This window comes from Aeromicrobium sp. NPDC092404, from assembly GCF_040684095.1.
Lineage (GTDB): Bacteria > Actinomycetota > Actinomycetes > Propionibacteriales > Nocardioidaceae > Aeromicrobium.
The window spans coordinates 1,057,667-1,112,052 of sequence record NZ_JBFBFI010000002.1 but is presented as its reverse complement, the minus strand read 5'-3'; the positions used below and the strand labels follow the sequence as shown (position 1 = coordinate 1,112,052).

Below are 54,386 nucleotides of genomic sequence, written 5' to 3'. Positions count from 1 at the left end.
GTCCTCTTCGAGGTCCGGCGCGTTGCTGCACCACTGCGACAGCCGGTGCGACATCACGAGGGCGTCGTCGGCGAGCATCAGGCAGTACGCCGCGAGGTCATGCGTGTCGACCCCGTCAGGGACGCTCGTGTCGACGCCGGCGAGCGGGTCCTCGAAGTCGGTGCCGAACGCCCACTGGGAGTCGTCGCCGCCGAGCAGCCCGTCGTAGATGGAGTCGTGGTCGGGCAGGTGGCTCGGATCAGGTGTGTGGCTCATGCGTTGGACACTTCCTTCGGAAAGGTGCCGGGGTCCCGTGGGCTACATGTGGGGGACGTCGTCGGGGATGTCGTAGAAGGTCGGGTGGCGGTAGACCTTGTCGCCACTGGGCGCGAACAGCGGATCCTTCTCGTCGGGGCTCGACGCCGTGATCGCGTCGGACCGGACGACCCAGATGCTGACCCCTTCATTGCGACGGGTGTAGACGTCGCGGGCGTGCCGCACCGCCATCTCGTCGTCGGCCGCGTGCAGCGACCCCACGTGCACGTGGTTGAGCCCGCGCTTGCCTCGGACGAACACCTCGTACAACGGCCAGTCGCCCTGGATCCCGGTCATGCGATGCCCCGCTCCGCGAACGCCGTCGCCGCCTCGCGCACCCACGCGCCGTCCTCGTGCGCCCGGCGACGGTGTGCGATGCGCTGGGCGTTGCACGGTCCGTTGCCCTTGATGACGTCCTTGAACTCGTCCCAGTCCGGCGAGCCGAAGTCGTACGACTGCCGCTCCTCGTTCCACCTCAGGTCCGGGTCCGGCAGGGTCACCCCCAGCGCCTCGGCCTGGGGCACGGTCATGTCGACCATGCGCTGGCGGAGGTCGTCGTTGGTGTTGCGCTTGATGCCCCACGCCATCGACTGCGCGGTGTTGGGCGAGTCGTCGTCAGGCGGCCCGAACATCATGAGCGCGGGCCACCAGAACCGGTCGACCGACTCCTGCACCATCGCGCGCTGCTCGTCGGTGCCGCGCATCATGGTCGCCAACAGCTCGTAGCCCTGGCGCTGGTGGAACGACTCCTCCTTGCAGATGCGGATCATCGACCGGCCGTAGGGCCCGTACGACGTCCGGCACAGCGGCACCTGGTTGCAGATCGCGGCGCCGTCGACGAGCCAGCCGATCGTGCCCACGTCGGCGTACGACAGCGCCGGGTAGTTGAAGATCGAGGAGTACTTCTGCCGGCCACTGATCAGCATCTCGGTCAGCTCGAGGCGGGAGATGCCGAGCGTCTCGCAGGCCGAGTAGAGGTAGAGCCCGTGGCCGGCCTCGTCCTGCACCTTGGCCAGCAGGATGGCCTTGCGCCGCAAGGACGGCGCGCGGGTGATCCAGCTGCCCTCGGGCTGCATGCCGATGATCTCGGAGTGCGCGTGCTGGGCCACCTGTCGGATCACGGTCTTGCGATAGGCCTCGGGCATCCAGTCGCGTGGCTCGATGCGGTCGTGGCGCGCGATCGTTGCGTCGAACGCGGCCTGGAGCTCCTCGTCGGCCTCGGGCGCCACCGTCATGCGTACCTCCGGAAATGTCGACGACGGCCATTTACTGACCGAACGGTCTGTAATAGTCTTGCATGCGACATCTGGTTCATGCAACGGAAGGCCTTGACCCGTGAGTGCACTGCTCGAGAGCTACGCCGGGGGCGCCTGGTTCCGCGCGTCCGACGACGGCAAGCCCCTGCTCGACGCCGCCACCGGCGACGTGGTCGCCCGCATCTCGGCGACCGGCCTGGATCTCTCGGCGATGGTCGACCACGCACGCAGCGTCGGTGGTCCGGCCGTCCGGGCGCTGACCTTCCACGAGCGCGCGGGCATCCTCAAGGCGGTGGCCAAACATCTCGGCGCCGACAAGGACGAGATGTACGCGCTCTCGACCCGCACGGGTGCCACGCGCCGCGACTCCCAGGTCGACATCGACGGCGGCATCGGCACGGTCTTCAGCTATGCGAGCAAGGGCACCCGCGAGCTGCCCAACGACACCGTGCTCCTCGACGGATCCACCGAGCAGCTGGGCAGGACCGGCGTGTTCCTCGGGCAGCACCTCTTCACGTCACGGCCGGGCGTCGCGGTGCAGATCAACGCCTTCAACTTCCCCGTGTGGGGCATGCTCGAGAAGCTCGCTCCGGCCTTCCTCGCCGGACTGCCGACGATCGTCAAGCCGGCGAGCCAGACCGCCTATCTCACCGAGCTCGTCGTGCGCCGCATCATCGAGTCCGGCCTCATGCCCGAGGGGTCGCTGCAGCTGCTCTGCGGCAGTCCGGACGGGCTGCTCGACCAGCTCGGCGCGCAGGACTCCATCGCGTTCACCGGCTCCGCGAGCACGGGTGCCACCCTGCGCCAGCACCCGTCGGTCCTGCACGGCGGCGCCCAGCTCGGCGTCGAGGCGGACTCGCTCAACTGCTCGATCCTCGGCCCTGACGTGACGGCGGACGATCCCGAGCTCGACCTGTACGTCAAGGGCGTCGTCGCCGAGATGACGGTCAAGGCCGGCCAGAAGTGCACCGCGATCCGCAGGGCGATCGTGCCGGCGGCCATCGCGGACGAGGTCGTCGCGGCGATCAGCGCGCGGCTGGCCACGGTCACCGTCGGCCACCCTGCCAACCCCGACGTACGCATGGGTGCCCTCGCGAGCCTCGCCCAGCGCGACGAGGTCCGCAAGGCCGTCCAGATCCTGCGCGCCTCGGCCGAGCTGGTCCATGGCGACCCCGACGTCGTCGACGTCGTCGACGGCGATGCCGAGGCGGGCGCCTTCATGTCACCGATCCTGCTGCGGGCCGCGGCCGGCGCCGCCGAGCCCCACGAGGTCGAGGCCTTCGGTCCGGTCAGCACCGTCATGACGTACGACTCGGTGGACGAGGCGATCGCCCTCGCGGCTCGTGGGCAGGGCAGCCTCGCCGGCTCCCTCGTGACCCACGATCCCGCGGTCGCCCGCGCCGTGACCCTCGGCCTCGCCCCCTGGCACGGTCGCATCCTCGTGCTCGACCGCGACGCGGCACCGGAGTCGACCGGTCACGGCTCGCCGCTGCCGATGCTGGTGCACGGCGGTCCCGGGCGCGCCGGCGGCGGCGAGGAGCTGGGCGGCATGCGCGGCGTCCTGCACCACATGCAGCGCACCGCGATCCAGGCCTCGCCCGACATGCTCACCGCGATCACCGGCCAGTGGACCAAGGGCTCGGAGCAGCACGCCGACGACGTGCACCCGTTCCGCAAGAGCCTGGCCGAGCTGCGCATCGGCGACACGATCCGGTCAGCCTCGCGCACCGTCACGCTCGGCGACATCGAGCACTTCGCGGACTTCACCGGTGACACGTTCTATGCGCACACCGACGCCGAGGCCGCGGCCGCCAACCCGCTGTTCGGCGGAATCGTCGCCCACGGCTATCTCGTCGTGTCCCTCGCCGCCGGGCTGTTCGTCGATCCCGACCCCGGACCCGTGCTGGCCAACTTCGGCGTCGACCACCTGCGCTTCCTCACACCGGTCAAGGCCGACGACACGATCGACGTCACGCTGACCGTCAAGCAGATCACCCCGCGCAACAGCGCCGACTACGGTGAGGTGCGCTGGGACGCTGTCGTCGCCAACGCCGACGGCACGCCCGTCGCCACCTATGACGTGCTGACCTTGGTCGCCAAGACCTGGCCGGCCACCGGCTGAGAGGAACTCATGCACCGCATCACGATCCAGTACGGCACACCGGCCGACCCCGAGGCGTTCGAGCAGCACTACACCGACGTGCACGTGCCGCTCGCCGCGACACTGCCCGGACTGCGCCGGTTCACCCGTTCACATCCTCGCGCTTTGGGCGGCGGCGCGCCCTACTTCGTCGCCGAGCTGTGGTTCGACGACGCGGACTCCATGAAGGCGGCGATGAAGTCGCCCGAGATGGCCGAGACCGCCGCCGACGCGCAGACGTTCGACGTCGCATCGATGACGATGTTCACCGGCGAGGTCACCGAGACCGACGTCTGAGGATGCTCAGGCGGTGCCGCAGACCCGAAGGATCGTCAGGACCAGGGCCCGGGTCACCTCGACGACCTCGGTGACGGCGACCGACTCACGCGGGCTGTGCGCGAGACGGACGTCGCCGGGCCCGTAGTGCATGGTCGGCACCCCGGCCTGCTCGTAGAGCCGCAGGTCGCTGCCGTAGGGAGCTCCGCGTTCACGCGGTCGAGCCCTGCCGGTCGCGGCGGCGTGCGCCTCCTGCACGGTCGCGACGAGACGACTGCCGGGGATGCTGGTGCGGCCACTGGCGTACTGTCCTCCCGGCCAGGTCACCAGCGGCGGATGATCACGCAGGAACGGGTGCTGCGCCGCCGTCCCCCTGACGCACTCCTCCAGCTCGCGACGTGCCTCGGCCGGGTCCTCGTCGAGGCGCAGCCCCAACCGCCCTTCGCAGACCAGCAGGTCGGGGACACTGCTGGCCCAGTCGCCGGCCCGCAGCGTGCCCACCGAGATCGGGTAGGCGATCGGGTACTCCCGCATCAGTGGGTCGACCGATTGGTTCCTCCGGACCTGCAGCTCGGCGAGCGCATGGTGGATGCCGATGTAGGCATCGATCGCACTCACCCCTTCGTACGCCGTGCTGGCGTGCGTCGCGCGTCCGGGGACGCGGATCTCGAACGTGAGCGCACCGGCGTTCGCGGTCGTCACCGTCCCCGATGTCGGCTCGGTGATGATGCAGGCGTCTCCCGTATGACCTCGGGCCAGCGTGCCGAACGCGCCGAGCCCACCGTCCTCCTCACCGATCACGAAGTGCATCGCCAGCGGATCACGGAGGGTGATCCTCGCGCGGGCCAAGGCCTGCACCGCGGCGATGTTGGCGACCAGCCCGGCTTTCATGTCGCAGGCGCCACGACCATGCACCCGGTCGCCGCGAACCACCGGTGAGAACGGGTCCAGGCTCCACTCGTCGAGCGATCCGGGCGGCACGACGTCGACGTGCCCCTGCAGGATGAGGGCGGGGCGTTGCGTCCGCTCGTGCGTGGCGGCGACGAGACCCCATGCCTCGTCCCGCGTGACCTCCACCCCGGGGAACGCGGGTGCGGCCATCAGCGTGGGCACGTCCATGCGCCAGAGATCGACGTCCGTCCCCAGCAGCTGCATGCGCTTGGCCAGGGTGTGCTGGATGTCAGCCTCCGCCGAGGACCCGCTGACGCTCGGCACCGCCATCAGGCTGAGCAGGTCGTCGATGATCGCCGAGGTGTCGATCGCCTCGAGCGCGCGTTGCTCTGATGGGGACTGATGACGATCGGAGGTGGGGTGGTTCACGTCGACAGCCTAGGTGCCAATCGCGCAATCAAACCCCCGAATAGTTTGCGTTTGAGCGCTCAGAGTTGCGTTCCTACTGTATTCACGCAATCTTGTTGTGCATGGATACCATCGATCGCCAGATCCTCGCGCACCTGCTGGCGGACGGCCGGGCCACGTACGCCGCCATCGGCGAGGTGGTGGGATTGTCGGTCGCCGCGACCAAGCGACGGGTCGACAAGATGGTGGAGCAGGACACGATCCACGGGTTCAGCGCCGTCGTGGACCCTGACGCCCTGGGCTGGCGGCTCGCGGCTCACGTCCAGCTGTTCACCAACGGGGCGATCCCGTTCGAGCGGATGCAGAGCGACCTGACCGCGATCCCCGAGGTCATCGAGGCGTTCACCGTGGCCGGGCCCGCAGACACGTTGCTCCGCGTGGTCGCCGCGGACGCCGAGCAGCTGGAGCGGGTCATCCGCCGGCTCCGCAGCCTGCCGTACGTCCAGCAGACCGACACCGCACTGCTGCTGTCCCACCTCGTCCGTCGGCCGGCCGGGCCGAGCGACCTAGAGGTTGGCGATCGCGGAGGCGGGTGACTCGATCGCATCGGCGACGATCCGCATGAACGCTGCTGCTGTCCCGCCGTCGCAGACGCGGTGGTCGAACACGAACGACATCTGGGCGATCTTGCGGACCGCCAGCTCGCCGTCGACGACCCACGCCCGGTCGATGACCCGGCCGAAGCCGAGGATCGCGACCTGCGGATGGTTGATGATCGCGGCGCTGCCGTCGACGTTGAACCCGCCGTAGTTGTTGAGCGTGAACGTCCCGGCCGTCAGCTCCTCGTGCGTCGCCCGGCCCTCGCGCGCCGCCGCGGTGATCCGGCGGATCTCGGTGTCGAGCTCCGCGGTCGTCAGCCGGTGCGCCCCGATGACGGCCGGCGCCAGCAGCCCCCGGTCGGTCTGCACCGCGAGGCCGAGGTTGATGCCGGCGTACTGGACCAGCTCTTCGGTCGTGGTGTCGACCTCGCCGTTGAGCTCGGGATGCGCACGCAGGGCGGCGACGGTGAACCGGGCGAGGTAGGCCAGCAGGCTCGGGACCGGCTTGCCGGCTGCCTTCGCCGCGTCCCGCAGCGCGAAGAGCTCGGTGAAGTCGACGTCGACCCACACCGTGGCCTCCGGGATCTCGCTGCGACTGCGCGAGAGAGCCGCGGACACGGCTTTGCGGAAGCCGGTCATCGGCGTGCGGCGAACGATGTCCAGGCCGGTACGACTCGCGGTCCCCGTCTCCGGCTGCGTCGCGGCGTCGATCGCCGCCTGGACGTCTCGACGGGTGATGAGCCCGTCGACACCCGTCCCGGTGATGCCGAGAACCGAGAGCCCGGCCTCCCGCGCCAGCCTGCGGACCAACGGTGACGAGACCCGCGGGACCCGGCTGGGCACGGGCTCACTCGACGACGGCGACGGGGCAGCGGCCGGACGCGGACGGCGCCGCCGGGTGCTACCTGCGCCCTCCGCCGTGCCGTAGCCGATCAGGACGTTGCCCGAACCGGCCTTCTCCTCCTCGCGGTACTGCTCCGCGGCCACCTGCGCCGGCTCGGGCGCCACGGCCAGACCGGGCTCCACCGAGATGAGCGGCGTGCCGACGTCGACCGTCCCACCCGCCTCGCCGTGCAGCTCGCTGACCCGACCGGCGTACGGCGACGGGACCTCGACGATCGACTTGGCCGTCTCGACCTCGACGACCGGCTGGTCCACGACGACTTCGTCACCGACGGCGACGAGCCAGCGCACGACCTCCGCCTCGGTCAGGCCCTCGCCGAGGTCCGGCAGCAGGAAGGTCTGGACCGCCATCAGACGTCCTCCCACTGCAGCGTGTCCACGGCGTCGAGGATGCGGTCGACGCTGGGCAGGTGGAGGTGCTCGAGCTTCGGCGGCGGGTAGGGGATGTCGAAGCCGGTGACCCGGCGCACCGGGGCGGCGAGGTGGTGGAAGCAGCGCTCGGTGACCCGGGCGACGATCTCGGACGCGACGCTGGCGAAGCCCGCGGACTCGGCGACCACCACGGCCCGGCCGGTCGAGCGTACGGCCCCGCAGACGGTCTCGTCGTCGAAGGGCACGAGCGACCGGACGTCGACGACCTGCAGGCTGCGACCCTCCGCCGCGGCGGCGTCCGCGGCCTCCAGCGCCGTCGGCACCGACGTGCCGTACGCGATGAGCGTCGCGTCGGTTCCCTCACGGCGTACGACGGCCCGGCCGATGCCGGGCTGGGCCTCGTCGAGGTCGACCTCCTCCTTGCTCCAGTAGAGCTTCTTGGGCTCCAGCACGACGACCGGGTCCGGCGACGCGATGGCCTCACGCATCAGGGTGTACGCGTCCGCGACCGTCGCCGGCGCCACGACGGTCAGGCCGGGCGTGTGCACGTAGTAGGCCTCCGACGAGTCGCAGTGGTGCTCGACGCCGCCGATGCCTCCGGCGTACGGGATGCGGATCGTGATGGGCAGGTTCACCGCGCCCCGCGTGCGGTTGCGCATCTTGGCGACATGACTGACGAGCTGCTCGAACGCGGGATAGGCGAACGCGTCGAACTGCATCTCGACGACGGGGCGCATGCCGTTCATCGCCAGGCCGACGGCCATCCCCATGATCCCGGACTCGGCGAGCGGCGTGTCGAAGCAGCGGGAGTCCCCGAACTCGGCCGAGAGGCCGTCCGTGACCCGGAAGACGCCGCCGAGCGCGCCGACGTCCTCACCGAACATCAGCACCGACTCGTCGTCGGTCATGGCGTCGCGCAGGGCGTGGTTGAACGCCTGCGCCATCGTGATCTTCTCGTGCTGGGCCATCAGCGTGCTCCCTCCCGGCTGAGCTCCTCGTCGAGGAACGCGGCCTGCTCCCGCAGCTGGGGAGTCGGCGTCGCATAGACGTGGGCGAACAGGTCGCTCGCGACCGGCTCGACGTCCTTCATCAGGCCATCGCGCATGCTCGCGGCCACCTCCTCGGCCGTGGCCGCGATCGCGCTCCGCCGCTCCTCGGTCAGCAGCTCACGGCCCACGAGGTAGGCCTCGCTGCGCAGCAGAGGATCGCGATCACGCCACGCCTCGACCTCGTCGTCCTGGCGATAGCGCGTCGCGTCGTCGGCGTTGGTGTGCGCCTGCATCCGGTAGGTGTGCGCCTCGACCAGCTGCGGTCCGCCGCCGCCCCGAGCCGCGTCGACGGCCGAGCCGAGCACCGACAGAAGCGCAGCGACGTCATTGCCGTCGACCCGCTCCCCCGGCATGCCGTAGCCGACTCCCTTGTGGGCCAGCGAGGGTGCGACGCTCTGCCTGGCCAGCGGGACCGAGATCGCGTACTCGTTGTTCTGCACGAAGAACACGACCGGCGCCTTGAACACGGCGGCGAAGTTGAGCGCCTCGTGGAAGTCGCCCTCGCTCGTCGCCCCGTCGCCGCACATCGCCATGACGACGGTGTCCTCGCCTCGGAGGGTCGCGGCATGAGCGACGCCGACGGCGTGGACCAGCTGGGTCGCCAGCGGCGTCGCTTGCGGGGCCACGCGGTGCACGGTCGGGTCGTAGCCGGAGTGCCAGTCGCCCTTGAGCAGCACGAGCGCGTCGACGGGGTCGACACCGCGACCCACGATCGAGACCGTGTCGCGATAGGTCGGGAAGAGCCAGTCCCCGTCGCCCATCACCAGGGCCGCGGCGACCTCGCACGCCTCCTGCCCGTGCGACGACGGATAGACCGCAAGCCGGCCCTGCCGCACCAGTGCGTACGCCTGCTCGTTGATCCGCCGGCCGACGACCAGCGCCTCGTGCGCGCGCAGGAGCTCCTGGTCGGACGGGAAGCGGTGGGTCGAGTCCTCGGTGCGCCGACCGTGCTGGTCGAGCAGCTGGACCGGTTCGTCCGACGGCAGCAGGTCATGGCTCGGCACCGGGCACGCCCTTTCGAGAGACACGAGTGTTCACTCGAACCGTGCACCTTCTGGCCATCCGGATTCAAGTGCTGCAGGATTGTCGAGAAGATGTCTTGCCCGGCGCCGAGATTCCGCGCCGTTCGTCCAGCGAGACGCGCGTCACACACCGAGCGGGAGACAGATGGCCAGCACGCCCCTTGACGACATCGACAGCTTGATCCTGGCCGCTCTCGAGCGAGACGGGCGGCTCTCGATGCGTCAGCTCGCCGAGGAGGTCCACATCTCCCGCGCCAACGCGTACGCCCGGGTGGAGCGACTCACCCAGTCCGGCGTGATCACGGGCTACGCGGCGCTCGTGGATCCGGTCAGTCGCGGTCTCGGGACCTCGGCGTACCTCACGATGAACGTCCGCCAGCCCGACTGGCGCAGCATCCACGCCCGGCTCCGCTCGCTCGCCGGCGTCGAGCACATCGCCCTCGTGGGCGGCGAGTTCGACGTCGTGATGCTGGTGCGCGCTCGTGACAACGCCGACCTGCGCCGCCTCGTGCTCGACGAGATCCAGAGCATCCCGGGCATCCTCAGCACCCGCACCCTGCTGGTGTTCGAGGAGTCCTCGCCGGAACGCGCCTAGCGGGCGGGGACCCGTCCGCCATCCGGCCGCTCCACGGCGGGCGGATCGCTGACCGTACGATCGGGCTCATGGACCGCAGACCGGGCCGGCCACGCTCCCTCAGCCTGGACGTCATCGTCGAGGCCGTCCTCGAAGAGGGCATCGCGACCTTCAGCATGCCGTCGGTCGCCGCCCGGCTCGGCGTCGCGCACTCGGGCCTCTACCGCTACGTCACGGACCGCGACGAGCTGCTCATGAGCGCGATCGAGCGGGCCGCCCTGTCGGTCGACTGGCCCGACGCCGACCTGCCCTGGCGCGACCTGCTGCGCGAGGTCGCCCGGTCGGTGTGGGCGATCTGCGATCGCTACCCCGGCTACGACCTCGTCGCGCTCTCGCCACCCAAGTGGCCGCAGCGCATCGTCGAGCAGGTCACCCCTTACATCCGGTCACTGCACGACCAGGGCTTCACGATCGAGGACGCTACGGTCGCGGTGCAGGTCGCCGGCAACCTCGCGTTGACGACGTCCGTCAAGGGCACCGCCGGCACGTACCCACTGGCCCGGAGGGATGGGCAGCCAACGACGACGGCGCGGCACGAGTGGCACGACCGGATCCTCGACATCGTGCTCGACGGCCTCGGCGGCCGTGTCCTGTCCTGACCGGGCGAGATCCGGGCCGGCGGCTTCGCTAGAGTTCTGGGCGCGGTGAGGAGGACTCCGCGGCCACGCCATTCGGTGCGGCCTCCGACCTGTTCCAGAAAGTCTCACCCATGCTCGACAGCATTACCGCCACCGCAGGCGACCAGGACATCACCGTCATCACGATCGCCAACGACGTGTGCCGCGTCGTGCTCACCGATCTGGGGGCCCGAATCCTCGAGCTGCACGTGCCCGACCGTGACGGCGAGCTCGCAGACGTCGTCCTCGGCCGCGCGTCCTACGACGAGCTTCCGCAGGACCCGTACTACTTCGGCGTGACGGCCGGCCGCTGCGCCAACCGCATCCGCGAGGGGCGCTTCGAGATCGACGGCACCCCGTTCACCGTGACGCCCAACGAGGGGCCGAACCACCTCCACGGCGGACCCCGCGGCTTCGACACGTACGTCTGGTCGACCGAGCTCGATGCCGAGCACGACCGGGTCACGTTCACGCGACGCTCCCCTGACGGCGAGGAGGGCTATCCCGGCACCCTCGACACCCGGGTGATCTACACCCTCGAGGGCGCTGCCCTGGACATCCGCATCGAGGCCGAGACGGATCGCCCGACGCTCGTGAACGTGGTCAACCACGCGTACTTCAACCTGGCCGGTCACGACTCCGGCACGGTGCTCGACCAGGTGCTGCAGATCAACGCCGAGGCCTACACGCCCGTCGACGCGGAGCTGCTGCCGACCGGCGAGATCCTTCCCGTCGAGGGCACCCCGTACGACTTCCGCTCCCCCACGCCGATCGGCACGAACATCGACGCCGTCGGCGCCAACGGCTTCGACCACAACTGGGTGCTCGACGGGGACGGCATGCGGCAGGTCGCGACCCTGACCGACCCCGCCAGCGGCCGCCGGCTGACCCTGGTGACCGACCAGCCCGGCACGCAGGTCTACACCGGCGGCCATCTCGAGGGCGCCAGCGCCAAGGGCGACCAGGGCGCGTACGCCGCGTTCGCCGGCGTCACCGCCGAGATGCAGACCTACCCCGACTCCATCAACCATCCGACCTTCCCGCAGCGCGTGCTGCGGCCCGGCGAGACGTACGTCAACGTGGTCCGCTACGAGTTCTCGGTGGTCTGACCGTCACTCGTCGAGCATCGCCGCGAGCCGGACCGTCGTGTTCCAGTTGCGGATCGTCAGCGACGGATAGACCGGTGAGCCGATGATCTTGTTGAGCCGGCTGCGGGTCGCCAGCGCGGTGACGCGGCGGTGGTAGACGGCGCGCTCGCCGATCAACGCCTCGTCGACGTCGGGGTTGAGCACGACGTGGGGCTCGACCTCGGCACCGCTCACGCCCATGTAGAAGAGCACGTCGTAGCGGTAGCGATCAGGCTCGTCGCCGAAGCCCTTCGGCGCCTGGGCGACGACCTCGCGATAGGCGTCGGCATCGAGCACCAGCACTCTCACCAGGTCGGAGTCGAGCGCGAAGGCCGCGGGCAGTCCCTTGTCGATGTGCGCTGCGACCTGCTCGGCCGACCGGTCGGACTCGAGCACCACGTTGCCGGACTGGATGTAGGTGCGGACGTTCGCGAAGTCCGCGCCGAGGTGCTCGCGGAGGTCGGCCATCGGGACCTTGTTGCGGCCGCCGACGTTGATGCCCCGGAACAGCACGACGTACGTCGTCATGGAACCAGCATGCCGCGGCATGCGGACAGCTGTCGCCGGTCCCAGCCGGTGCCCTCAGCCTGCGATGATCGCCTGCGCCAGCTCGGCGCCGACACGCAGAGCACCGTCGACGTGCTGGAAACCGAGCCCGGCCACGTCGGAGCTGCCGATCTGGATGGGACCCGCCGGCTCGCGCAGGCGCGGACCGAACCGTGTGAGCCCGCCGATGTCGAAGCTCGATCCGTAGGCGCCGCTGCCGAGCTCCTCGGACGTCCAGTCGCTCTCGAAGTACGTCAGGGGCGCTGACGCTGACGGCCCGAAGTAGGTGGAGAGCGAGGCCAGGATGACCTCGCGCCGTGTCGCAGCCGGCATCGCCAGGACGGCATCGGCCCGGAGGTCGGAGACGAAGCCGACGAGCGTGCCGCGGGACTCGTCGTGGTTGGTGTTGTCGTACGCCTCGTGCACGACCTCGTACGGGCTGAAGGCCGTGCCCGACAGCCCGGCCTCGCGCCAGAACGGGGTCTCGTACGTCGCGTGCACCTTGATGACCTGCCCGAACGACTGGTGCTGGCGGGTCTCGCGCTGAATCGACGGCAACGGCGGCTCGAAGCGTACGCGGGTGACCGCGGTCGGCGGGATCGCCAGCACGAGGTGGAGCGCACTGACCGTCAGGTCGCCGGACGTCACGGTGACGCCGTCATCGGTCCAGCGGACCTTCTCGACGTCGTGGCCCGTGCGCACCGCCGAGCCGAGCCGCTCGGCCAGGCGGAGCGGCACCTGCTGCAGCCCGCCGACGACCCGTCTGTCGAGGATGAACTCGGAGTCGACGAGGTTGCTGAAGCTGCCGGCACTCGCCGCCATGTGGACGGCCTGCAGCGCCGAGAAGGTGTGCGCCGGCTTGGTCAGCATCGCCTGTGCGATGAACATGCCGATGTTGTCGCGGGCCTCGGGCTCGTCGCAGCTCTGCTCGAGCCAGCCGAGGAAGGTGACCTGGTCGAGCTCCCGGGCTCCCGGCATGTCCCACGGCCGCGCCGGGTCCATCTGTGCCGCGAGCTCGTCGAGCGACGTCGTGAGCCGCGCCATCGCCGACTCGACCCTCGGCGGGACCGGCAGCTGCTCCCCCGTGAACGTCCGGCGCTCGCCGTCGAGTCCCACGTAGACCGACTCGCCCTCGCGGTGCCGCTCGAACGTCTCGAGGCCGAGCTCGTCGAGCATCGCGAGCAGCGCGTCCTGGTCGGGCGAGACCCATTGCCCGCCGATCTCGAGGTCGACGCCGTCGACCTCCTCGGTCCACAGCCGACCGCCGACCCGCTCGCGCGACTCCAGCACCAGCACCGTCCGGCCCGCGGCCTGCAGGGCGTACGCGGCGGACAGCCCCGTCGCCCCGGCACCCACCACGAGGACGTCGACGTCGTGATCACTCATACTCGGCCTCACTGCAGAGTTTGCTGAATCAGTCTCGAAATGGTCGCTGTACGACCGAATCCGTGGATTCGCGTGCCAGTCAACACGCGTATCAGCAACATCGTAGCCTGCGTGCTCGGCGGTCGTGGCTTCAGCGTGAGGGTGACAGACCGGCGTAGCCCTCGCGGTACGTCGGGAAGTCGGGCGTCCAGCCGGTCGATCGCAGACGTGCGTTGCTGAACCGCTTGCCGTGCCCGAGACTCGGGTCCGCGGCAGGCGGATGCGGTGCGCCCAGCTGCGCGGCGATGTGCGCCGCGACGTCGCCGAGCAGCGCCGGCTCGTCGTCCGTGCCCACGTACAGCTCCTCCGGAGAGGCGTCCGGCGTCAGCAGCTGGACCACGGCAGCGGCCGCATCGTCGCGGTGGATGCGGTTGGTCCACCGGTTCGGATCGGTCACCCTGCCCTCGCGAACCTGGTCGATGAGTCGCGTGCTGGTCCCCCCGTACAACCCCGACAGGCGCAGGACCGTGCCGCCGGGCACCCGGTCGTGGAACACCTTCTCGGCCTCGAGCAGCATCCGCGCCGGCCCGTCGGCGGGTTGCGCGGGCGTGGACTCGTCGGCCGGCACGTCAGGGTCCAGCTTGCCGAAGACTCCCGTCGACGACACCAGCACCGCCCGTCGTGGCACCTGACCGGCGGCCGTCAGGGCGTCGAGCGCCCGGCTCATGCCGTCGACGTACGTCGCTCGGTATGCCTCCTCGGTGCGAGGCCGCGCCGCCAGGGCCACGACGAGGTATGCCAGGTCGAGTGGCGGGAGCTCGGGGCGGTCACGGGTGAGGTCGACCGAGAGCCCCTGCAGAGGTCGCGGGACCTGGTCGGCCCGACGGCGCAGCGCGAGCACCGTATGACCCCGCCCGGCGAGCCGGGTGCCGACATCGGCGCCCAGCTGGCCGCAGCCGACGAGCACGACGTCCGGGTTCACATGACGAGGCTACTGACCTGGTGGCACCGGGTGGCGACGAGGACGTGAGGCACGCGCAGCGGCGCGGGTCCACGCAACAGGCGAAGGCACCTAGGGATGATGAGAAGACGAGCCTAACGCGGTTGCGCGGCGTCCGAGCCGGCTCCGCTGTGCTCCAGCGCCCAGTCGAGAGCGTGATCGGCGATCTCCTCCCACCCCGGCTCCGCGCAGGTCCAGTGCGAGCGCCCTTCGAACAGGACGTACTCGGTGACTGCAGCCGACTTCTTGTACTTCTTGAAGTTCGACTTGTTCACCGAGGGCGGCATGATGTTGTCCTCTCCGCCGGCGATGAACAACAGCGGAGCCCGTTCGTCGTTGGAGTAGTCCACCCAGGTCTCCTGGTGGCCGGGCTTGAAGTTGGCGATCAGGCCGTAGTCCCAGACCCAGCGACCCGGAGCGGCAATCGCGTAGCGGTCGTAGGCCTCCTTGGCCGCCGCCTCGTCCAGCGTGTTGGTGAACGCATAGTGGAACTGCTTCTCCGTGAACCCCACGGCCTGGTGCCGCTTGGCCGGGTTGTTGAGGGCGGGGAAGAGCGCCTTGACCTGCGAAGGCGGATTGACACGGACGCCTTCGGTCGGCGCGGAGTCGATGGCGACGCCCGCGGCGCCGAGGCCCCGCGCCAGCAGCATCTGGGTCAGCGCTCCTCCGAAGGAGTGGCCCATGATGACCGGCGGCCTCTCCACCGACTCCACCACCGCGACGAGGTGATCGATCGTGTCGGTGATCGAGCACTCTGCGATCACGGACGGATCGGCTCGCAGGGCTTCGACCTCGATCTCGAAGCCGGGGTAGGCCGGGGTCAGGACCTTGAAGCCGCGCGCTTCGTAGCGTGACACCCAGTGCTCCCAGCTGCGTGGTGTGACCCAGAGCCCGTGGACGAGGACGACGGTGTCGGGCCCGGTCGAGCTCGGGCCGGTCTGCGCTGTGCTCATGATCTTCCTTCGCTGGTGAGGACGGGGCGGGGCTGGGAGCTCGAGCAGGACGATCGCGAGCATTCCCGGTCGAGCTTCCGCTCCCGACCTTGGCACCGCCGGCTTGGTCGTGGTCGGCTGTGCTCGCCGGATTATCGGCCCTGAGTGCCCACCTGCCGGATCTCGAGGAGTCGGCTGTCTGCGTGCTTGCCACCCTCGGGCGCGCGTCCCTACGCTTTCACCAGCTAGTACGAGGAGTGCAGATGGCGGTCCTGCTGGACACGGCGGAAGTGGCCGCCGACGATCGACACGAGATCTTTCGCGAGGCCATGCTGGCGGCGTCGGGTGCGACGCGGGTCGAGCTGGAACACGTCCCCGGTGGCATCTCAGGGCGTATGGAGCTGCATGAGCTGGGTGCCACGCGCATCTTCACCGCCCAGAGCTCGGGCATCGCTCTGCTGCGAGACCGCCGGACCGCCGGCGGCGCCTCTCCGGAAGCCGTGGCGATCGCGGTTCAGGGCCTCGGAGTCGGGCGCCACCAGATGGGCGACCGCCAACGCCTCGTTAAGCCGGGCGAGGTGATGGTCGTCGACGTGACCCGAGCCTTCGACTTCTCGTGGAGCGGGACCGGCTCATCGACATCACTCCAGGTGCCGATCGCAGAGCTCGGCATGCCGCTCAGCACCGTTCAGGAAGCCTCGGCCAGCCTGGAGCGCAGCCCGCTGTACGGCATCGTCAGCCGCTATCTCGTCGACCTGACCGCCCGCGCCGAGCGCCTCGCTTCTGCACCCTTGGCGCCAAGCGTCGGTGAGGCAAGTGTCCACCTCGTCCGGGCACTCCTCGCAGGTGCCGTTGGTGACCGGCCCGACACCCGAGACGTGTTGGAGCAGACGCTCCTGGCACAGGTCCGCGCATACGTACGCGAGCACCTGCGCGACCCCGCACTGAGTGCCGATCAGGTCGCCGTCGCGCTGTCGGTGTCGCGCCGCCAGCTGTTCCGGATCTGTGCCCGGGCGGAGTTCAGCCTCGAGCAGTACGTCATCGGGAAGCGCCTCGAGGGCGCCAAGGCCGAGCTGGGGAGTCCGTCAGGCCGGGGTCGGTCCATTGCCGGCGTCGCCTATTCGTGGGGGTTCAAGGACTCGACCCACTTCTCACGACGCTTCAAGGCTGCGTACGGCATGCTCCCGCGGGACTGGCGCCGTCACGCCGCGGAGGACACATCCAGCAGCCAGATGGGAGCAGGACCGCGATGACATCAGCTGGCACCCAGGACCCATGGCTGATTCGGATCATTCCCTGAGCCTCCGACAGGATTCGAACCCGCGACATCCTCATTACAAGTGACTCAGGGTGACGGTTTTCCTTGGAATTTCAGTTGCATTGATGGCTCACAGACCGCAGGACTTGCGGTGGGGGTGCGCCGGGGGTGCTTGGAACCCTCCAGATAACTTCTCGACTGAAGGCCAGAGAACTCCGGTCGACGTCACAGCGCACGGCCGTCCTGTCGATTCCCGAGCCACCCCGCCATCGACCCCACGGCGGTTGTCCAGTGGCAATGTGCGCTAGTCCCTCTCACTTGTCGCGTCACGTTGCCCTCCAAACCGACGCCCGGAGCGGGGACGCGTCGACTCGACCCGTTCCCGCTCCGCCGGCCGCACCGCTCAGTACTGCGGTGTGTACTTGTCCACGTTGTCGGCCGTCAGGACATACCCGGTGTCCTTCAGAGGCTGTAACGACGGCTGCGTGGTCGCGAGATCGAAGACTGTCTTCTTGTCGCCTTCGATGCATTCGGCGATGCGCTGCATCGCACGAGCACCGTCATCGACCACGGGTTGAGGCACGGTCGCGAAGGCCTTGCCCTCCTTGATCTTCTCCACGAACGGCGCGTATCCGCTGAAGCTCCCGATCGTGACTTTTCCGGAGAGCTCGCTCTTGTCCAGGTAGTCCGCGACTGTGGCACTCATGCTGTCGGCTGCGGTGATGACGCCGGTGATCTTGTCGCCGTATCGCTGGACATAGTCCTGCATCACGCTGCGCGCCTTGGCTTGGTCGTAGTCAGCGGGCTGGCCCTCAAGAAACTTGATGCCCGGGTGCTTGGCGGCGAGTTGCGACTTGATGTTCTTCTCGATGATCTTCGTCGCCCCGTAGGACGCGACCCCGCCGATGAAGACCATGCCGCCCTTGTCACCCATCTTCTTAGCCATGACGTCGACCAGGTTGCGGGCGCCGTCGGCATTGTCGGTGCCGAAGTACGTCTTGATACCTGGTGTGATCTCGTTCCCCGGGGTGATGTCGGAGTACGCAACGCCCACGCAGATGCCCGCGTCGACCGCCTGCTTCAGTGCTGGACGTACCGCGTCGATGCTCAGCGGGATGATCAGCAGCCCCTTAGCCCCCTTGGAGATCGCGTCCTGAACGTTGGCGATGTCCTTGGTGATGTCACCGTTGGACTGAGAGACCTGCATATTGAGGCCGAGCTCATCCGCGCCCTTCTTGTATCCCTTATCGATGCCGGCGATCGCAGGCGTGGGCACCGAGTCGATGACCTGCACCAGCGCACCCTTGGCGGAGACGCCGTCGTCACCCCCGCCGGAGGCATCCGATCCCCCGGACGAGCAGGCTGCCGTCGCGGTCAGTGCCGCTGTTCCTATTGCCAGCCACAGGAACGAGGGTCGACTTTTTCTGGACATGTGTCCTCCATTGATGTTGATGGTGATGGCTGCTCAGGATTGACGCTGAGCCCCGAGAACGTGGGGTGGTGCCGTGTCGACGACGGGCCGACCTTGAGGTTGGTCGCTCACGACTGCCGGACGCCCGCGCCAGGACGCCTGCAACGCGGCGTCGATCGCGACGGCGACGACGAGGATGGTGCCGGTCGTGATGTTCTGGTACGCGGCGTCGAAGTTGAGCAGGTTGAGGCCGTTGTTCATGACGCCGATCAGCAGCACGCCCAGCACGCCCATCGCAATCGTGCCGCGTCCACCGGCGATGCTGATACCTCCGACCACGGCACCGGCCACGACCTGCAGTGGCCAGGCTGCGGCAGCGGTCGGCACGCCACCCCCGAGGAGGCCCGTGAGGATGACGCTGGCGATCCCGACGAACAGGCCGGTCAAGACGAACGGGATGAACCGGATGAGGCTCACGCGGACCCCGGCGTAGCGGGCCGCCTCGGCGTTGCCCCCCACCGCGAAGGTCTGCTGTCCCGCCACCGTGACGTGCAGGTACCACGCCGACACCGCGATGACCGCCGCGAAAAGGTAAGCCGGCAGCGATACGCCCAGTGCTCTGGTGCTCATGAAATCCGACAGGCTCGTGCTCTCGATCGTGATCGCGGTGTTGTTCGAGAGGAGGAGCGCCATCCCGCTGTATGCGAGCCCGGTGCCGAGCGTCGCGACGAGGGAGTTGACCCGCAGGACCGTCACGATCAGCCCGTTGAGTGCACCCAGGAGCACCGCCACGCCGACGCCAACCACAACGCCGGCGGCGACGCCCTCAGCGTTGGCGACCTTTGCGATCACGACGGACGAGAGGCAGGCCATCCCGCCGATCGACAGATCGAAGTTCGCGGACACGAGAAGGATCGCCATGCCCATCGTGATGATGCCGATCATCGACACCTGGTCGAGCACATTGGAGACGTTCGAGGCCGTGGAGAACTGCGGGCTGCGGATCGCCAGGTACGCGCAGACCGCGAGCAGGACCACGCCCACGGCATAGTCATGGATGGCGGCGCGGCCGAGGCCGAGGATTTTGCTGGTTGCTGTGTTCACGGTGTCACCTCTGAGGGGGTGTGATGGCGGGTGCTGGCTCGGACCATGTGCTCCAGCCGGTCGATCGTGAGCTCGTCGCGCGAGAGCTCGCGCAGCGGCCTTCCGCTCGCGAAGGGGACGGCACGATGGCACAGTGCGACGATCTCTTCGGGATCCGTGCTGTGCAGCAGAACGGATCCGCCGCGGGCCGCGAACGCCCGCAGCTGCTCGTGTATCGCGAGGCGGCCGCTGACGTCGACACCGTGGGTCGGCTCGTCCAGCAGCAGGCAGCTGCCCGTGGCCGTCGTGATCCACCGCGCGAGCAGGATCTTCTGCTGGTTGCCGCCCGACAGCATCGCCATCTTCTGGCCCGGCGTCCCCTTGACCGCGAAGGCGTCGATGCTCCTGACCGTCTCGGCTCGACCGGAGCGGCTCGGGCGGCGTGCCAGCAGCGGCATGACGCTCAGCTGCGGCAGCACGTGATTAGCCTCGACGGTCCACTCACCGATCGCCGCGCGCTTGCGGTCTCCCGTGGCGAGGGCGACCCCACGGCGGATCGAGTCGCGGGGCGTGCCAGGCAGCTCGGCGCCGTCCCAGCTGATGGAGCCCGATCGTCGCCGCAGGCCGAAGATCGCCTCGACCAGGTCCCGGGCGCCGGAGTCCTCGAGCCCGTACAGTCCGACGATCTCGCCGGGCGCGACGTTGAGGGTCCCGTCGATCGTGGTGCGGCCGGTCTCGACGCGGTTCAGCACCAGGCCGCCGGCGCCCGTACGCCCGAGGGCGGCCGGCGAGTCGTCGACGTCGCCGCACGCCTGGACGGCTGCGGCACGGGCCGTGCCCGAGGTCATGTGGGACAGCAGAGCGTCTTCGTCCAGCGCCGCGCACGGGCCGCGGTGCACCAGCCTGCCGTCGCGCAGGACGCTCACGACGGACGCGACCTCGAGGATGTCGTCGAGGAAGTGGCTCACGTACAGCACCGCGATGCCTTGCGCCGCGACGGCTCGAAGACGTACGTGAAGGGCATGGCGCTCGTCCAGGGTCAGGCTCGACGTCGGTTCGTCCAAGATCAGTACCCGCGCCTTCGAGGCCATCGCCCGCATGATCGCCACGACCTGCCAAGCGAAGAGGCTCTCGTCCTCCAGCCGGCTCGTCGCCGACGGCGCCCCGGGAAAGTCGCGAGCAGCGCGTCGGTAGTCGAGCCGGTCGCTCCGCCGGGACGCGGGCGACAGGAGACGGCCCTCCTCGCGGCCGACCGCGATGTTCTGCGCCGCCGTCAGGTTCGGCAGGAGGGGCAGCTCCTGGTGGACCACGCTGATCCCGAGTCGCTGCGCCAGGCCGGCGTTGCGGATCACGACGTCCTCGCCGGCGACCGCGATGGAGCCACCCGTGGGGGTCAGCAGGCCGGACAGGATCTTGATGAGCGTGCTCTTGCCGGCGCCGTTGGCGCCGACGACTCCGTGGATCTCCCCGGGGTGAAGGTCCAGGTCGAAGTCACTGAGCGCGCGCATGCCCGGATAGGACATCGTCAGACCGCGCGTCGAGAGCGCCGACGCGGTCGCTGGCATCACCACGTCCGGTCACGCATCCAGGACGAGACGGGACGACCGGGCGCGTGAGACGCAGATCATCATGCTGGTGCCGGCCTCGCGCTCCGCGTCGCTCAGCACGGTGTCGCGGTGGTCGACCTGGCCGCACAGGACTGCGATCTCACAAGAGCCGCAGGTGCCCTCCTCGCAGGAGTATGTGATCGGGATCCCCGCCTCGTCGGCGACCTCCATGATCGACCGGTCGGCGGGGACCGTGAGCGTGACACCGAACTGGGCGAACTCGACCTCGAACTCGGTGTCCTCGCCGTCGGAGGATGCGCCCTCGACCGGGGCGAACCTCTCGGTGTGCAGCGCGCCCGGCGGCCACGGCGTGCACACCGCCTCGACCGCGTCGAGCAGGGGTCCCGGCCCGCAGCAGTAGACCGCCGTGTCCGGGGCCGGAATCGCGAGCACACTCGCCAGGTCGAGCAGCCCGTGCTCATCCTGAGGACGTACCGAGACGCGGGGACCCCAGGCAGCGGCGAGCTCGTCGGCGAAGGCCATCGACCCGCGGCTGCGTCCGCCATACAAGAGGGTCCAGTCGGACCCGGCCGCCTCGGCGGCCGCGATCATCGGGATGATCGGCGTGATGCCGATGCCGCCGGCCACGAAGACATACCGCGGCGACGGCACGAGTGCGAAGTGGTTGCGAGGGGCACTAACCGGCACGCGGTCCCCGACAGCCAAGCGGTCCACGACGTACGACGACCCGCCGCGGCTCTCCGCCTCACGGAGTACCGCGACCTCGTACCGGGTGCGGTCGGACGGTGAGGAGCACAGCGAGTACTGACGGATCAGAGTCGGCGCCTCGCCGACGTGCAGGTCGACGTGCGCCCCGGGCTCCCAGGGCGGCAGCTCGCCCTCGTCCGGTCGGCCCAGCGCGAGCCGGACGACGCCGTCGGCAACCGGATCCTTCCGGAGCACGACCAGGTCCAGGGTCTCAGGAGCTGGCATCAGATTCACCTCGTCTCGTCGAACGGCGGGCGTCGCCCACCTGCTGGTAGAAGTCCACGAGCTTGGGCTGGTCGATCGCGTCGACCCGGACCGCCCCCGCGAAGCCTCGGAGGATGTTCTTGACGGGGACCTCGAGCTTCTTGCCCGTCAACGTGTGCGGGATGCCCGGCGCCTCGATGACCTCGTCGGGGACGTGGCGCGGCGAGACCTTGTCACGTACTGCGGCCTTGATCGACGCGACCAGGTCGTCGTCGAGGTGGCGGCCCTCCACGAGGGTCACGAACATCGGCATCCAGTAGCCCGCGTCGGGTTCTTCGACACCCACTACGAGGGCCTCGGTCACCTCGGGCACGTCTTCCGCGGCTTGGCAGATGTCGGCGCTGCCCATGCGGATGCCGTGGCGGTTCAGTGTCGCGTCGGACCGGCCGTGGATCACGACGGACCCGTGGTCGGTGATCGTCACCCAGTCGCCATGGCGCCACACCCCGGGGAACTCCTCGAAGTACGCGCCGCGGTAGCGGCTGCCGTCCGGGTCGTCCCAGAAGCCCACCGGCATCGAGGGCATGGGACTGGTCACCACGAGCTCGCCGACCTCACCGACCAGCGACTCCCTGTCGGCTGACCAGGCGTGCATGTCGACTCCGGGCCAGCGTGCCGTGATCTCCCCCGGACGGCCCGGCATCGTGGGCACCCCGCCGGCGAATCCTCCGACGACATCGGTCCCCCCAGTTGAGGAGCTGATGGCGACTCCGGGACCGAGCTCGGCGGCGGCCCACCGGTGCATCGCCGCGGTGAGCACCGAACCGGTGCAGCCCAGCATCCGCAGCGAGCCGAGATCGAAATCGGTGGCCGGGCGCAGATCGGCGTCACGGGAAGCGCTCAGGTAGCCCGGGCTGACGCCGAGGTGTGTGACCCGGCCTCGTTCGGCCACCTCCCACAGCGCGCGGGGCGTGGGAGCGCCGTCGAAGCAGTGCACCGTGGCGCCGCAGAGCAGTCCGCTGAGCCGCAGGTTCCACATCATCCAGTTGAGCGTCGTGTACCAGAGGAACTGGTCCCCCGGTCGCATGTCGAACATCAGGCGCAGTGTCTTCAGGTGCTCGACGACGACTCCCGCGTGGCTGTGCACGATGCCCTTGGGCGGGCCCGTGGTACCTGAGCTGAACAGGACCCACAGCGGCTGCTCGGACGGCACCGCGACGGGCGCGCGGGTCGAGACGGACGAGTCGACGGCAGCCGCCCATCCAAGCGTGCCGCTGGTCGTCGCGTGGCCGTCCCCTACCAGGACCGTAGCGCGCAGGCTCGGCAGCCCCTCGCGCACTGCCTCGACGTCCGTCGTGCGGTCGATCCAACGGCCCCGGTGGTGATAGCCGGAGGCCGCGACCAGACAGGTCGGCTCGAGTTGCTTGATCCGGGCCAAGGCCGCATCTCCGGCCAGGTCAGTGCCGCAGCCAGCCCACACCGCCCCGAGGCTTGCGGCGGCGAGGAAGGCCACGATCGCCTCGGGACGGTCCGGCAGGTAGCCGACCACGCGGTCGCCGGGCCTCACCCCGATGTCCTCCAGCGTCGCGGCGAGGGCGCCGACCTGCTGCTCGAGCTCGGACCAGGACAGGGTCTGGCTGATGCCGTTCTCGTCGTGGCCGATCACGGCGGAGCCGGTGTGACGTCCGGAAAACACCTGCGACACGTAGTTGAGGCGTCCCCCCGGGAACCACCGGGTCCCGGGCATCGGGGCGCCGTCGGTGATCGCGTCGGGCTCGGTCTCCCACGCCAGCCCGCAGAAGTCTCCGACGGCACGCCAGAATCCGGTGGTGTCGTCGACCGACCACTGCCACAGCTCGTCGTACGACGCCGAGGGTCCCGGTCCCCCGTACGTACCGACGACGCGCGTGAACGCGGCGATCGCTGGCTCAGCCGACATGGCTCACCACAGCTGCCCATCGGCGATCGCGCCGCTCGCGGGCGGCCCGGGCCCTCGGCAGGGCCACGGGGCTCGCTCCGGCGACGATCGTGTTGGACATCGAGCCGATGCCCTGCGCAACGAGGGTGACGACGTCACCCGGCTTCAGCGGCGGAACCTGCTCAGTGTCGAGGTGGGCCCAGTACTCGAGCAGGCAGCCTCCGCCGCACGTACCGGAGGCCAGCACGTCACCGGGCTTGAGCTCGGTACCGCGCGAGGCGAACGCGATCATCTCTTCGAAGGACCACGCCATGTTGACCGAGTTGTCGCCGCCCGCGGGGAGGGGCACGCCGTTAAGCTCGGCGTGCAGGTCCAGCGCGATCCGACCATCGCGTCGGAAGGGCTCCAGCTCGTCGGCCGTGACGATCCACGGCCCAAACGAGTTCGCGAAGTCCTTGCCCTTCATCGGACCCATGCCGAACGGGATCACTCGCTCCATGAGGTCGCGCGCCGACCAGTCATTGAACAACGTGTAGCCCGCGATGTGCTCGCCGGCCTGCTCGGGCGTCAGGTCCTTGCCGGCCTTGCCGATCACCACGCACAGCTCGAGCTCGAAGTCGAGTAGCTCGCATCCCGGCGGGACGGCCACGGTGTCGCCGGGCCCCAGCGCCGTGTTGCTGTTGTAGAAGAGGAAGACCGGCATCTCGTACCAGACTGGATGCGGCTCCGTGGCGCCCAGGATCTTCAAGCTGCCCTCGAGGTGCTCCTCGAACGTCAGGAAGTCCCGCAGCGTCGTGGGCTCGATCGCCGCCCGCAAACGTACGTCCGACAGCGCGAGCGGCGAGCCGTCGGCGCTGCGATCGACGATCTGTCGACGCTCGGCCGCAGACGCCGTCAGGAGGTCCAGCTGCTGCACGTCGGCAGCCAGCGGCTGGACGCTCTCTCCGTCCACGATGCCCAGCCGAGTTGTGCCGTCGAGGTCAATCCGTGCGATCTTCATGCCGTCACCCCGAGTTCCCACGCGGCGATCCGGCTGAACTGCTCGCCCCGGTCGGCCCGCGGGCGCTCAGGATCGAGCTCCTCGTAGACGTTGAGGACGTTTGCGGCGATGCGCCCCTGCTCCGACAGGTCCGCGAACGCCGACATGTCGATCGAGTCGATGGCCTCCTCGACGGTCAGCCCGGCGCGGAAGCGGACCGTAGCTTCGGTCGCGACGTGCTCGAGGTAGTCGCGGACGCGACGCACGCCCTTGCTGTCGGTCAACGGGCCGTGGCCGGGGACGACGACGGTCGGCTCGAGCGCCAAGATCTGGTCGATCGCCGCGATGCAGGCCGAGATCGGACCGGTCCAGACCAGCGGGGCACCACCGATGAAGACGATGTCCCCCGTGTAGACGACGCCCGCCTCGGGCACGTGGATCAGCACGTCGCCGTCGGTGTGCGCTGGTCCGACCTCGATGAGCCGCACCTCGCGACCGCCGATGTCGAGATCGAGATGACCGCTAAACGTATGGGTCGGCGGGGTCGGGACGATCCCGCTGAGATCGAAGTTGGCCGCGATGGGACGGATGAAATCCCCCACGTGGTCGTGCCGGTGCGGCAGGGCGATCATCTCGTCCACGTTGTGCTGGGTCATCGAGGCGGCAGCGGCGTCGGATGCGATGATCTCCACGCCTTCTCCGGCGACCAGCTGATTGCCGAACCAGTGATCGCCGTCGGAGTGGGTGTTGACCAGCGTGCGGATCGGGTGGTCGACCGTCAGCGGCGCGTACCCGTCGAGCATCTCTTGCGTGTGGTCGAGGTCATACAACGTGTCGACCAGTAGGGACTCGCCGTCGCCGCGGACGAGGCCGGTGTTGCTCTCCCCCCAGTGGCCCTCGGGGACCAGCCAGGCGAAGCTACCGGCGCCGAGGTCGTGGGGGCCCTTGTCGTACGTCATGCTCATGCTCCTTCGGCCGGCACGATGCGCACGGGGAGCGTCTCGAGCTTGTGGACGGTCTGGCTGGGACTCTGGATGGCATCGCCCGCGCGTTCAAACCGCTCGACCCCGCGGGTGAGCTCGGTCAGCAAGGAGGTGATCTCCATGCGGGCCAGGGGCGAGCCGAGGCACACGTGCAGGGCGTTGCCGAAGGCGAGGTGGGTCTTGGCGTTCTCGCGCGTGATGTCGAGTCGGTGCGGGTCCGGGAACTGTCGCGGATCGCGGTTGGCGGCCGCCAGCATGACGGCGACGCGGGACCCGGCCGGGATCTCGATCCCCTCGACCTCGGCCGTGGCGCGGGTGCGGCGGAAGAACGCCCGGAACGGCGTGCCGTAGCGCAGAAGCTCCTCGGCAGCGTTAGGGATCAGGTCCGGTCGGCTGCGCAGGAGGTCCCACTGATCGGGGTGGTCGATGAACGCGTTGATCGCGTTACCGAGAACCGCCCCGGTCGAGTCGATGCCGGCCAGCCAGATCGAGGCCAGCGTCATGATCCGTTGCGAGCCCTCCTCGAGACCACCGTCGTTGCCACCGTCGTCCACAATTAACCGCCCGAGACAGTGCGCGGGCATGTTGGGCAGTCCCTCGGCTACGAGCCATGTCAGCGCCTCCATGACCTGGGTGGCGTGCTCCTCCGTCCCGGACGGCTCCTCGCCACGGCTGGTGGCGTCGCTCCAATCCGCCAGGGTCTGCGCGCTCGGCGGGGTGATGCCGGTCAGGAGGGTCATAGCCCGGTCTGGCATCTCCTGAGCCACGACCTTGACAGCGTCGAACTCGCCCTGAGCGAGAGCGTCCTGAACGATCGAAGCCGCGGCGGCCTCGACACCCGGGCGGAACACCTCGATCGCCCGCTTGGTGAATGACGGCTGCATCGACCGGCGGATGTGGTCGTGGACCGGGGGGTCGTTCTCAATAAGCGGGTACCGCTCGGTCCTGGTCGACGGCACCTCGAACGTGACACCGTCGCCGGAGACGAAGTCGGCGTGGTTGCGCAGGACCTGCACCGCCTCCGCGTGGCCCGGCACCAGCCAGACGTCACGACCCGGCACATAGATGACCGGATCGAGCTCACGCAGCCGGTCGTAGTAAGGATTCGGATTGAGTTGCGCTTCCGGGGCATACGGGTCGAGCTCGGTGGGCTCGATGGTGGGCGCTACGTTTGCCATGCCGCTGTCACTCCTTCTTCAGGATCAAACTGCACTTGAGTGCAAGGTGTTCTGAGTCACAGTGTGCACTCGAGTGCAGTTATCGTCAAGCGCACGCCGAAAGGAGTCGAGATAGATGCCCATCGCACCGCCGCCACCGTTGGCGAACCCTCGCGCCGCCCGGACCAGGAGGGCCCTTTTCGACGCTGCCGCGAAGCTCTTCGTCGCTCAGGGTTACGAGAACACGACCATGGCCAACATCGCTGCGGAGGCCGGCACCTCTCGCCGAACGGCGTTCAACCATTTCCCAAACAAGGGCGACATCCCGATGCTGTGGGTCCGCCAGATGGCCGACCACGCGATCGAAGAGGTCGCGACCACCATCACCGACGACATCTCAGAGGGCATCCGAGCGTACTTTAGGGTGATCAGCGAGGCAGTGGAGTCAGAGCCAGAGCTGAGCCGGCAGATGATGCTCGGCTGGACCGCCGCGCTCGGGCCGGCTCTGTACGAGTCGCAGCTCTTGTCGGACGTCACGCCGTACCTCAAAGGCGGCCAGGAGCGCGGACAGATCCATCCGTGGGTCGACATCACGGTCGCTGCGCGCACGCTGAGTGACGTCCTGCAGGGAGCGACCTTCCGGTGGGTACGCGAGCCTGACTCGGTCCTGCACGAGATGGTCGACAGCGGAATAACCCTCGTGCTGCGTGCCATGACTGCGTCGGACTGATCCCGGCTCACGCCCATCGACATCGGCGATCGCAAGAAGGTGTGCCGAGGCCGCTGCGATGGCTGTACTGCCGAACGCGATGCGTAGCAGGTCCACAGCGCAGGTCTCTGAGCCCTCAGAGCCACTTCGATCGAAGAAATCCGATCCCGATCTCAGATCCTCACAGCGATCACCGACGTTCCCCCGCCAGAACCTCGCCCCTCAACATCCACACACCTCTTGCATTCTCGGTGGCCCCTTGCGTCCGTACGAAAGGCCTTAGGGGTCATGAGTGCAGACAATGAGCGCGAAAAGCGCGAGGAGAATGGACGAAAAGTCGCAGGGGGAACATGCCCACGGTGCGGCAAAGATGTGCAGCGCAAGGCGACCGGACGACCGCCAATCTGGTGCTCGCAGGCATGTCGGAGGGCCGCGTACGAAGAACGCCGCGCTGCCGCCTCGGGCGCGATCGCTGTCGAAGTGGTCGACCGCGTCGAGACGCGCGAGCATCCTCTCAACACCTGCGTCGACCGCACCCTGGAGTCACCTGCGGGATGCCGTCGCGTGATCTACGAGTCGGCCCGACTGGGTCGCGAAGGAATCTTGCAGTCGGATCCCAGATGGGAATCGACCTACAACGCCGTACGCAACGGACTCATGGATGCGCTCTACGTGCCTCCAAGCCGGCGCCGGTAGATTGCGGACGGCGTCTGGTGGGGCGAGCATTCTGCCCATAGCGACCCGCCCTCAGCGGCGGCGTGCCGCCCAGAGTCGATAGATCCAGCCTTGCTTGGACTTCGATGTCTGATCAGGATCCGGGTTGTGAGGGGCCCGCGCGGCGTTCTCCATCCGGCGCACGGTTGCGGCTCTGCCGGCGGCAATGCGCTCGCGCGACCACGTAGCCGCCCAATCGACGCGTCCGCGGTCGAGCCAGTAGTGCGATTGGCACTCGAAGCTCCAATTGCCTATTGAAGGTGACAGTGAGACCGTCCGGCCGTCGAAGATCACGCACCATTGTTGGGGCGAGATCGGGCTGTTGACTTCGAACCCGCAACCGCACATACACAGGTGGGCCGTAGTCGCGTAGGTGGTGGAGACATATAGGACACCTGGCAGCAGAGCGTCGGGGATGAACTCGACGAATTCGTGGGTGTACCGCTCGACCTTACTCACAGCTGATCCTCGTTGATCATGCTGTTTCCCCCGACCACATAGACGGTGCTCGTCTCCCGGTCGGTGTCCTGGTAGAACCCCAGGAGCTTCTTCCACCTGATGACGGCAAGGGTCGCCGCGAGCGAGTTCAGCTCAGCGATCTGAATGTTTGATTTGTACTCGTTGTTCGGGTCGGGGGTGCCAAAGGGGAGCCGCGCACTCGCTGCGTCGCGGTTCTCCGGGGTGCTGGTGGTAACCCGGACTTGTCCGCCGAGCAGCTCGTCGGCTTTGTAGAGTCCCATCCCGACATCGATGTAACTGATGCCGAGCTGATCGAGCGCGCCGCAGATCTCGCGCCGGGCATCGCCGTTGTCGACGGCCACGAACGCGAAAGACATCAGGGCGAGCTCGGAGATGTTGTCGGACTCGACCGCGTACGGGTGCGGGACGATACCGGTGTGCATTCGTGAGTAGATGCGCGAGTAGTAATCAACCTTGCTCGGGATCTCCTCGAGGTCGTCGAGCGACGCGGCGCCAGGCGAACGAAAGGCATTGTGCTGGATGAACCGGTCTCCGTCGAAGATGTGGATCTCCGACACCGGCGTCTTCGCCACGAGGTCGAGGATGTAGCTGCCGCTGCCGCCCAGCCCGATGATCGCGATCGGCCCAACCTCGAGCTTCTGGGTCATGGGTTCGATCCCGGCGCGCGGCGTAGCGGTGTCCCGGTAAACGAACACGGAGGGCTCGTCGTCGGCCACCCGAACGGGTGTGTTCGCCTGGGCGGTCACGCTCGGGTCAACAACCTGAGCCTCCCGTTCGAGTAGTGAGACGTACGTGGTGACCTTGTGGTGGTAGTCGCGGTACCGATTGCCGTTGTCGGCAGGTTTCCGAGAGAAGTGGTGGTCGGCCCACACTCCTCGTGCGGGGTTCTGGCGTCCGCTGGCCGCGATGATGGTCAGGGGGCGCCCATCGGCCCGATGAGGCAGCTCGCCCTCGAACAGCATGGTGTGGTCCGAGGGTTGCGCGGTCCGGTCACCAGCGAGTTCCAGCGCGCAGTACAACGTTCCACGCTGAACGATGCAGTTCGAGTCCAGGTACGGGACCTGGTCGACGACCAGGAACCCGGACCTGACCTCAATGTCGTAGCCGGCGAGGTGCAGCTCCTCGAGGTCCGGACTACGAGAGATCAGTGGCAGTGACATCGAAGATCATGCCGTCATTGACTTTGACCGACTCGCCGGCCTTGAGGGTGCCTTGCGGCTTGTTGCCGTGCGCTCGTCGGTAGCTGATCGTGTACTCGATGTTGCCGCCCTGGGGCGGGTTCGGATAGGCCAAGGCGACGAGCTGGTCGAACGTGATCTCCTTCTCGGCCCAGTTCTGGGGACGGCCATTCACAACGATGGTCTCGACCTTCTTCTCCTGCTGATTCATGTCTCTGCTCCTCTGGCGTCGCTCGGTCTACTTGGTGTCTCGCGGCGGGAACGGATCGTTGCCGGGTGCGATGGTGTCCGAGTCGCGAATCCGGCCGTCGCGACCATGCGTGACGACCTCGCCACCTCCCGCGTTGTGCACGATCTCCCGAGCCCGGTCGATCGCGTCTGACTGCGTGTCGTGGTGGGTACTGGCGCGATCGGCGCCGGGCGCCTTCACGTCCCAACCACCGTCGGGATTCGGCACGACGTGCCGGTTGTTTGTGGTCATGTTCCACATCCGATCTCCAGGGCGATGCCCAGGGGTTGCGCTCCGCACATCGCGAATGATGTGAAGTTGAGCGACCTACTGAATCAATCATACCAGATGAAAAATCGCGTCCTCGGTTAAGTTCTCAGATGGACACGCAGGCCGCTCGTGTTAGGTTTCTGCACCAACTTGGGAGAGAATTGCACGCGTGATCATGGTTTCCTCGGACGCGTCGCTTGCAGAAATGCTCGCGTCGTCCACGTTGATTACGCAGACATGGCCTCAGGCGAGCGATGATGTCTTCCTGTTGGTCCACCTCATCAAGGTCACGCTGCCGTCCTTGGCAGAAGTCCTCTCGACCGGACTCGTCAACGTGACCTTTGCTGGCCCACGTTCCGCCGAGCTGTCCCTCGGGTTCGGATTGGCTCAGCTAATTGGGCATGCCCACTCGAAAGATCACGAACCGGTCACCGACCCCAGGCGCCATGCGAACGACGTTGTCCGCATCAACATCCTCGATGTCGTCGCCGAAGGTCGCTCAGCAGTAAAGGTTGCGCGATGACTAACGAAACGCCCTCAACTACCCAACTCCCAGAGATCCGCGTCGATTGGTCACTTCACCCCGGCGTCGTGCTTAGCCACGTTCTAAAGCAGAGAGCCATGCGCCAAGCGGAGCTCGCCGAGCGAACTGGACTCTCGCCAAAGCACGTCAATCAAATCGTGAAGGGAGCTGTGGGAATCACGCCCGACGTGGCGGTCCTCCTTGAGCGAGCGCTGGATACGCCGCCGCGCTTCTGGGCCAACGTTGGCGTCGACTGGGAGGTGTATCTAAGTGAGCAGAGGGCCAGCACGAGTCTGCGGGACTTCACGACGTGGGCGAGCAAGTTCGACGCGGGCACCCTCATCAGACACGGCGTCGTCGGAAAGGGTGACAGCCTTCCTGAGCGCGCCAACAAGCTCCTGCGCTTCTTCGGCGTGGCTAGCCCCGCCGCCTTCGAACAAACTTGGATGCGGCCGCGTGTTTCCTTCAAGCGGAGCCAGGCCTACACGGTCGACGAACAGAACACCGCCCTTTGGCTCGGCCTTGTCGAGCACTGCGCTAAGGGCGTGGACGTCAGCCCTTACAAACCCGCCCGCCTACGAAAGGCTGCGGCACAGATTCCGGCATTCACGACCATGCCCTTTATGACTGGGTTCGAGGCCGCTCAAGCATCACTCGCCGGAGCAGGCGTGGCCTTAGTGTTCGTGAGGCAGGTACCTGAGACCCGAGTATGTGCCGCGACTTGGTGGATCGACGATCAGCCAGCCATCGGCATTACCGAAAGACACAAGAAGCCTGACATCTTCTGGTTTAGCCTGCTTCACGAGATCGGACATCTCCTTTTGCATCCGCGACGCAAGACTTTCCTAGACCTTGAAGGCGACCGCGAGGCCGACGACGACGCTGAGGTCGAGGCCAACGAGTACGCGGCATCCGTCCTGTTCCCTGGCGACGCGAGAGATCGCATCGGTAGGGCCAGAACACGCCAGGAACTCATCCTGCTAGCCGCAGACTTGAAACTCGGTCTGCCCGTTGTGGCAGGACAACACGGACATCTCACGAACAACTGGCAAGTCGGAGGCAAGCTCCGGAGCACAATCTCCGATCAGGATGTTGCTTCGCTCGAAGAATGGTGTCAGATGCCTGCAATCGTGAGCTGATGGCCGCCGATGGACTCTTGGCTGACCGCTCGCCGAGGACACCATTCCGCCGCAATGGGGCATACGAGCCAATTGCTGTCAATCCTCCTTCGTGCTTCAAAATCGGCTGTGACCCGATCGCCTAGATCTAATGCGCCGGGGCAAATAGATTCGCCGGCTGCGCGGGATGCGCATGATCTGGCAAGTCCAGGTTGTTAGGTGGCGTCGATCATCGCGGCAAGGACAGCCGGCCTCAGTACAGGGATGCCGTGGCCGGAGGCTGCGGCCTCTACGGCACGGTCATTCGTGACAATCACCCACGTGTCCGCGAAAAGTTGCTCCTCCTCCAGCGCGATCGCGTGGAGCGCAGATGCGACCAGTCCGGGATCTGCTGCGCCCGTGTTGCCGTAGAGATCAACCAAGCTGGTATCGCCCACCTCAACTGTCTTCATGACGCGTCGGACCTGCTCGAGCACGCTCGGCGTGAGCTCGTATCTGTTCCGCGAAAGGAGTGCCGCATCCGGGTGTTCTCGTGCCTCCCGAAGGACGTCGTCAGTGATGCGGCAGAAAGAACGGAAGAAGGCCGATTTTATGCGCTCGCGCCTGAGTTGAACGATCGCATTGTTGTCGACGAGGTACAGGGTTTGATTCATCCCACGGCCACCCGAAAGTCGTTGATCTGAGCGGCGGGAAGTTTGTTGAAGAGGACGATCCGTCGAAACTCATTCTGGGTGATGTGCCCGGAGTCGAGGATGCTGAGCATCCGGCGCGAGCACTCGACACCGTTGTACTTCTTTAGAGCGTTCACAGGGCGGGCACTGGACATGACCTGCTTCGGTCGGTTCTCGTACTCGTTTTGAAGCTCGTCCATGTAGGTGCTGAACGTGTCTCTGTCGAGCCGGCCGAGTCGCCGAGCGCGCATTGCGATCGCGCTCGGGGTCACCTTGAACTTGTCGGCTGCGTCCTTCACCGACTGCAGGTCCGGAAACTTCATGGGCCCGATCTCCGCAGCCGGCATCAAGATCTCAGCGGTGAGCTGATACGCGCGGGGCGACGCCTCGTCCTTGGTGTGACCGTCGTAGTTGACAGGAGCGAATGTCCCCTCGGCGATCAGGACCGTGAGCAAGACAAGCGTGAAGAGTTTCCGTCCCGCGGGTTCGAGGTGCTCACCTTCGTTACCTGTGGCCAGGAAGATGAAGGGGACCTTCTTGTCTTTGATCGTCATTCCGCTGAACTTGGCGTGCGGGGGCATCTCCTGCGGCATGTGGTGCTGGGCGCTCCGAGAGACCAAGACCTGCTTGCCCTCAAGCCGCGCAATGAGGAGCTCGAGCGCGGCCTCCTTGGTCCTCGCTGTCCGAAGCTCGGAGCGGGTGAATCCGACCGCCGCCATCAGTCGACCTGCATCCTGGACCACCGGCCCGCGCGATCGATTAAGGAGCCCCACGAGGTCGTTTTTCACAAGTGTGTCGTCGTAGCGGCGAAGCAACTCCTGCTTGCGAAGCAAGTCTTTGACAATCAGTTCAACGTCCCGAAGTTCAACCTTGTGACGCGAATGCATCGAGAACGAGGACTTCGTAAAGCCTGCCATCAACTTCTTGATCTTGAGCCGGACCTGTTCCTCAACGACACCCTTCGGCGCGAAGAACAACGGGTAGGGAATTTCTGCCTTATTGGCGAGATTGAGGAACTCCTTGAACGGAAGCGGCTTGCCGTCCAGAGTGTTCCTAACTCCTGCGTAGGTCGACACGACGGAGTTGCTGAACAGCGCAATGAAGACGTCCCGTTCGATCGGCACCAGCGCGCCGTTCAGCGCTACGGTCACGCCCGTCGTCATCCGTTGCCTACCGCCGATTCGCTTTGGGATCACTCGAAGTTAGACGACGGCTGTGCATCACCGAGGGAAAACGGCGGGTTTGACTGCTGTCGGGCGCGACGTTTCCGCGGCGAATCGGCCTGGAGCAGCGAGCGGGAACGTTCCCCCTCTTAACGTTCCCCCTTCCAACGTTCCCCCGAAAGTTCAACGTTCCTGGCCCTAGGACGCATGGAATCGGGCCTTAGGGGTTGTGCCCGTATTCCACAGGGTGCTGGCCATGCAACTGGTTCTCCACAGATGTCTTTCGAGTCGGAACGTTCCCCACCTCACCGGCTCAGGCTGGAGGGTCGAGATGGCTATCGCTATCGGGGTGGGAGGACGGACGAGTGCCATGACAGAGATTCAGCTGCTGACGCCGGCGCAGGTTGGGAAGATCCTCGGCGTCACGCCTTCGACGCTGTGCCGATTGCGCCAGACCGGCAAGGGCCCGCGGTTCGTGTGGGTCACGGACCACACGCCGCGCTACCGCGAGGACGAGCTGCTCGCGTACATCGAGGAACGGGCTTCCTGATGCCCGTTCGCAAGGACCGCTCGGGGCGCTGGCGGGCGACGCTCAAGAACGGTCGCGAGTACGTCACCAGCAAGACGTTCGATACCAAGCGTGAAGCCGACGGATGGCTCAGCCGGGAGAAGGCGGCCCTGGCCGGCGGGACCGACCCGCGAGCCGGCGAGGTTGCCGTGCGCAAGGCGTTCGCCACTTACATGGAGGCGCGCCGGCACACAGTCGCGGTGAAGACGTACAAGGCCGACATGGAAATGGTGAAGCTGATGCCGCCGAACCTCGGGAACCTCCACGTAGGTCGGGTCACCGACCGCGAGGTCCAGCGCGTCCTGGACGCGTGGTCGCGCCGCTACGCGGAGTCGTCGGTCAGGCGGTTCCGCGCCGTGCTGTCGGGGTTCTTCTCGTGGACCGTGCGCGAGCGGCTACGCGTCGACAACCCGGTCGCACGCACGAGCGTGGCGCACCAGCTGCTGCCTGCCCAGGGCATGCAGCCGTTTACTGAAGCCGAGCTGGACGAGGTGCGCAACGACATCGCCGCGCACGACCCGCACCTCGCCGACATCGTCTGGCTGCTGGCCTGGACCGGTCTGAGGTGGTCGGAGGCGCGTGAGCTGCGGGTCGCCGACTTCATCGAGGTGCCGATGCCCAGGCTGGTCGTCCGCCGATCCGCACCCGAGTCGGTGGAGCCCAAGTCGACCAAGAGCGGCAGGACGCGTCACATCCCGCTGTCCGAGGAGCTCCTGCCGCTGGTGCGCGGCATGGCGAAGGACAAGGGCGCCGACGACCTGCTCCTCACCTCGTCCAGCGGCGGGCGTCTTCACGCCGCCGGGTTCAAGCGGACCACCCGCTGGGCCACCACCGGACGAGGTCGTCGCCTGCACGACCTGCGCCACACCGCCGCGTGCCTCTGGCTCGCCTCCGGGGTATCGATCTCGACGGTTCAGGCATGGCTCGGACACTCGTCCCTGCAGACCACGCAGATCTATGTGCACTACCTCGGCGACAGCGCCGATCAGGCCGGTCTGGAGGTCCTCAACCGGCGGGGGAGCGCCGGGGGTGCGCGGCCCAATCCACCAATCCCGATTTTTCCCTGAGCCTCCGACAGGATTCGAACCCGCGACATCCTCATTACAAGTGAGGCGCTCTACCAACTGAGCTACAGAGGCGTACGGGCCGGAGCCCGGGGACCATCGTAGCGAGCGTCAGACCTGGCCGTCGCGGCACCGCTGGAGGTACTCGTCGTCGACCTTCTCCTGCACGGGCAGCTCAGGCATCTCGACCTTGCTGCTGTTGCCGATGCGGATGAACGCCTCGAGATCCTTGCGGGCCTGGGCGGGATCGCTGTCGGGCACCAGCGCGTCGTCGATCGCCAGGGCGCAGTCGCCGGCGCCGAACTCCTGCCAGCCACCGACCGTGCCGTAGTCGTCGGTCGTGTCCGGGTACGCCGTCAGGCCCTGGACCCGCAGGACGCCGATCACGCGGGTGTCACCGTCGCCGAGCCTCACCTCGTACGCCACGCGCGTCTGCAGCTCGAGCCGCACGAACGTCTCGTCGGCCGGGTCCTCCTCGGTCGCGACCCGCCAGGCCGAGGTGACCATCGGCGAGCCGACCACTGTGACGTCGTCGCCGAAGACGTTGGCGACGGCGAGGTTCGGCGACACCTCCGGGCGTACCTGCTCCTCGAGCGTGCCCGCCGCTTCTTTGGGCAGGATCGTCCTGAGCTCCGAGAGCGGGTCGTTGCTGCCCCACCCGTCGGGATCGACGGTGGTCTGCTGCGCCCAGGCGGTGAGGGTCTTCGCCATCCGCTCGAGCAGCTTGGCGTCGAATCCTTCCGGGGCAGCCGGCAGTGCCGGTGGGTCGAGTCGGCCCTGCGCCTCGGGCCAGTCGAGCTGCAACGACGCGAACGTCAGCTCCTCGGGCGCGGTCCGAGACGGCTCCTCAGACCCCGACGTGCAGGCCGCGCAGGCGAAGGCGATCGCCAGGACGAGTGCTGGGAGCCGGCGCATCGATCCAGTATCGACGATCGAATCCTCCACCGGCGGTGCGACATACTGACGGCGTGCCACAACCCTCCAGCGTGTACGCCCGACTGCTCGCCGCGACCCAGGAGATGGACACCCCGTTCGCGCTGATCGACGAGCCGGCGCTGTGGGCCAACGCGGACGATCTCGTGCGGCGCGCCAACGGTGTGCCGATCCGCGTGGCCAGCAAGTCCGTGCGCGTGCGGTCGATCATCAAGGGCACTCTCGCCCGCGACGGATTCGCCGGCGTCATGTCCTACTCGCTCGCCGAGTCCAGCTGGCTCGTCGACAACGGGATCGACGACGTCCTGCTGGCCTATCCGACGACGAGCCGCAGCGGCCTGGACTATCTCGTCGCGGACGAGCGACGCCTCGCCCAGATCACCGTGATGGTCGACAGCACCGAGTCGCTCGACCACATCGACGGCCTGCTCGGGCCGGGACATCCCGCGATCCGCGTGTGCATCGACGTCGACTCGTCGCTCAAGATCGGCCCTGCACACCTCGGCGTCCGCCGCTCCCCCGTCCACACCGCCGAGCAGGCCGGCGCGCTCGCCGCGGCGATCGCCGGCCGTCCGGGCTTCGACCTCGTCGGCGTGATGTTTTACGACGCGCAGATCGCCGGACTGCCCGACTCGTCGCCGGCCGTGCGCCTGGTCAAGAAGCGCTCCGCGGCAGACCTGCTGGAGCGCCGATCGGCCGTCGTTGCTGCGGTGTCGGAGCACGCCACGCTCGAGATCGTGAACGCCGGCGGGACCGGCAGCCTCGAGGTCACCGGTGCCGACCCCGCCATCACCGAGCTGACGGCCGGGTCAGGCCTGTTCGCGCCGACGCTGTTCGACGGCTACGACGCCTTCGAGGCCCGGCCGGCGGCGTACTTCGTGCTCTCGGTCGTACGCAAGCCTGCACCTGACATCGCCACGCTGTTCGCCGGTGGCTACATCGCATCGGGACCGACCAACAAGAACCGGCAACCAGCACCGACCTGGCCCGAAGGGCTCAAGGCGGTCGGCACGGAGGGCGCCGGCGAGGTCCAGACCCCGGTCAAGGGCGCGGCCGCCCGCGACCTGCGGATCGGCGACCGGGTCGTCATGCGGTACGCGAAGGCCGGCGAGATGTGCGAGCGGTTCGACGAGGTCGCGATGGTCGCGGCCGACGAGACGGTCCGCCGCATGCCGACCTACCGTGGAGAGGGCAAGAACTTCGGATGACGACCCAGAACACCTGGACCAACTGGAGCCGCAGCGTCGAGACCCATCCCGTACGCATCGAGCACCCCGGTTCGACCGCCGACGTCCAGCGCATCGTCGCCGAGGCTGCGGCAGCTGGGATCAAGGTCAAGGCTGTCGGCGCCAGCCACTCGTTCACGCCGATCGCCGCGACGGACGGCGTGCTGCTGCGGCTCGACCGGATGCGTCGCATCGTCGCGCACGACTCGGCGACCGGACGCGTACGTGTTCAGGCCGGCATCTCGCTGCACGACCTCAACCCCCAGCTGAAGGCCATCGGGCTGGCGCTGCCCAACCTCGGCGACGTCGACCCGCAGTCGGTCGCCGGCGCGATCTCCACCGGCACGCACGGCACCGGCGGCAAGCTGTTCGGCATCTCCGCAGCGGTCGTCGGCGTCCAGCTCGTCACGGCCGACGGGCAGGTCGTCGACATCAATGAGGACCACCCGTGGTTCGGCGCCGCCCGCGTGACGCTCGGCGCTCTGGGCATCGTGACCGAGGTGACGCTGCAGTGCGTACCCGCCTTCCTGCTGCACGCCCGCGAGGAGCCCATGCCCCTGGCGGACGTGCTGGGCCGGGTCGACGAGCTCGTCGACGACAACGACCACTTCGAGTTCTACTGGTTCCCGCACACCGACAAGGCACTGACCAAGCGCAACAACCGCGTCGCCGACGGCACCGAGCGCCGGCCCGTCAGCCGTTTCCGGCACTGGCTGGACGACGAGCTCCTCAGCAACACGGTGTTCGAGGGCCTCAACCGCGTCGTCGCCCGCAAGCGCTCGTGGATCCCACGCACCAACGCGTTCGCCGCCTCGGTCCTGAGCGCGAGGGAGTACGTCGACGACTCGTTCAACGTGTTCGTCTCGTCGCGCACCGTGCGGTTCCGGGAGTCCGAGTTCGCGATGCCGAGGGCGGCGTTGCCCTCGGTGCTGGCCGAGCTCGAGGCCTGGTTCGCGGCTGGGCACGAGAACATCTCGTTCCCCATCGAGGTACGTTTCACCGCCGCCGACGACGTGTGGCTGTCGACCGGGCACGAACGGGACAACTGCTACGTCGCGGTGCACCAGTACTGGCGCAGCGACCACGAGGCGTACTTCGCCGCCGCCCGGGACATCTTCACAGCTCACGAGGGCCGCCCTCACTGGGGCAAGCTCCACACCCTCGACGCCTCGTACTTCGCGACGGCGTACGACCGGTTCGACGACTTCGTGGCCGTGCGCGACGACCTCGACCCGAAACGTACGTTCGGCAACCACTACCTCACCCAAGTCCTCGGCTGACCCATCCCCCAGCACCTGGTGACGCGCAGTCAGACTCTCGCCAGCTCCCTCGCGTGGAACTGGTTCGCGGGCTTCGCGAGGCCGTAGTGCTCACGCAACGTCGTACCCGTGTAGTCCTCGCGGAACAGCCCACGCGACCGCAGGATCGGCAGCACGTGCTCGATGAACGCCTCGAGCCCCGACGGCAGCGCCGGCCCCATGATGTTGAACCCGTCGGCCGCACCGTTCTCGAACCAGTCCGTGATGGTGTCGGCGACCTGCTCCGGCGTGCCGGCGACGGTGTGGTGACCACGTCCGCCACCGAGCTTCGACAGGACCTGGCGCACCGTGAGGTCCTCGCGGGTGGCCAGCTCGACGATGAGGTCGGCCCGGCTCTGGAAGCCCTCGACGATCGGCCGCTCCACGACCGAGCGCGGCAGCCGCTCGTCGAGCGCCAGCGACTCCGCCGGCACCTCGAGGATCGTCGACAGCTGCAGCAACCCGTACTCCGGGACCCGCAGGTCGTCCAGCCGCTGCGCGAGCTGCTGGGCCTCGGCCTCGGTCGAGCCGATGATTGGCACGATCCCCGGCAGCACCTTGATCCCGTCAGGATCACGGCCGATCCTGCGGGCCCGGTCCTTGATGTCGGCGTAGAAGTCCTGCGCCCGCTCGATCGTCTGGTGCGCCGTGAAGATCGCCTCGGCGTACGCCGCCGCGAACTGCTTGCCGTCGTCCGACGACCCGGCCTGCACGAGCAGCGGGTAGCCCTGCGGTGGACGCCGTACGTTGAGGGCTCCCTCGACCCGGAAGTACGTCCCGTGGTGCTCGATCGCGTGGATGCGCGAGGGGTCGGCGAACCGTCCGGCGGCCTTGTCGCCGACCCGCGCCTCGTCCTCCCAGCTGTCCCAGAGCTTGAGCGCGACGTCGAGGAACTCCGCCGCACGCTCGTAGCGGGCCCCGTGACCGAGGGTCGAGTCGAGACCGAAGTTGTCGGCCTCGCGCTGGGTCGCGGACGTCACGATGTTCCACCCCGCGCGGCCGCCGCTGACGTGGTCGACCGAGGCGAGCCGGCGCGCCAGGTTGTAGGGCGAGTTGTACGTCGTGGAGACCGTCGCGATGAGCCCGATCCGGCTGGTCGCCGCCGCCAGGGCGGTCAGCAGGGTCAAGGGCTCGAGCTGTCCGGGCGGGCGGAACTCCCCCGAGCCCTGCAACGCCGGCCCGTCCGCGAGGAACAGCGAGTCGAACTTGGCGTCCTCGGCGAGGCGCGCCAGGCGCACCCAGTGCTGCAGGTCGAAGTCGGCGTCGACGTTGCTCTCGGGCAGGCGCCAGGCCGCCTCGTGGTGGCCGGCCTCCATCAAGAACGCGTTGAGGTGCAGCTGCCGCGCGCTCACGAGGCACCGAACCCGGCGGGCAGGACGTTGTCGATGACCTTGTCGACGTCGACCTTGGTCGTGATCTCACCCGCGTCGTAGAAGTTGTCCGCGAGCTTCTGCTCGCCCTTGGCCTGCTCGGGGGTCACCGCGCCGATCTTGAAGCTCCAGGCCGCGATGTTGCTCTCGATGACCTTGGGATCGAGCCCGGTCTCCTTGACGAGCGCCTGGACGTGCTTGTCGGGGTTCTCGTGGGCATACGCGTACGCCTTCGCGAGGCGCTTCAGGACGTCGGCCAGGGCCTTCCGCTTGACCGGGTCGTCCAGCGTCTTCTTGGACCCGACGTAGAACTGGCTGCCGTAGTCGAGCGGCGGCACGCCCGCGGCAATGACCTTGGCACCCTGCGAGATCGCGAGCGAGGACTGCGGGTCCCAGATCGACCACGCATCGACCTTGCCCGCGGCGAACGCGCTCTGGCCGTCGGCCGGCGGCAGGAACACGAACTTCACGTCCTTGGTCGTCAGTCCGACGCTCTGGATCGCGTTGAGCGCCAAGCCGTGCGCGGAGCTGCCCTGGGGGATCGCGATGCGCTTGCCCTTGAGGTCGGCGAGCGTCTTGATGGGCGACCCCTTGGGCACGATGATGTTCTCCAGCGCGCGGTCAGGATCGGTGGGCGTCTGGATCGCGATGATCCGGAAGCCGAGCGTCTTGGCCGCTCCGGTGATGGGCGGGACCGCACCGACGCTGCCGAGGTCGATGTCACCGGACGCCGCGGCCTGGACGAGCGGCGGGCCGTACTCGAACTTCGCGAACTTGATCTCGTACGAGGCCGAGTCGAATGCGCCGGACTCCTCGGCGAGCTGGACGATGCCGTCGCTCTGCTCACCGATCGTGAAGGTGTACTTCTTCCACTCGGGGTTGACCTTCTCGGCGGTCGACGAGTCGGCGGCCCCGCCGCACGCGGCCAGCGTGCTCGCCAGGGCGAGCGCACCGATGGCGGCGGCGATCTTGGGCAGGGTGCGGTTCATGGTGGTGCTCCTTGGGGTTCGTTCGTTCGGGGTGAAGGGGTGGGGGGTTCAGTGCACGGCAGCGAGGCCGAGGTCGCCGAGCAGCGAGGCGCGGAGCTCCTCGCGGGCGGGGCCGAGGTCGCGCTCGTCCTGGTCGAGCCGCACGTCGTACGCGCTGCCGATGCGGCCGTCGCTCATCACGAGGATGCGGTCGGCGAGCGCGATCGCCTCGTCGACGTCGTGCGTGACGAGGAGCATCGCCGCGTTGTGCTTGCGACGCAGCTCCCGCACGAGGTCGTGCATCCGCAGCCTCGTGATGGCGTCGAGCGCGGCGAACGGCTCGTCGAGCAGCACGAGATCCGGCTCCGTGACGAGGGCCCGGGCCAGCGACACGCGTTGCGCCTCGCCGCCCGACAGCGTCTTGGGCCACGCGCGGGCATGGTCCTTGAGCCCGACCTCCTCGAGCACGGCGAGCGCTCGTTCGTCGGCACCGTCCTCGTACAGGCCGATCGCGACGTTGCGCAGCACCCGCTGCCACGGCAGCAGCCGGTCGTTCTGGAACACGATCGCCCGTGCCTTGGGCACGCTGACGGTGCCGCCGTCCGGTCGGTCCAGACCGCCCAGCAGACGGAGCAGCGTGCTCTTGCCGCACCCGGACGGGCCGAGCAGGACGACGAACTCCGACTCGCCGATCGTCAGGCTCAGGTCGTCGAGGACGACACGTTCGCCGAACCGCCGGTGCACGCTCGCGACCTGGACGGCCGCCGTGGTCGCGGTGCTCATGCCGCCTCATAGCTGGGCCGCCACTGCAGCAGCACCCGCTCGAGGGTCCGGACGAGCTGGTCGGCCAGGAGCCCGATCACGGCGTAGATGACGAGGCCGAGGAACACCTGGTCGGTGCGCAGGTAGGTCTGGGCACGGTTGATGAGGAAGCCGAGCCCGGAGGTGGCATTGATCGTCTCCGCCGCCACGAGCCCCAGCACGCTGTACGCCAGCGCGAACCGGAGCCCGACGAGGAATCCCGGGAGCGCCCCGGGCACCAGCACACGGGTGACGAGGCGCCAGCGCCGTACGCCCGCGGCCTGGGCCATCTCGATGAGGCGCTGGTCGACCCCCCGGATCGCGGCGAACAGGTTGAGGTACATCGGCACCGCTGCCCCGAACGCGATCAACAAGACCTTGGTCAGCTCGTCGATGCCGAACCACACGATCATCAGCGGCAGGATCGCGAGCAGCGGGATCGTGTTGGCGATCTGGACGAGGCCGTTGAAGACGTACTCCCCCGATCGCAGCAGGCCGGCGACGACGCCGGTGGAGATGCCGACCGCCAGCCCGAGAGCGAGCCCGAGGCCGACGCGTTGCAGCGAGATCAGGAGGTCGGGGCCCAGCTGGCCGATCTGCCAGAGGTCGACCCCGGCCTGGACGATCGCCGTCGGTGCGGGGGCGATCTTCTCCGAGACCCAGCCCAGCTCGCTGCCCACCTGCCAGGCGACGAGGATCGCGACCGGGACGGTGTAGATGCCCAGCGGCCACGCGAACCGGCGGAGGCTGCCCCGCTCGCGGCGGTCGGGGGCGGTGAACGTCTCGGTCGCCCTCGTACGTACGGGAGCGGCGGCGGGCTGCCGGGTCCGTGCGCGGGCGGGCGCGATCCCGGTGCTCATGCGGCCGACCGGCTCTCGGCGACGGTCGAGTAGTGGCTCGAGTCGCCGGTGATGGCGTACGACGGCGTGCCGTCGATCGAGACCGGCACGTCGCCGGCGACCGTGATGCGCTCGAGCCGGCGCGGCTGGTCGTCGTAGTTGTCGATGGCGTAGTGCTGCGTGATCCGGTTGTCGAAGATCAGCAGCTGGCCCGGCGACCACGACCAGCGCAGGATGTTCTCGGGCCGGGTCACGTACGCCTGGAGCAGCCGCAGCAGGTCACGCGACTCCGTGCTCGACAGTCCGACGAGGCGGCGCACGAAGCCGCCGATGAACAGTCCGCGCTCGCCGGTCTCCGGGTGCACGCGCACCACGGGGTGCGCCGCCTCGTAGACCGTCGAGGTGAAGGTGTCGTTGTACGCCTTCTGGTGGTCGGTCAACGTCTCGGGCGGCACCGCGTAGTCGTAGTCGTTGGAGTGCACCGCCCAGAGGCCGTCGGCCAAGGTCCGCAGCGCCGGCGGCAGGTCCCTGTAGGCGCCGGCCGCGTCGGCGATCAGGGTCTCCCCTCCGTACGGGGGCACCGTGATGCTGCGCAGGGTCGAGATGGCCGGCGGGTTGACGACGAACGTGACGTCGGTGTGCCACTGGTTGGCCTTGCTCTCGGTGCTGTCGACGGCCAGCACCGCGGCGCTGCCATCGGCGGCGGGCACCGTCGGGTGGGCGGTGGTGAGGTCGCCGAAGTATCCGGCGAGGCGCTCCTGACCGCGCTGGTCGAGGTTCGCGCCGTCGAACACGATCGCCTTGTGGGTGTTGACGGCGTGCCGGATCGCGGCGATCGTCTCGGGGTCGAGCGGTGCCGACAGGTCGACACCGCTGATCTCGGCGCCGATGCGGCTGGACAGCTTGCGGATGGACAGGGTCATGCGAGTTCCTTCGATGGGCAGGTGGACGTGCGGGACGGGCGCTCGGTCAGCGACAGGTCGCGCTGGTGGTCCGCATCAGGTCGATCGCGAGGCGCGCGACGAGCCAGGTCATCGAGTTCATGCCGACGACGCTAGGGGCGGCGATCCGGGCCACCCGGGGTGTCCCGTCCGCTGGAACGCATGCCGCCCCGCGGCCGGCCTGTGCTATTTCGCGCAGCGCGCGCGAAAGCACGATCTGACGCCGGCCGGCCTCAGGTCTCACGATCCGGGCCGAGCTGGATCGTGCTGCACGACGGCACAGACTCGGAGCCACATGCTCTCGGGAGAGGACCAGGAATGACCGTGACCAACGACGTGCGGCTCGAGCAGGGTCTGCGAGCCGCCATGGGCAATCTCGTGGCCGGTCTCAACGTCGTCACGACCTCGGCCGGTGCCGCGCCGCACGGCACGACGGTCAGCGGCGTCATGTCCCTGTCGATGGATCCGCCGATGGTGCTGGTCTCGCTGGGCGTACGGTCACGGCTCCTGGCGCGGCTCGAGCTCGGCACCCGGATCGGGGTCAACGTCCTGGCCGCGGACCAGGACCAGGTCGCGCTGCGGTTCTCCGGATCGGCGGCCGACCGGTTCGCGGACATCCCGTGGTTCGAGGACCACGGCGCACCGCGCATCGTCGACGCGCACGCCTGGGTCGCCGCCGACGTCGAGTCACTCGTGCCCGGGGGCGATCACGTCATCGTGCTGGGACGGGTCGTCGATGCCGTCGCCTCGCCCGGTGCCCCGTTGTCGTACCACCAGCGGACGTTCGGCACCCACCACCCGTTCTGAGCCCCCGAGATGTGGACGCTCTCCGCCCACTAAGTGGGAACCAGTGGACGGGTTCAGTCCACATCTCGGAAGCTGGGTCAGGCGCGGGCCTGGGCGATGGCGTAGAGCGCGATGCCTGCGGCGACGCCGGCGTTGAGCGACTCGAGGCCCGTCGACATCGGGATCGACACGATCTCGTCGCACGTCTCCCCCACGAGCCGCGACAGGCCCTTGCCCTCGCTGCCGATCACGACGACGACGGGACCGTCGATCATCTGCGACTCGGCGATGTCGACCGTGCCGTCAGCCGCGAGGCCGATGACCATGCAGCCGTCGTCCTGGAACTGCTTGAGGGTGCGGGTCAGGTTGGTGACGCGGGCCACCGGCACGCGCGCGGCGGCACCGGCTGACGTCTTCCAGGCCGCTGCAGTGATCTGCGCGGCGCGACGTTCAGGGATGACGACGCCGTGGGCGCCGAAGCCGGATGCCGACCGGATGATCGCACCGAGGTTGCGCGGATCGGTGACGCCGTCGAGCACCACGATCAGGGCAGGCTCGGCGCGCTCGGCCGCGAGGTCGAGCAGGTCCTGCGGGTTGGCGTACTCGTATGCGTTGAGCTTGGCCGCGATGCCCTGGTGCACCGCACCGCCGGTGAGCTTGTCGAGCTCGATGCGACCGATCTCGAGCAGGCTGACGTGCTGCTCGGCGGCGAGCTTGAAGATCTCGCGGACCTTCTCGTCGCGGTCGGTGCCCTCGGCGACGTAGAGCGCGTGCACCGGCACGGTCGCCTTGAGCAGCTCGAGCACCGAGTTGCGGCCGGCCACCCACTCGGCGGCGTCGCCCTGCTTGCGCTTGGGCCTGGCCTGCTCGCGCTTCTGCGCAGCGTTCTTCATCTTGTAGAGCTTGTGGTTGGGGCGGTCCTCTGCGCGGGGCGTCGGGCCCTTGCCCTCGAGCCCCTGCCGGCGGCGTCCGCCGGAGCCGGCGGTGGGGTTGCCCTTGCCGGTCTTCTTGATCGCGCCCTTGCGCTTGCTGTTGCCTGGCATGTCTAGTTCTCGCCCTTCACGGACCATCTCGCGCCCTGCGGAGTGTCCTCGATCTCGATGCCGGCGGCCGTGAGCTGATCTCGCACCCGGTCCGCCGTGGCGAAGTCCTTGTCGGCTCGCGCCGCCTGGCGCTGCTCCAGCAGGCCGCCCACGAGGGAGTCGATCACCTGCGCGTACGCCGCATCGTCACCTCCACGGTCCCACGTCGGGGACAGTGGGTCCAAACCGAGCACGTCGAGCATCGCTCGTACGCTCGCGAGTGCGGCCGTCAGCTCGGCCGAGGCGCCGCCGGCGAGCAGCTTGTTGCCATCCCCGATCGCGGCCTGCAGCACCGCGAGCGCGGCCGGCACCGACAGGTCGTCGTCCATCGCCGCGGCGAACTCGTCGGGGACGTCGCCCATCTCACCGGCACCGCTGACCTCCGCGGCGCGGCGGACGAAGCCCTCGATCCGCTGGAACGCCGTCGCCGCCTCGGCGAGCGACTCCTCGGAGAACTCGACGATCGACCGGTAGTGCGACGCGGCGAGGTAGTAGCGCAGGTCGATCGGGCGTACGCGCTTGACGACCTCGCTCACCAGCAACGTGTTGCCGACCGACTTGGACATCTTCGAGCCCGCGAGGTTGAGCATCGCGTTGTGCATCCAGAGCCGGGCGAACTGCTGGCCCGCGGCCCGCGACTGGGCGAGCTCGTTCTCGTGGTGCGGGAAGCGCAGGTCGAGGCCACCGCCGTGGATGTCGAACTCGTCGCCGAGGAACTTCGATGCCATCGCCGAGCACTCCAGGTGCCAGCCCGGCCGGCCGCGGCCCCACGGTGTGGGCCAGGAGGCGGACTCGGGGTCCCCTTCCTTGTGCCCCTTCCACAGCGCGAAGTCGCGAGCGTCGCGCTTGCCCTCCGGAGGCGCGTCCTCCGCAGCCTGCATGTCGTCGATCTTCTGGTTGGACAGCTCGCCGTACGACGGCCACGACCGTACGTCGAAGTAGACGTCGCCCGAGCCGTCCGATGCCGCGTAGGCGTGACCGCGCTCGATCAGCGTCTGCATCATCTCGATCATCTCGGGCACGACACCGGTCGCCCGCGGCTCGTACGTCGGCGGGATGCAACCCAGCACCTCGTACGCCGCGTGCAGCGCGCGCTCGTTCTCGTAGGCGACGGCGAACCACGGCCGGTCCTGCTCGACGCCCTTGCGCAGGATCTTGTCGTCGATGTCCGTGACGTTGGCGACGATCGTGACGGCGTAGCCGGACCGCTCGAGCCAACGCCGCAGGACGTCGAACACGACCTCCTTGCGGATGTGGCCGATGTGCGGCGGCCCCTGCACCGTGAGCCCGCAGTGGTAGATCGAGACCCGTCCCGGCTGGACCGGGACGAAGGGCTGGATCTGCCGGGACGCGGTGTCATAGAGCTGGAATGCCACGCGCCAACCCTATCGGCTCCGGCGTGGGCCACCGGACCGTCGCGCGCGCCACGTCACCGCACGGCTCCACCCGTCAGGTCGGCGGCGTAGGGGAAGTACGTCTTGGGTGCGACCGACCCGCACGGCGTGGACTCGCGCCACCAGATCGACATGTCGTCCCAGTAGCCGTGGGTCCACACCGCGCGCGACAGTCCCAGGGCCTCGTAGATGTCGTAGGTGTCCTGCGCATACGCGGTCGAGTGCGCCAGGGCGCCGCCGTTGCACGGGTTGACGACGCCGTACTCCCCCACGTACAGCGGCATGCCGGCAGCTGCCGCCACGTCGACGGCGTGCTGGACGAACGCGGTGTGCTCGGCCTTGCGCGTGGCATACGCCTTGGACGTGGAGCTGTACGGCACGTAGGACCCGCCCATCGCGGTGTTGCCGGTCTGGTCCGTGTCCTCCTTCTGGGTCGCATAGCCGCTGGACGAGTAGCCGATCCCGTGCGTGGCGTTGGTCCCGGTGGCCTGCCCGAAGTAGTCGTGGAACGTCATCACGACGTTGGGCTGCGCGACCTTGGCCAGGTCGACACCGACGAGCGACCCGCTGCCGGCGACCGGCGTCACGATCAGGATCTTGTCGGGATCGACCGCGCGCAGCGACTTGCTGCCGGTCGGTGCCAGCCACGGGGCGTAGACGGTGTCGACGAGCTTCTGCGTGCGGTCGACCGCCGTCACGCCGTCCGCTGCCGGCTCGTTGACCAGGTCCACCGCGATGACCTGCTGGCCGCGCGCGGTCGACCCGTCGTAGCGCTCGAGCACGTACCGCAGGTAGTCGGCGGTCTCCTGCAGCCCGAGGGCGTCGTCGGCGAGGGCGTCCCAGGCCGTGCTCGACGCGCACGTCGTGCCGGGGACGGCTCCGACCTTGGTCCAGGCCCACGCCGGTATGCCCTTGTGCGCGCCCGCCATGGCCGGATCCTCGCGGCACATGGCCGAGCTCGGGTTCGACGCCGTCGCGACGTTCGACAGGTGCATCGGGTCGAGGATCACGTAGAGGTCCTGCGCGATCGCCTCGTCGATGATGCGATCGAGTTGGGCGAACGCGTCGGTGTCGATGACGATCGACGAGCCGACCTGCCTCTGGAAGTACGACCAGTCCATCGCGAGCCGGACGGTGTTGAACGCCGGCGCACCGGCCCGGCCCATCGCCGCGACCTCCTCGACGACGTACGGGGTCTCCCAGACTCCCGACTTCTTGTGAGCCGTGCGCTTGATCTTGACGCCGTTGGCCACGAACGGCTCACCCGTCGCGGTGCTGACGAAGGACGACGGAGCACCTGAGCGGAACAGCTCGTTGCTCGGCACCGTGGGGGTGGCCGGCATCGGAATGCTCTGCGTGGCCGTCCTCATCTCCGAGCGCACCCATTTGATCGGCTGGCCGTTGCGCCGGGCCTGCGACTGCGTCACCCGTGCCCCGACCGTGTAGGCAGCGCCGGGCCTCAGGCCGGTGAACGTGTGGCTGGTCGTCGCGATGTCGGTCCGGTACGTCCGCCACGACGGCGTGCCGCTGCCCTCGCGCAGGTAGAGGTCGTACTGGTGGAACGGCGTCGCGGCATAGGCCGGCCACGTGACGGTGAGATCGCCGTCCGGCGTCGCCGAGGTGGTCAGGGCGCCGAGCTGCGGGTTGGTCCGCACGGCGACCTTCGAGAGGTTGGCGCTGCTCGCGAGACCGGACGTCGGGACCGCCCGGACCGTGACCTCGTACGCCTGGCCCGGCACGATGCCCGCTGCTCGGAACGACTTGGTGTAGGTCGTGCGGCCGCGCACGTACGGCACCTTGGAGGCGTACGTCGAGCCGACCCCCGCCGCCGTGCTCTGCCGCCAGGTCACCGAGCCGAGGGCCCGGTAGTGCACGACGTACTCCTTGAGCGTCCCGCCGACATGGGGCCAGCTGAGTCGCAGCGTCGTCGAGTCGGCGGCGACCTCGAGGTAGGTGATCGTGGGCGCGGGCGGCGCGGCCTGCGCGGCGCCCGACGTGTGGACCAGAGCCGCGGCCACCAGCAGCGCAGGCACGGCGATGAAGCGGACCGCTCTCGAAGACTTCGTCATGGTCAGCTCGCCATCTGTGAAGTGACACCGCGTGACCCGGACTCTAGCGACAGCGGCGGTCACCGGCACGGCGTTTCCATCCGATCAGGGAACCCGATCCCCGCTCAGCATCGCCACATCAGCCCCACTGGTCCCACGACTGACCTATCATGAGTCGATGCGCCACCTTCCCCGTATGGCCGTCGCCGCAGTGCTCGGACTCGCGATGCTGCCCGCCGTTCCAGCCTCTGCAGCGACCGACCAGGCCGCGTACGCGCGCTGGGACACCACGACCGACTTCACCAAGGGCACCTCCGTGGGACTGGCGGCCAAGGCCAGCGCGGTGACCTTGGGATCGGGCACCTCGAGGATCACGTACGACGACCCTCGGGTCAGCGGTGGCGCGCGGACCTACGACCGCGGCTACTGGACCTCACCGTGGCAGACCACGGGCTTCCCGGCGCGGACGCTGATCCCGTCGTGGAACGTCCACACCCCCACCGGCACCTGGGCCAAGATCGAGGTGCGGGTCCGCAGCGGCTCCACGATCGGCAGCTGGGACGCCGTCGCCCGCTACGCGTCCGCCACCTCGTACGTCAAGCGGTCGTCCCACTCCAGCCAGGGCGACGACCTCGCGAAGCTGTCGACCGACACGGTCGTCGCCAACACCGGCAAGACCTTCAGCGGCTGGCAGGTCCGGGTCCAGCTGATGCGGCACGTCTCGATCGACCACAGCCCTGTGCTCAACACGGTCGGCGGTGTCGCTGCGAGCTACGCGACGCGCACCGTGGCCACCAGCTCGACCTCGATGACCGCGACCAAGGAGCTCAGCGTCCCGCGGTCCTCCCAGATGATCCACAAGGGCGAGTACCCGCAGTGGGGTGGTGGCGGTGAAGCCTGGTGCTCGCCGACCTCGACCTCCATGGTCCTGCGCTACTTCGGCACGGGACCGACGCCCGCCGCGTACTCCTGGTCGCGCTATGCCGACGGCTTCGTCGCCTACGCCGCCCGCGAGACCTTCGACTACGGCTACGACGGCACCGGCAACTGGCCGTTCAACACGGCGTACGCCGCGCGCTACGGCACCGACTCGTTCGTCACCCGCCTGCACAACCTCCGCGACGCCGAGGCGTTCATCAAGGCGGGCATCCCGCTCGTCGCCTCGATCGCCTTTCCGAGAGGGGGGCTGGACGGCGCCCCGATCTCGTCCACGCCGGGACACCTGCTCGTGATTCGCGGTTTCACCGCCGGCGGCCGCGTCATCGTCAACGACCCCGCGGCGGGCAGCAACTCGACGGTTCGGCGCATCTACTCCCGGTCGCAGTTCGAGCGCGCCTGGCTCAAGGGCAGCGGCGGAGTCGTCTACGTCGTACGGCCGACGAACCGCCCCCTGCCGGCCGACACACCGCGCTGGTGACCCGGCCGCGATCGGCCGCTGCGCGTCGCGTCATGCGTACGGCATGATCGACCTGTGACCTCCGCGCGCATCGGCATCGGTACCGACGTCCATCGCTTGGTGGCGGGGCGGCCGATGTGGTTGGCCGGGCTGCTGTGGCCCGACGAGGACCAGGGCCTTGAGGGACACTCCGACGGTGACTGCGTCGCGCACGCGATCGTGGACGCCACGCTCAGTGCGGCCGGCCTCGGCGACATCGGTGGCCTGTTCGGCACGGGCGAGCCGGAGTGGGCCGGCGCCTCCGGCGTGGACTTCCTCGTCGAGGTCGAGCGGCGCCTCCGCGATCACGGGTGGCGGGTCGGCAACGCCTCGGTCCAGGTGATCGGCAACCGGCCCAAGATCGGGCCCCGCCGGGCGCAGGCGCAGCGCGTCCTCGGCGACGCGCTGGCCGCACCGGTCAGCGTCTCGGCGACGACGACCGACGGCCTCGGGCTGACGGGGCGCGGCGAAGGCATCGCCGCGATCGCCACGGCCCTCGTCGTGCCCCTCTGACCCACATGCCGGCGAGCACGACGAAGCCCCCGCCTCAGCGAGACGGGGGCTTCGTACGGATGTCAGGTCAGGACGCGAGGACCTCGTCGAGACGGGTCTCGGCCTTGTCCTCGTTGGTCTTCTCGGCGAGCGCGAGCTCGGAGACCAGGATCTGGCGGGCCTTGGCCAGCATGCGCTTCTCGCCGGCTGACAGTCCACGCTCGTGATCCCGGCGCCAGAGGTCGCGGACGACCTCGGCAACCTTCAGCACGTCACCCGAGTGCAGCTTCTCGAGGTTTGCCTTGTAGCGCCGCGACCAGTTGGTCGGCTCCTCCACGTGCTCGGCACGAAGGACTCCGAAAACCCGCTCGAGCCCTGCTTCGTCGACGACGTCGCGAACTCCGACGAGATCAAGGTTGCAAGCCGGGACGCGAACGACCAGGTCGTTCTGCGAGACGATGCGCAGCACGAGGTATTCACGCTCCTCGCCCTTGATCGTCCGGGTCTCGATGTCCTCGATGACTGCAGCGCCGTGATTGGGATAGACAACGGTTTCGCCGACAACAAAAGTCATAGAGAAAACACCTTTCCTAGGTGACCAGTCTAACATGCGCGCCGGAGGTCGATCCCTGCCGTTTCAGGCCATCCCGCCCATAGCAGATGACATCGCAGCAGGTCAAAGGCGGAGTTCGGAGCACCCTCCGATACGATCTCGATGAACCCTCGCAGCACCAACGACGGACTGGAAGCGTGATCTCGTGAGCACCGTACGACGTCGCCGCATCGCGGCCACCGCCCTTGCCACGACGGCACTTCTGACGCTCGGGGCCTGTGGCACGAGCTTCGACGCGCAGACCAACCAAGTCTACCAGGCTGCGGTCGGAGCCGACCATCGCGGCGACATCGATGCGCTCAGCACACTGCTCGTCGCCAACGAGGACGGGTCCGCGTCGCTGTCGACCAGCCTGATCAACAACACGGACGAGGGCCACGAGCTGACCTCCGTCGAGGCCACGACGATGGACGGCAAGCCGCTCGAGGTTCGCAGCGGCGAGCCGCTCGAGGTCCCGCGCGATGTCGTGACCCCGGTCGGCGCGGCCACCAGCCCCGACGGCTTCTGGATCACCGAGGGCGCGGCGGCCGGCGACTACGTCCGGCTCACGTTGACGTTCACCGACTCGGCACCCATCACGATCGAGGCGCCCGTGGTCACGCGCACCGCCGAGTACGCCGGCGTCGGCGCGCAGCCCGCAGCGGAGCCGACGGACACCGAGCAGGCCGAGCAGGCCGAGACCGAGTCCACCGAGGACGCTCCGGAGTAGCACCACGACGCACACGAAGGCCCCCAGCCGATCCGGCCGGGGGCCTTCGTACGTCCGTCAGCTCAGCTGGCCCGTGACGAGGTAGACGACGCGACGGGCCATCGACACCGCGTGGTCGCCGATGCGCTCGTAGTAGCGACCCAGCAGCGCCAGGTCGACGGCGGGCTCGACACCGTACGACCAGCTGTCGCCGAGCAGCGAGCGCAACAGCTCCTTGCGGAGCCGGTCCATCTCGTCGTCCTCGTTCTCGAGCTGCCCTGCGGCATCGACGTTGCGGTTCGCGACGATGCGCGACGCCGAGTCGATCATGGAGTCGGCGACGGTCGCCATCGCCGTGATGTTCGGGTGCAGGTGCGCCGGCACCGCGGAGTCGGGCATCCGGCGCCGCGCCACCTTGGCCACGTGCACCGAAAGGTCGCCCATCCGCTGGAGGTCGGTCAGCATGCGCAGGGTCGCGACGAGCTGCCGGAGGTCGGTGGCGACCGGCTGCTGGGTCGCGAGCAGCAGCAGCGCGCGCTCCTCGATGATCTCGGTGGCCTCGTCGATGTCCTTGTCGCCGGCGATGACGGACTCCGCGATCTGGGCGTCTGCCTCGAGCAGAGCCTTGGTCGCGTCGGCCACGGCACGGCGCACGGTCCCGGTCAGGTTCACCAGGTCGTCGACGATGGCATCGAGCTGTTCGTAATACTGATCGCGCATGTCCTCGACCGTAGGCAGGCGGGATGAACGGACGGCGACCTCCGGTGAACGCGATGTGAACAGCAACCGAAAGGCCCGTCGCTGCAGGGTTCAGAGTGGCGGCTGGGGCGGAAACGCCCTCTACGATCAATCCTGTGGAAACCAGTGCAGGACTGTTGATCGCGGGGGCGATCGGTGCCGTCATGGGCGCGATGATCACCTATGTGTGGCGCTTCAACGAGCGCCGCGAGGCGGCGGTGCCCGAGCCGTCCCCACTTGTCCCTCCCGGCGCCGACCAGGTCCTCTCCGTGATCTCGTCCTCCGCGGTGCTGATCGACTCGGCCGACACGGTCGTCAAGGCGTCGGCCCCCGCGTTCGCGATGGGCATCGTCCACGACGACCGGCTCGAGCCCGAAGAGCTCGTGGCGCTCGTCCGGCAGGTACGTCGTGACGGTCAGGTGCGCGAGGCCGACTTCGCGATCCAGCCGCGCCGGGGCACGACGTCGTACGTTCATGCGCGCGTCGCCCCCCTGACATCCCGGCTGATCCTCGTGCTCGCCGACGACCGGACGCGCGAGCAGCGGGTCGAGTCGATCCGTCGCGACTTCGTCGCCAACGTGAGCCACGAGCTCAAGACCCCGGTCGGCGCGCTCAACCTGCTGGCCGAGGCCGTCGGCGAGGCCAAGGACGATCCCGAGGCGGTCGTCCGGTTCTCCAGCCGCATGCACCTCGAGAGTGAGCGCCTGACCCGGCTGGTGCAGCAGATCATCGACCTCTCGCGGCTGCAGAACGACATGCTGAGCGACGACGCGACGACGATCAAGGTCGGCGAGCTGGTCTCCGAGGCGACCGAGCACTCCGCCACGGACGCCGAGCACAAGAAGATCGAGATCGCGACCGCGGTCGAGCCCGACCTCCACGTCCACGGTGACCGCGCCCAGCTGCACGCCGCGGTCAGCAACCTGGTCGAGAACGCCGTGACCTACAGCCCGGAGGGGTCGCGCGTCACGGTGACGGCCCAGCTCGACGGCGAGGACGTACGCCTGACGGTCGCCGACAACGGCATCGGCATCCCCGGTGACGAGCTCGACCGCATCTTCGAACGGTTCTACCGGGTGGACCCGGCTCGAGCCCGTACGACCGGCGGCACGGGCCTCGGCCTGTCGATCGTCAAGCACGTCGCAGCCAGCAACGGCGGCACGGTCGAGGTGTGGAGCGAACCGGGACTCGGTTCGTCGTTCACACTGGTCCTGCCGGCGCACAGCCACGAGATCGATGAGGAGAACGCGTGACCAAGGTACTGGTCGTCGAGGACGAGGCGAGCTACAGCGAGGCGCTGTCGTACGT

At 68.4% G+C, this 54,386-nt stretch carries 56 protein-coding genes and 1 tRNA gene (2 of these 57 running past the window's edge); 20 read left to right on the top strand and 37 right to left on the bottom strand.

Annotated features, from left to right (window positions below):
• The 3 genes in view from paaC to paaA are tightly spaced (at most 42 nt apart) and all read right to left on the bottom strand, a layout consistent with a single transcriptional unit that may run on beyond the window.
• A protein-coding gene (gene paaC, locus AB0N22_RS16070) for a 1,2-phenylacetyl-CoA epoxidase subunit PaaC (protein WP_364642383.1) crosses the window boundary here: on the bottom strand, nucleotides 1–255 show its 5' portion. Its footprint begins 687 nt before the window's first position; the window shows 255 of its 942 coding nt (coding positions 1–255); the start codon lies at nucleotides 253–255; its stop codon lies beyond the left edge, outside the window.
• A 42-nt stretch (nucleotides 256–297) separates the two neighbouring features.
• The gene (paaB, locus tag AB0N22_RS16065) at nucleotides 298–591 is read right to left on the bottom strand and encodes a 1,2-phenylacetyl-CoA epoxidase subunit PaaB (RefSeq protein ID WP_056402822.1); all 294 of its coding nucleotides are present in this window, start codon (nucleotides 589–591) and stop codon (nucleotides 298–300) included.
• Nucleotides 588–1,529, bottom strand: a complete 942-nt coding sequence (paaA, locus tag AB0N22_RS16060) for a 1,2-phenylacetyl-CoA epoxidase subunit PaaA (RefSeq protein ID WP_364642380.1) — start codon at nucleotides 1,527–1,529, stop codon at nucleotides 588–590. Before paaA ends, paaB begins: the two co-directional genes overlap by 4 nt.
• 100 nt (nucleotides 1,530–1,629) lie before the next feature.
• On the opposite strand from paaA, the gene paaZ reads away from it, so the two are divergent.
• The gene (gene paaZ / locus AB0N22_RS16055; protein WP_364642377.1) at nucleotides 1,630–3,672 is read left to right on the top strand and encodes a phenylacetic acid degradation bifunctional protein PaaZ; all 2,043 of its coding nucleotides are present in this window, start codon (nucleotides 1,630–1,632) and stop codon (nucleotides 3,670–3,672) included.
• Between the two features lie 9 nt (nucleotides 3,673–3,681).
• Nucleotides 3,682–3,987 (top strand): EthD family reductase, encoded by a 306-nt coding sequence (locus AB0N22_RS16050; protein WP_364642374.1) that lies wholly within the window; start codon nucleotides 3,682–3,684, stop codon nucleotides 3,985–3,987.
• Nucleotides 3,988–3,993: 6 nt separating this feature from the next.
• Here AB0N22_RS16050 and AB0N22_RS16045 read toward each other — a convergent pair whose 3' ends face one another.
• Nucleotides 3,994–5,286 (bottom strand): ArgE/DapE family deacylase, encoded by a 1,293-nt coding sequence (locus AB0N22_RS16045; RefSeq protein ID WP_364642371.1) that lies wholly within the window; start codon nucleotides 5,284–5,286, stop codon nucleotides 3,994–3,996.
• Between the two features lie 101 nt (nucleotides 5,287–5,387).
• Between AB0N22_RS16045 and AB0N22_RS16040 the strand changes: the two genes are divergently transcribed.
• Complete coding sequence (locus AB0N22_RS16040) at nucleotides 5,388–5,861, top strand: Lrp/AsnC family transcriptional regulator (RefSeq protein ID WP_364642368.1); 474 nt, start codon at nucleotides 5,388–5,390, stop codon at nucleotides 5,859–5,861.
• Here the strand turns inward: AB0N22_RS16040 and AB0N22_RS16035 are convergent.
• The 3 genes from AB0N22_RS16035 to pdhA are packed head-to-tail and all read right to left on the bottom strand — an operon-like array spanning nucleotide 5,832 to nucleotide 9,192.
• Nucleotides 5,832–7,118: a dihydrolipoamide acetyltransferase family protein gene (locus AB0N22_RS16035; RefSeq protein ID WP_364642366.1), complete on the bottom strand. Its 1,287-nt coding sequence runs from the start codon at nucleotides 7,116–7,118 to the stop codon at nucleotides 5,832–5,834. The two genes, AB0N22_RS16040 and AB0N22_RS16035, sit on opposite strands and share 30 nt — an antisense overlap.
• Complete coding sequence (locus AB0N22_RS16030; RefSeq protein ID WP_364642363.1) at nucleotides 7,118–8,107, bottom strand: alpha-ketoacid dehydrogenase subunit beta; 990 nt, start codon at nucleotides 8,105–8,107, stop codon at nucleotides 7,118–7,120. The genes AB0N22_RS16035 and AB0N22_RS16030 overlap by 1 nt, the downstream gene beginning before the upstream one ends.
• Complete coding sequence (gene pdhA / locus AB0N22_RS16025) at nucleotides 8,107–9,192, bottom strand: pyruvate dehydrogenase (acetyl-transferring) E1 component subunit alpha (protein ID WP_364642360.1); 1,086 nt, start codon at nucleotides 9,190–9,192, stop codon at nucleotides 8,107–8,109. Before pdhA ends, AB0N22_RS16030 begins: the two co-directional genes overlap by 1 nt.
• A 163-nt stretch (nucleotides 9,193–9,355) precedes the next feature.
• On the opposite strand from pdhA, the gene AB0N22_RS16020 reads away from it, so the two are divergent.
• The 3 genes from AB0N22_RS16020 (at nucleotide 9,356) to AB0N22_RS16010 (ending at nucleotide 11,570) form a co-directional block, all read left to right on the top strand.
• A complete protein-coding gene (locus AB0N22_RS16020) occupies nucleotides 9,356–9,805 on the top strand; it encodes an Lrp/AsnC family transcriptional regulator (RefSeq protein WP_364642357.1) in 450 nt (149 codons plus the stop codon).
• 68 nt (nucleotides 9,806–9,873) lie between these two features.
• Nucleotides 9,874–10,443, top strand: a complete 570-nt coding sequence (locus AB0N22_RS16015) for a helix-turn-helix domain-containing protein (RefSeq protein WP_364642354.1) — start codon at nucleotides 9,874–9,876, stop codon at nucleotides 10,441–10,443.
• 110 nt (nucleotides 10,444–10,553) lie between these two features.
• Nucleotides 10,554–11,570, top strand: coding sequence for an aldose epimerase family protein (locus tag AB0N22_RS16010; RefSeq protein WP_364642351.1), 1,017 nt, complete (start codon nucleotides 10,554–10,556; stop codon nucleotides 11,568–11,570).
• A 3-nt stretch (nucleotides 11,571–11,573) separates the two neighbouring features.
• Here AB0N22_RS16010 and AB0N22_RS16005 read toward each other — a convergent pair whose 3' ends face one another.
• The 4 genes from AB0N22_RS16005 to AB0N22_RS15990 form a co-directional block, all read right to left on the bottom strand.
• Entirely contained in the window at nucleotides 11,574–12,116 is a 543-nt protein-coding gene (locus tag AB0N22_RS16005; protein ID WP_364642348.1) for a DUF1697 domain-containing protein, read from the bottom strand.
• Between the two features lie 54 nt (nucleotides 12,117–12,170).
• Nucleotides 12,171–13,520, bottom strand: coding sequence for an FAD-dependent oxidoreductase (locus tag AB0N22_RS16000; RefSeq protein ID WP_364642345.1), 1,350 nt, complete (start codon nucleotides 13,518–13,520; stop codon nucleotides 12,171–12,173).
• Between the two features lie 130 nt (nucleotides 13,521–13,650).
• Nucleotides 13,651–14,481, bottom strand: a complete 831-nt coding sequence (locus tag AB0N22_RS15995; protein ID WP_364642342.1) for an NAD-dependent epimerase/dehydratase family protein — start codon at nucleotides 14,479–14,481, stop codon at nucleotides 13,651–13,653.
• Between the two features lie 113 nt (nucleotides 14,482–14,594).
• Nucleotides 14,595–15,452 carry an alpha/beta hydrolase gene (locus AB0N22_RS15990; protein ID WP_364642339.1) on the bottom strand — a complete coding sequence of 286 codons (858 nt, stop codon included), beginning with the start codon at nucleotides 15,450–15,452 and terminating at the stop codon, nucleotides 14,595–14,597.
• Nucleotides 15,453–15,694: 242 nt separating this feature from the next.
• Here AB0N22_RS15990 and AB0N22_RS15985 point away from each other — a divergent pair, with 242 nt between their 5' ends.
• The gene (locus AB0N22_RS15985) at nucleotides 15,695–16,684 is read left to right on the top strand and encodes a helix-turn-helix domain-containing protein (RefSeq protein WP_364642336.1); all 990 of its coding nucleotides are present in this window, start codon (nucleotides 15,695–15,697) and stop codon (nucleotides 16,682–16,684) included.
• Between the two features lie 408 nt (nucleotides 16,685–17,092).
• Here AB0N22_RS15985 and AB0N22_RS15980 read toward each other — a convergent pair whose 3' ends face one another.
• The 8 genes from AB0N22_RS15980 to AB0N22_RS15945 form a co-directional block, all read right to left on the bottom strand.
• Nucleotides 17,093–17,983, bottom strand: coding sequence for a sugar ABC transporter substrate-binding protein (locus AB0N22_RS15980; protein WP_364642333.1), 891 nt, complete (start codon nucleotides 17,981–17,983; stop codon nucleotides 17,093–17,095).
• 171 nt (nucleotides 17,984–18,154) lie between these two features.
• Nucleotides 18,155–19,204 carry an ABC transporter permease gene (locus AB0N22_RS15975; RefSeq protein ID WP_364642330.1) on the bottom strand — a complete coding sequence of 350 codons (1,050 nt, stop codon included), beginning with the start codon at nucleotides 19,202–19,204 and terminating at the stop codon, nucleotides 18,155–18,157.
• Complete coding sequence (locus AB0N22_RS15970) at nucleotides 19,201–20,748, bottom strand: sugar ABC transporter ATP-binding protein (protein ID WP_364642327.1); 1,548 nt, start codon at nucleotides 20,746–20,748, stop codon at nucleotides 19,201–19,203. Before AB0N22_RS15970 ends, AB0N22_RS15975 begins: the two co-directional genes overlap by 4 nt.
• A 12-nt stretch (nucleotides 20,749–20,760) precedes the next feature.
• Nucleotides 20,761–21,723, bottom strand: coding sequence for a PDR/VanB family oxidoreductase (locus AB0N22_RS15965; protein ID WP_364642324.1), 963 nt, complete (start codon nucleotides 21,721–21,723; stop codon nucleotides 20,761–20,763).
• Nucleotides 21,710–23,641, bottom strand: a complete 1,932-nt coding sequence (locus AB0N22_RS15960; protein WP_364642321.1) for an acetoacetate--CoA ligase — start codon at nucleotides 23,639–23,641, stop codon at nucleotides 21,710–21,712. Before AB0N22_RS15960 ends, AB0N22_RS15965 begins: the two co-directional genes overlap by 14 nt.
• A complete protein-coding gene (locus AB0N22_RS15955) occupies nucleotides 23,631–24,620 on the bottom strand; it encodes a fumarylacetoacetate hydrolase family protein (RefSeq protein WP_364642319.1) in 990 nt (329 codons plus the stop codon). Before AB0N22_RS15955 ends, AB0N22_RS15960 begins: the two co-directional genes overlap by 11 nt.
• Nucleotides 24,617–25,558, bottom strand: a complete 942-nt coding sequence (locus AB0N22_RS15950; RefSeq protein WP_364642316.1) for an MBL fold metallo-hydrolase — start codon at nucleotides 25,556–25,558, stop codon at nucleotides 24,617–24,619. The genes AB0N22_RS15955 and AB0N22_RS15950 overlap by 4 nt, the downstream gene beginning before the upstream one ends.
• Nucleotides 25,559–25,560: 2 nt before the next feature.
• The gene (locus AB0N22_RS15945) at nucleotides 25,561–26,760 is read right to left on the bottom strand and encodes a cytochrome P450 (protein ID WP_364642313.1); all 1,200 of its coding nucleotides are present in this window, start codon (nucleotides 26,758–26,760) and stop codon (nucleotides 25,561–25,563) included.
• Nucleotides 26,761–26,875: 115 nt separating this feature from the next.
• Here AB0N22_RS15945 and AB0N22_RS15940 point away from each other — a divergent pair, with 115 nt between their 5' ends.
• Nucleotides 26,876–27,469: a TetR/AcrR family transcriptional regulator gene (locus AB0N22_RS15940; RefSeq protein ID WP_364642310.1), complete on the top strand. Its 594-nt coding sequence runs from the start codon at nucleotides 26,876–26,878 to the stop codon at nucleotides 27,467–27,469.
• Between the two features lie 726 nt (nucleotides 27,470–28,195).
• Here the strand turns inward: AB0N22_RS15940 and AB0N22_RS15935 are convergent.
• The 4 genes from AB0N22_RS15935 to AB0N22_RS15920 are packed head-to-tail and all read right to left on the bottom strand — an operon-like array spanning nucleotide 28,196 to nucleotide 30,301.
• Nucleotides 28,196–28,621 (bottom strand): DUF6527 family protein, encoded by a 426-nt coding sequence (locus tag AB0N22_RS15935; RefSeq protein ID WP_364642307.1) that lies wholly within the window; start codon nucleotides 28,619–28,621, stop codon nucleotides 28,196–28,198.
• On the bottom strand, nucleotides 28,618–29,802 hold the full coding sequence (locus AB0N22_RS15930) for a ThiF family adenylyltransferase (RefSeq protein ID WP_364642305.1): 1,185 nt from the start codon (nucleotides 29,800–29,802) through the stop codon (nucleotides 28,618–28,620). Before AB0N22_RS15930 ends, AB0N22_RS15935 begins: the two co-directional genes overlap by 4 nt.
• The gene (locus AB0N22_RS15925) at nucleotides 29,777–30,031 is read right to left on the bottom strand and encodes a multiubiquitin domain-containing protein (RefSeq protein WP_364642302.1); all 255 of its coding nucleotides are present in this window, start codon (nucleotides 30,029–30,031) and stop codon (nucleotides 29,777–29,779) included. Before AB0N22_RS15925 ends, AB0N22_RS15930 begins: the two co-directional genes overlap by 26 nt.
• 27 nt (nucleotides 30,032–30,058) lie before the next feature.
• Nucleotides 30,059–30,301, bottom strand: a complete 243-nt coding sequence (locus tag AB0N22_RS15920) for a DUF2188 domain-containing protein (RefSeq protein ID WP_364642299.1) — start codon at nucleotides 30,299–30,301, stop codon at nucleotides 30,059–30,061.
• A gap of 187 nt (nucleotides 30,302–30,488) precedes the next feature.
• On the opposite strand from AB0N22_RS15920, the gene AB0N22_RS15915 reads away from it, so the two are divergent.
• Nucleotides 30,489–30,842: a hypothetical protein gene (locus AB0N22_RS15915; RefSeq protein ID WP_364642296.1), complete on the top strand. Its 354-nt coding sequence runs from the start codon at nucleotides 30,489–30,491 to the stop codon at nucleotides 30,840–30,842.
• Nucleotides 30,839–31,981 carry a helix-turn-helix domain-containing protein gene (locus AB0N22_RS15910; RefSeq protein WP_364642293.1) on the top strand — a complete coding sequence of 381 codons (1,143 nt, stop codon included), beginning with the start codon at nucleotides 30,839–30,841 and terminating at the stop codon, nucleotides 31,979–31,981. Before AB0N22_RS15915 ends, AB0N22_RS15910 begins: the two co-directional genes overlap by 4 nt.
• 194 nt (nucleotides 31,982–32,175) lie before the next feature.
• On the opposite strand, the gene AB0N22_RS15905 is transcribed toward AB0N22_RS15910, so the two are convergent.
• Together AB0N22_RS15905 and AB0N22_RS15900 are read right to left on the bottom strand one after the other, a co-directional pair.
• Nucleotides 32,176–32,613 carry a hypothetical protein gene (locus AB0N22_RS15905; protein WP_364642290.1) on the bottom strand — a complete coding sequence of 146 codons (438 nt, stop codon included), beginning with the start codon at nucleotides 32,611–32,613 and terminating at the stop codon, nucleotides 32,176–32,178.
• The gene (locus tag AB0N22_RS15900) at nucleotides 32,610–33,794 is read right to left on the bottom strand and encodes a hypothetical protein (RefSeq protein ID WP_364642287.1); all 1,185 of its coding nucleotides are present in this window, start codon (nucleotides 33,792–33,794) and stop codon (nucleotides 32,610–32,612) included. Before AB0N22_RS15900 ends, AB0N22_RS15905 begins: the two co-directional genes overlap by 4 nt.
• A gap of 370 nt (nucleotides 33,795–34,164) precedes the next feature.
• On the opposite strand from AB0N22_RS15900, the gene AB0N22_RS15895 reads away from it, so the two are divergent.
• Together AB0N22_RS15895 and AB0N22_RS15890 are read left to right on the top strand one after the other, a co-directional pair.
• Nucleotides 34,165–34,344, top strand: coding sequence for a helix-turn-helix domain-containing protein (locus AB0N22_RS15895; protein WP_056211580.1), 180 nt, complete (start codon nucleotides 34,165–34,167; stop codon nucleotides 34,342–34,344).
• Complete coding sequence (locus AB0N22_RS15890) at nucleotides 34,344–35,429, top strand: site-specific integrase (RefSeq protein ID WP_364642284.1); 1,086 nt, start codon at nucleotides 34,344–34,346, stop codon at nucleotides 35,427–35,429. Before AB0N22_RS15895 ends, AB0N22_RS15890 begins: the two co-directional genes overlap by 1 nt.
• On the opposite strand, the gene AB0N22_RS15885 is transcribed toward AB0N22_RS15890, so the two are convergent.
• Nucleotides 35,429–35,501 (bottom strand) — tRNA-Thr (locus AB0N22_RS15885). The genes AB0N22_RS15890 and AB0N22_RS15885 overlap by 1 nt on opposite strands.
• Nucleotides 35,502–35,537: 36 nt before the next feature.
• Nucleotides 35,538–36,341, bottom strand: coding sequence for a hypothetical protein (locus AB0N22_RS15880; protein ID WP_364642281.1), 804 nt, complete (start codon nucleotides 36,339–36,341; stop codon nucleotides 35,538–35,540).
• Nucleotides 36,342–36,394: 53 nt separating this feature from the next.
• Here AB0N22_RS15880 and AB0N22_RS15875 point away from each other — a divergent pair, with 53 nt between their 5' ends.
• Both AB0N22_RS15875 and AB0N22_RS15870 read left to right on the top strand, forming a co-directional pair.
• Nucleotides 36,395–37,567, top strand: a complete 1,173-nt coding sequence (locus AB0N22_RS15875) for an alanine racemase (protein WP_364642278.1) — start codon at nucleotides 36,395–36,397, stop codon at nucleotides 37,565–37,567.
• Nucleotides 37,564–38,865 (top strand): D-arabinono-1,4-lactone oxidase, encoded by a 1,302-nt coding sequence (locus AB0N22_RS15870; protein WP_364642275.1) that lies wholly within the window; start codon nucleotides 37,564–37,566, stop codon nucleotides 38,863–38,865. The genes AB0N22_RS15875 and AB0N22_RS15870 overlap by 4 nt, the downstream gene beginning before the upstream one ends.
• Before the next feature lie 29 nt (nucleotides 38,866–38,894).
• Here the strand turns inward: AB0N22_RS15870 and AB0N22_RS15865 are convergent, their stop codons facing one another.
• From AB0N22_RS15865 to AB0N22_RS15845, 5 genes are read right to left on the bottom strand one after another with little or no spacing between them, the layout of a single operon-like run.
• Nucleotides 38,895–40,235, bottom strand: coding sequence for an LLM class flavin-dependent oxidoreductase (locus AB0N22_RS15865; RefSeq protein ID WP_364642272.1), 1,341 nt, complete (start codon nucleotides 40,233–40,235; stop codon nucleotides 38,895–38,897).
• Nucleotides 40,232–41,242 carry an aliphatic sulfonate ABC transporter substrate-binding protein gene (locus tag AB0N22_RS15860; RefSeq protein WP_364642269.1) on the bottom strand — a complete coding sequence of 337 codons (1,011 nt, stop codon included), beginning with the start codon at nucleotides 41,240–41,242 and terminating at the stop codon, nucleotides 40,232–40,234. The genes AB0N22_RS15865 and AB0N22_RS15860 overlap by 4 nt, the downstream gene beginning before the upstream one ends.
• Before the next feature lie 48 nt (nucleotides 41,243–41,290).
• Nucleotides 41,291–42,004: an ABC transporter ATP-binding protein gene (locus AB0N22_RS15855; protein WP_364642266.1), complete on the bottom strand. Its 714-nt coding sequence runs from the start codon at nucleotides 42,002–42,004 to the stop codon at nucleotides 41,291–41,293.
• A complete protein-coding gene (locus AB0N22_RS15850) occupies nucleotides 42,001–42,882 on the bottom strand; it encodes an ABC transporter permease (RefSeq protein ID WP_364642263.1) in 882 nt (293 codons plus the stop codon). Before AB0N22_RS15850 ends, AB0N22_RS15855 begins: the two co-directional genes overlap by 4 nt.
• A complete protein-coding gene (locus AB0N22_RS15845) occupies nucleotides 42,879–43,784 on the bottom strand; it encodes a TauD/TfdA family dioxygenase (protein WP_364642260.1) in 906 nt (301 codons plus the stop codon). The genes AB0N22_RS15850 and AB0N22_RS15845 overlap by 4 nt, the downstream gene beginning before the upstream one ends.
• A gap of 336 nt (nucleotides 43,785–44,120) precedes the next feature.
• Between AB0N22_RS15845 and AB0N22_RS15840 the strand changes: the two genes are divergently transcribed.
• Entirely contained in the window at nucleotides 44,121–44,609 is a 489-nt protein-coding gene (locus AB0N22_RS15840) for a flavin reductase family protein (protein WP_364642257.1), read from the top strand.
• A 77-nt stretch (nucleotides 44,610–44,686) separates the two neighbouring features.
• Here AB0N22_RS15840 and rlmB read toward each other — a convergent pair whose 3' ends face one another.
• Genes rlmB through AB0N22_RS15825 form a run of 3 tightly spaced genes read right to left on the bottom strand, consistent with a single transcriptional unit; the run spans nucleotide 44,687 to nucleotide 49,133 of the window.
• Nucleotides 44,687–45,631: a 23S rRNA (guanosine(2251)-2'-O)-methyltransferase RlmB gene (rlmB, locus tag AB0N22_RS15835; protein WP_364642254.1), complete on the bottom strand. Its 945-nt coding sequence runs from the start codon at nucleotides 45,629–45,631 to the stop codon at nucleotides 44,687–44,689.
• A 2-nt stretch (nucleotides 45,632–45,633) separates the two neighbouring features.
• Nucleotides 45,634–47,046: a cysteine--tRNA ligase gene (cysS, locus tag AB0N22_RS15830; RefSeq protein ID WP_364642251.1), complete on the bottom strand. Its 1,413-nt coding sequence runs from the start codon at nucleotides 47,044–47,046 to the stop codon at nucleotides 45,634–45,636.
• 53 nt (nucleotides 47,047–47,099) lie between these two features.
• The gene (locus tag AB0N22_RS15825; protein WP_364642249.1) at nucleotides 47,100–49,133 is read right to left on the bottom strand and encodes a cellulase family glycosylhydrolase; all 2,034 of its coding nucleotides are present in this window, start codon (nucleotides 49,131–49,133) and stop codon (nucleotides 47,100–47,102) included.
• A gap of 157 nt (nucleotides 49,134–49,290) precedes the next feature.
• Between AB0N22_RS15825 and AB0N22_RS15820 the strand changes: the two genes are divergently transcribed.
• Nucleotides 49,291–50,529 carry a C39 family peptidase gene (locus tag AB0N22_RS15820; RefSeq protein ID WP_364642246.1) on the top strand — a complete coding sequence of 413 codons (1,239 nt, stop codon included), beginning with the start codon at nucleotides 49,291–49,293 and terminating at the stop codon, nucleotides 50,527–50,529.
• A 54-nt stretch (nucleotides 50,530–50,583) separates the two neighbouring features.
• Nucleotides 50,584–51,060, top strand: coding sequence for a 2-C-methyl-D-erythritol 2,4-cyclodiphosphate synthase (gene ispF / locus AB0N22_RS15815; protein WP_364642243.1), 477 nt, complete (start codon nucleotides 50,584–50,586; stop codon nucleotides 51,058–51,060).
• A 67-nt stretch (nucleotides 51,061–51,127) separates the two neighbouring features.
• Here the strand turns inward: ispF and AB0N22_RS15810 are convergent, their stop codons facing one another.
• Complete coding sequence (locus AB0N22_RS15810) at nucleotides 51,128–51,613, bottom strand: CarD family transcriptional regulator (RefSeq protein ID WP_056211551.1); 486 nt, start codon at nucleotides 51,611–51,613, stop codon at nucleotides 51,128–51,130.
• A 184-nt stretch (nucleotides 51,614–51,797) separates the two neighbouring features.
• Between AB0N22_RS15810 and AB0N22_RS15805 the strand changes: the two genes are divergently transcribed.
• Nucleotides 51,798–52,361, top strand: a complete 564-nt coding sequence (locus tag AB0N22_RS15805) for a hypothetical protein (protein ID WP_364642239.1) — start codon at nucleotides 51,798–51,800, stop codon at nucleotides 52,359–52,361.
• A gap of 57 nt (nucleotides 52,362–52,418) precedes the next feature.
• Here the strand turns inward: AB0N22_RS15805 and phoU are convergent, their stop codons facing one another.
• Nucleotides 52,419–53,060, bottom strand: coding sequence for a phosphate signaling complex protein PhoU (gene phoU / locus AB0N22_RS15800; protein ID WP_364642233.1), 642 nt, complete (start codon nucleotides 53,058–53,060; stop codon nucleotides 52,419–52,421).
• A 134-nt stretch (nucleotides 53,061–53,194) separates the two neighbouring features.
• On the opposite strand from phoU, the gene AB0N22_RS15795 reads away from it, so the two are divergent.
• Both AB0N22_RS15795 and AB0N22_RS15790 read left to right on the top strand, forming a co-directional pair.
• A complete protein-coding gene (locus AB0N22_RS15795; protein ID WP_364642230.1) occupies nucleotides 53,195–54,331 on the top strand; it encodes an ATP-binding protein in 1,137 nt (378 codons plus the stop codon).
• Nucleotides 54,328–54,386: the start of a response regulator transcription factor gene (locus tag AB0N22_RS15790; RefSeq protein ID WP_364642227.1), read on the top strand. The gene runs 622 nt beyond the window's last position; only the first 59 of its 681 coding nucleotides appear in the window; it begins with the start codon at nucleotides 54,328–54,330; the stop codon falls past the right edge of the window. The genes AB0N22_RS15795 and AB0N22_RS15790 overlap by 4 nt, the downstream gene beginning before the upstream one ends.

What these genes read in the sequence shown, in the direction of transcription:
- paaB (WP_056402822.1), bottom strand. Translation starts at nt 591, where the DNA reads ATGACCGGGATCCAGGGCGACTGGCCGTTGTACGAGGTGTTCGTCCGA.
- paaA (WP_364642380.1), bottom strand. Translation starts at nt 1,529, where the DNA reads ATGACGGTGGCGCCCGAGGCCGACGAGGAGCTCCAGGCCGCGTTCGAC.
- AB0N22_RS16050 (WP_364642374.1), top strand. Translation starts at nt 3,682, where the DNA reads ATGCACCGCATCACGATCCAGTACGGCACACCGGCCGACCCCGAGGCG.
- AB0N22_RS16040 (WP_364642368.1), top strand. Translation starts at nt 5,388, where the DNA reads ATGGATACCATCGATCGCCAGATCCTCGCGCACCTGCTGGCGGACGGC.
- AB0N22_RS16035 (WP_364642366.1), bottom strand. Translation starts at nt 7,118, where the DNA reads ATGGCGGTCCAGACCTTCCTGCTGCCGGACCTCGGCGAGGGCCTGACC.
- AB0N22_RS16030 (WP_364642363.1), bottom strand. Translation starts at nt 8,107, where the DNA reads ATGGCCCAGCACGAGAAGATCACGATGGCGCAGGCGTTCAACCACGCC.
- AB0N22_RS16020 (WP_364642357.1), top strand. Translation starts at nt 9,356, where the DNA reads ATGGCCAGCACGCCCCTTGACGACATCGACAGCTTGATCCTGGCCGCT.
- AB0N22_RS16015 (WP_364642354.1), top strand. Translation starts at nt 9,874, where the DNA reads ATGGACCGCAGACCGGGCCGGCCACGCTCCCTCAGCCTGGACGTCATC.
- AB0N22_RS16010 (WP_364642351.1), top strand. Translation starts at nt 10,554, where the DNA reads ATGCTCGACAGCATTACCGCCACCGCAGGCGACCAGGACATCACCGTC.
- AB0N22_RS16005 (WP_364642348.1), bottom strand. Translation starts at nt 12,116, where the DNA reads ATGACGACGTACGTCGTGCTGTTCCGGGGCATCAACGTCGGCGGCCGC.
- AB0N22_RS16000 (WP_364642345.1), bottom strand. Translation starts at nt 13,520, where the DNA reads ATGAGTGATCACGACGTCGACGTCCTCGTGGTGGGTGCCGGGGCGACG.
- AB0N22_RS15990 (WP_364642339.1), bottom strand. Translation starts at nt 15,452, where the DNA reads ATGAGCACAGCGCAGACCGGCCCGAGCTCGACCGGGCCCGACACCGTC.
- AB0N22_RS15985 (WP_364642336.1), top strand. Translation starts at nt 15,695, where the DNA reads ATGGCGGTCCTGCTGGACACGGCGGAAGTGGCCGCCGACGATCGACAC.
- AB0N22_RS15970 (WP_364642327.1), bottom strand. Translation starts at nt 20,748, where the DNA reads ATGCCAGCGACCGCGTCGGCGCTCTCGACGCGCGGTCTGACGATGTCC.
- AB0N22_RS15965 (WP_364642324.1), bottom strand. Translation starts at nt 21,723, where the DNA reads ATGCCAGCTCCTGAGACCCTGGACCTGGTCGTGCTCCGGAAGGATCCG.
- AB0N22_RS15960 (WP_364642321.1), bottom strand. Translation starts at nt 23,641, where the DNA reads ATGTCGGCTGAGCCAGCGATCGCCGCGTTCACGCGCGTCGTCGGTACG.
- AB0N22_RS15955 (WP_364642319.1), bottom strand. Translation starts at nt 24,620, where the DNA reads ATGAAGATCGCACGGATTGACCTCGACGGCACAACTCGGCTGGGCATC.
- AB0N22_RS15950 (WP_364642316.1), bottom strand. Translation starts at nt 25,558, where the DNA reads ATGACGTACGACAAGGGCCCCCACGACCTCGGCGCCGGTAGCTTCGCC.
- AB0N22_RS15945 (WP_364642313.1), bottom strand. Translation starts at nt 26,760, where the DNA reads ATGGCAAACGTAGCGCCCACCATCGAGCCCACCGAGCTCGACCCGTAT.
- AB0N22_RS15940 (WP_364642310.1), top strand. Translation starts at nt 26,876, where the DNA reads ATGCCCATCGCACCGCCGCCACCGTTGGCGAACCCTCGCGCCGCCCGG.
- AB0N22_RS15930 (WP_364642305.1), bottom strand. Translation starts at nt 29,802, where the DNA reads ATGTCACTGCCACTGATCTCTCGTAGTCCGGACCTCGAGGAGCTGCAC.
- AB0N22_RS15925 (WP_364642302.1), bottom strand. Translation starts at nt 30,031, where the DNA reads ATGAATCAGCAGGAGAAGAAGGTCGAGACCATCGTTGTGAATGGCCGT.
- AB0N22_RS15920 (WP_364642299.1), bottom strand. Translation starts at nt 30,301, where the DNA reads ATGACCACAAACAACCGGCACGTCGTGCCGAATCCCGACGGTGGTTGG.
- AB0N22_RS15910 (WP_364642293.1), top strand. Translation starts at nt 30,839, where the DNA reads ATGACTAACGAAACGCCCTCAACTACCCAACTCCCAGAGATCCGCGTC.
- AB0N22_RS15905 (WP_364642290.1), bottom strand. Translation starts at nt 32,613, where the DNA reads ATGAATCAAACCCTGTACCTCGTCGACAACAATGCGATCGTTCAACTC.
- AB0N22_RS15900 (WP_364642287.1), bottom strand. Translation starts at nt 33,794, where the DNA reads ATGACGACGGGCGTGACCGTAGCGCTGAACGGCGCGCTGGTGCCGATC.
- AB0N22_RS15895 (WP_056211580.1), top strand. Translation starts at nt 34,165, where the DNA reads ATGACAGAGATTCAGCTGCTGACGCCGGCGCAGGTTGGGAAGATCCTC.
- AB0N22_RS15890 (WP_364642284.1), top strand. Translation starts at nt 34,344, where the DNA reads ATGCCCGTTCGCAAGGACCGCTCGGGGCGCTGGCGGGCGACGCTCAAG.
- AB0N22_RS15880 (WP_364642281.1), bottom strand. Translation starts at nt 36,341, where the DNA reads ATGCGCCGGCTCCCAGCACTCGTCCTGGCGATCGCCTTCGCCTGCGCG.
- AB0N22_RS15870 (WP_364642275.1), top strand. Translation starts at nt 37,564, where the DNA reads ATGACGACCCAGAACACCTGGACCAACTGGAGCCGCAGCGTCGAGACC.
- AB0N22_RS15860 (WP_364642269.1), bottom strand. Translation starts at nt 41,242, where the DNA reads ATGAACCGCACCCTGCCCAAGATCGCCGCCGCCATCGGTGCGCTCGCC.
- AB0N22_RS15855 (WP_364642266.1), bottom strand. Translation starts at nt 42,004, where the DNA reads ATGAGCACCGCGACCACGGCGGCCGTCCAGGTCGCGAGCGTGCACCGG.
- AB0N22_RS15850 (WP_364642263.1), bottom strand. Translation starts at nt 42,882, where the DNA reads ATGAGCACCGGGATCGCGCCCGCCCGCGCACGGACCCGGCAGCCCGCC.
- AB0N22_RS15845 (WP_364642260.1), bottom strand. Translation starts at nt 43,784, where the DNA reads ATGACCCTGTCCATCCGCAAGCTGTCCAGCCGCATCGGCGCCGAGATC.
- AB0N22_RS15840 (WP_364642257.1), top strand. Translation starts at nt 44,121, where the DNA reads ATGACCGTGACCAACGACGTGCGGCTCGAGCAGGGTCTGCGAGCCGCC.
- rlmB (WP_364642254.1), bottom strand. Translation starts at nt 45,631, where the DNA reads ATGCCAGGCAACAGCAAGCGCAAGGGCGCGATCAAGAAGACCGGCAAG.
- AB0N22_RS15825 (WP_364642249.1), bottom strand. Translation starts at nt 49,133, where the DNA reads ATGACGAAGTCTTCGAGAGCGGTCCGCTTCATCGCCGTGCCTGCGCTG.
- AB0N22_RS15820 (WP_364642246.1), top strand. Translation starts at nt 49,291, where the DNA reads ATGCGCCACCTTCCCCGTATGGCCGTCGCCGCAGTGCTCGGACTCGCG.
- AB0N22_RS15810 (WP_056211551.1), bottom strand. Translation starts at nt 51,613, where the DNA reads ATGACTTTTGTTGTCGGCGAAACCGTTGTCTATCCCAATCACGGCGCT.
- phoU (WP_364642233.1), bottom strand. Translation starts at nt 53,060, where the DNA reads ATGCGCGATCAGTATTACGAACAGCTCGATGCCATCGTCGACGACCTG.